53 protein-coding genes and 1 pseudogene are annotated in these 55,793 nt (G+C 61.2%); 26 read left to right on the plus strand and 28 right to left on the minus strand.

Annotated features, from left to right (window positions below; all coding sequences use genetic code 11):
- Nucleotides 1-937: 937 nt before the first annotated feature.
- Nucleotides 938-1,510, minus strand: coding sequence for a xanthine phosphoribosyltransferase (locus U862_RS0126855; RefSeq protein ID WP_025113230.1), 573 nt, complete (start codon nt 1,508-1,510; stop codon nt 938-940).
- Between the two features lie 55 nt (nt 1,511-1,565).
- Nucleotides 1,566-3,575 carry a DNA helicase Rep gene (rep, locus tag U862_RS0126860; protein ID WP_025113231.1) on the minus strand — a complete coding sequence of 670 codons (2,010 nt, stop codon included), beginning with the start codon at nt 3,573-3,575 and terminating at the stop codon, nt 1,566-1,568.
- A 254-nt stretch (nt 3,576-3,829) separates the two neighbouring features.
- Between rep and U862_RS0126865 the strand changes: the two genes are divergently transcribed.
- Nucleotides 3,830-5,503, plus strand: coding sequence for a bifunctional diguanylate cyclase/phosphodiesterase (locus U862_RS0126865; protein WP_025113232.1), 1,674 nt, complete (start codon nt 3,830-3,832; stop codon nt 5,501-5,503).
- 130 nt (nt 5,504-5,633) lie between these two features.
- Here the strand turns inward: U862_RS0126865 and U862_RS0126870 are convergent, their stop codons facing one another.
- Entirely contained in the window at nt 5,634-7,031 is a 1,398-nt protein-coding gene (locus U862_RS0126870; RefSeq protein WP_025113233.1) for a NorM family multidrug efflux MATE transporter, read from the minus strand.
- A gap of 158 nt (nt 7,032-7,189) precedes the next feature.
- Here U862_RS0126870 and U862_RS0126875 point away from each other — a divergent pair, with 158 nt between their 5' ends.
- Entirely contained in the window at nt 7,190-8,110 is a 921-nt protein-coding gene (locus U862_RS0126875; protein ID WP_025113234.1) for a LysR substrate-binding domain-containing protein, read from the plus strand.
- Nucleotides 8,111-8,300: 190 nt separating this feature from the next.
- Complete coding sequence (locus U862_RS0126880; RefSeq protein ID WP_025113235.1) at nt 8,301-10,277, plus strand: methyl-accepting chemotaxis protein; 1,977 nt, start codon at nt 8,301-8,303, stop codon at nt 10,275-10,277.
- A 13-nt stretch (nt 10,278-10,290) separates the two neighbouring features.
- Here U862_RS0126880 and U862_RS0126885 read toward each other — a convergent pair whose 3' ends face one another.
- The 8 genes from U862_RS0126885 to U862_RS0126920 all read right to left on the minus strand — a co-directional run bounded on the left by U862_RS0126885 (nt 10,291) and on the right by U862_RS0126920 (nt 18,826).
- Complete coding sequence (locus tag U862_RS0126885) at nt 10,291-11,004, minus strand: phosphocholine cytidylyltransferase family protein (RefSeq protein ID WP_025113236.1); 714 nt, start codon at nt 11,002-11,004, stop codon at nt 10,291-10,293.
- A 7-nt stretch (nt 11,005-11,011) separates the two neighbouring features.
- Complete coding sequence (locus U862_RS0126890) at nt 11,012-11,629, minus strand: gamma-glutamyl-gamma-aminobutyrate hydrolase family protein (RefSeq protein WP_025113237.1); 618 nt, start codon at nt 11,627-11,629, stop codon at nt 11,012-11,014.
- Complete coding sequence (locus U862_RS0126895) at nt 11,626-13,941, minus strand: PEP-utilizing enzyme (protein WP_025113238.1); 2,316 nt, start codon at nt 13,939-13,941, stop codon at nt 11,626-11,628. Before U862_RS0126895 ends, U862_RS0126890 begins: the two co-directional genes overlap by 4 nt.
- Nucleotides 13,942-13,947: 6 nt before the next feature.
- On the minus strand, nt 13,948-14,697 hold the full coding sequence (locus U862_RS0126900) for a class I SAM-dependent methyltransferase (protein ID WP_025113239.1): 750 nt from the start codon (nt 14,695-14,697) through the stop codon (nt 13,948-13,950).
- 2 nt (nt 14,698-14,699) lie between these two features.
- Nucleotides 14,700-15,242, minus strand: a complete 543-nt coding sequence (locus U862_RS0126905; RefSeq protein WP_025113240.1) for an adenylyl-sulfate kinase — start codon at nt 15,240-15,242, stop codon at nt 14,700-14,702.
- A 73-nt stretch (nt 15,243-15,315) separates the two neighbouring features.
- Entirely contained in the window at nt 15,316-16,488 is a 1,173-nt protein-coding gene (locus U862_RS0126910; protein ID WP_025113241.1) for a hypothetical protein, read from the minus strand.
- A gap of 362 nt (nt 16,489-16,850) precedes the next feature.
- On the minus strand, nt 16,851-18,344 hold the full coding sequence (locus U862_RS0126915) for a YifB family Mg chelatase-like AAA ATPase (protein WP_025113242.1): 1,494 nt from the start codon (nt 18,342-18,344) through the stop codon (nt 16,851-16,853).
- A 224-nt stretch (nt 18,345-18,568) separates the two neighbouring features.
- Nucleotides 18,569-18,826 carry an accessory factor UbiK family protein gene (locus U862_RS0126920; RefSeq protein ID WP_025113243.1) on the minus strand — a complete coding sequence of 86 codons (258 nt, stop codon included), beginning with the start codon at nt 18,824-18,826 and terminating at the stop codon, nt 18,569-18,571.
- 413 nt (nt 18,827-19,239) lie between these two features.
- Here U862_RS0126920 and glnK point away from each other — a divergent pair, with 413 nt between their 5' ends.
- The 4 genes from glnK (at nt 19,240) to sutA (ending at nt 22,023) form a co-directional block, all read left to right on the plus strand.
- A complete protein-coding gene (gene glnK, locus U862_RS0126925; protein WP_002555808.1) occupies nt 19,240-19,578 on the plus strand; it encodes a P-II family nitrogen regulator in 339 nt (112 codons plus the stop codon).
- 37 nt (nt 19,579-19,615) lie between these two features.
- The gene (locus U862_RS0126930) at nt 19,616-20,953 is read left to right on the plus strand and encodes an ammonium transporter (RefSeq protein ID WP_025113244.1); all 1,338 of its coding nucleotides are present in this window, start codon (nt 19,616-19,618) and stop codon (nt 20,951-20,953) included.
- Nucleotides 20,954-21,169: 216 nt separating this feature from the next.
- Nucleotides 21,170-21,595, plus strand: a complete 426-nt coding sequence (locus U862_RS0126935) for a secondary thiamine-phosphate synthase enzyme YjbQ (RefSeq protein WP_003229414.1) — start codon at nt 21,170-21,172, stop codon at nt 21,593-21,595.
- A 101-nt stretch (nt 21,596-21,696) separates the two neighbouring features.
- Nucleotides 21,697-22,023, plus strand: a complete 327-nt coding sequence (sutA, locus tag U862_RS0126940) for a transcriptional regulator SutA (RefSeq protein WP_007920420.1) — start codon at nt 21,697-21,699, stop codon at nt 22,021-22,023.
- A gap of 189 nt (nt 22,024-22,212) precedes the next feature.
- On the opposite strand, the gene U862_RS0126945 is transcribed toward sutA, so the two are convergent.
- Genes U862_RS0126945 through U862_RS29850 form a run of 6 tightly spaced genes read right to left on the minus strand, consistent with a single transcriptional unit; the run spans nt 22,213 to nt 26,822 of the window.
- Complete coding sequence (locus U862_RS0126945) at nt 22,213-22,920, minus strand: HAD family hydrolase (RefSeq protein ID WP_025113245.1); 708 nt, start codon at nt 22,918-22,920, stop codon at nt 22,213-22,215.
- Nucleotides 22,917-23,816, minus strand: coding sequence for a tyrosine recombinase XerC (gene xerC / locus U862_RS0126950; RefSeq protein WP_025113246.1), 900 nt, complete (start codon nt 23,814-23,816; stop codon nt 22,917-22,919). Before xerC ends, U862_RS0126945 begins: the two co-directional genes overlap by 4 nt.
- Before the next feature lie 2 nt (nt 23,817-23,818).
- Nucleotides 23,819-24,544 carry a DUF484 family protein gene (locus U862_RS0126955; protein ID WP_025113247.1) on the minus strand — a complete coding sequence of 242 codons (726 nt, stop codon included), beginning with the start codon at nt 24,542-24,544 and terminating at the stop codon, nt 23,819-23,821.
- Between the two features lie 13 nt (nt 24,545-24,557).
- A complete protein-coding gene (dapF, locus tag U862_RS0126960; RefSeq protein ID WP_025113248.1) occupies nt 24,558-25,388 on the minus strand; it encodes a diaminopimelate epimerase in 831 nt (276 codons plus the stop codon).
- A gap of 3 nt (nt 25,389-25,391) precedes the next feature.
- A complete protein-coding gene (gene lysA, locus U862_RS0126965) occupies nt 25,392-26,639 on the minus strand; it encodes a diaminopimelate decarboxylase (RefSeq protein WP_025113249.1) in 1,248 nt (415 codons plus the stop codon).
- A gap of 9 nt (nt 26,640-26,648) precedes the next feature.
- Nucleotides 26,649-26,822 carry a lipoprotein gene (locus tag U862_RS29850; protein WP_007911098.1) on the minus strand — a complete coding sequence of 58 codons (174 nt, stop codon included), beginning with the start codon at nt 26,820-26,822 and terminating at the stop codon, nt 26,649-26,651.
- Between the two features lie 319 nt (nt 26,823-27,141).
- Here U862_RS29850 and cyaY point away from each other — a divergent pair, with 319 nt between their 5' ends.
- The 3 genes from cyaY to rnk all read left to right on the plus strand — a co-directional run bounded on the left by cyaY (nt 27,142) and on the right by rnk (nt 28,300).
- Nucleotides 27,142-27,468, plus strand: coding sequence for an iron donor protein CyaY (cyaY, locus tag U862_RS0126975; protein WP_007964535.1), 327 nt, complete (start codon nt 27,142-27,144; stop codon nt 27,466-27,468).
- A 2-nt stretch (nt 27,469-27,470) separates the two neighbouring features.
- Nucleotides 27,471-27,686, plus strand: coding sequence for a DUF1289 domain-containing protein (locus U862_RS0126980; RefSeq protein WP_025113250.1), 216 nt, complete (start codon nt 27,471-27,473; stop codon nt 27,684-27,686).
- Nucleotides 27,687-27,880: 194 nt separating this feature from the next.
- Nucleotides 27,881-28,300 carry a nucleoside diphosphate kinase regulator gene (gene rnk / locus U862_RS0126985; protein ID WP_025113251.1) on the plus strand — a complete coding sequence of 140 codons (420 nt, stop codon included), beginning with the start codon at nt 27,881-27,883 and terminating at the stop codon, nt 28,298-28,300.
- 7 nt (nt 28,301-28,307) lie between these two features.
- Here the strand turns inward: rnk and U862_RS0126990 are convergent, their stop codons facing one another.
- The 3 genes from U862_RS0126990 to U862_RS0127000 form a co-directional block, all read right to left on the minus strand.
- On the minus strand, nt 28,308-31,151 hold the full coding sequence (locus tag U862_RS0126990; RefSeq protein ID WP_025113252.1) for a class I adenylate cyclase: 2,844 nt from the start codon (nt 31,149-31,151) through the stop codon (nt 28,308-28,310).
- A 183-nt stretch (nt 31,152-31,334) separates the two neighbouring features.
- Nucleotides 31,335-31,580 (minus strand): TIGR02647 family protein, encoded by a 246-nt coding sequence (locus U862_RS0126995; RefSeq protein ID WP_003229392.1) that lies wholly within the window; start codon nt 31,578-31,580, stop codon nt 31,335-31,337.
- 258 nt (nt 31,581-31,838) lie between these two features.
- Nucleotides 31,839-32,123: a hypothetical protein gene (locus U862_RS0127000; RefSeq protein ID WP_025113253.1), complete on the minus strand. Its 285-nt coding sequence runs from the start codon at nt 32,121-32,123 to the stop codon at nt 31,839-31,841.
- A gap of 123 nt (nt 32,124-32,246) precedes the next feature.
- Here U862_RS0127000 and U862_RS0127005 point away from each other — a divergent pair, with 123 nt between their 5' ends.
- Nucleotides 32,247-32,906: a glutathione S-transferase family protein gene (locus U862_RS0127005; RefSeq protein WP_025113254.1), complete on the plus strand. Its 660-nt coding sequence runs from the start codon at nt 32,247-32,249 to the stop codon at nt 32,904-32,906.
- A 130-nt stretch (nt 32,907-33,036) separates the two neighbouring features.
- Here U862_RS0127005 and argH read toward each other — a convergent pair whose 3' ends face one another.
- A complete protein-coding gene (argH, locus tag U862_RS0127010; RefSeq protein WP_025113255.1) occupies nt 33,037-34,431 on the minus strand; it encodes an argininosuccinate lyase in 1,395 nt (464 codons plus the stop codon).
- Between the two features lie 326 nt (nt 34,432-34,757).
- Between argH and U862_RS31565 the strand changes: the two are divergent.
- The 8 genes and pseudogenes from U862_RS31565 to U862_RS0127045 all read left to right on the plus strand — a co-directional run.
- Nucleotides 34,758-34,907, plus strand: a pseudogene (locus U862_RS31565) (sensor histidine kinase); the annotation flags it as partial.
- Entirely contained in the window at nt 34,904-35,650 is a 747-nt protein-coding gene (locus tag U862_RS0127015) for a LytTR family DNA-binding domain-containing protein (RefSeq protein WP_003229385.1), read from the plus strand. The pseudogene U862_RS31565 and the gene U862_RS0127015, both read left to right, overlap by 4 nt.
- 138 nt (nt 35,651-35,788) lie before the next feature.
- On the plus strand, nt 35,789-36,730 hold the full coding sequence (gene hemC / locus U862_RS0127020; protein WP_025113256.1) for a hydroxymethylbilane synthase: 942 nt from the start codon (nt 35,789-35,791) through the stop codon (nt 36,728-36,730).
- Nucleotides 36,727-37,494, plus strand: coding sequence for a uroporphyrinogen-III synthase (locus U862_RS0127025; protein WP_025113257.1), 768 nt, complete (start codon nt 36,727-36,729; stop codon nt 37,492-37,494). Before hemC ends, U862_RS0127025 begins: the two co-directional genes overlap by 4 nt.
- A 16-nt stretch (nt 37,495-37,510) precedes the next feature.
- Nucleotides 37,511-38,653: a uroporphyrinogen-III C-methyltransferase gene (locus U862_RS0127030; RefSeq protein WP_025113258.1), complete on the plus strand. Its 1,143-nt coding sequence runs from the start codon at nt 37,511-37,513 to the stop codon at nt 38,651-38,653.
- Complete coding sequence (locus U862_RS0127035; RefSeq protein ID WP_025113259.1) at nt 38,650-39,888, plus strand: heme biosynthesis protein HemY; 1,239 nt, start codon at nt 38,650-38,652, stop codon at nt 39,886-39,888. Before U862_RS0127030 ends, U862_RS0127035 begins: the two co-directional genes overlap by 4 nt.
- Before the next feature lie 218 nt (nt 39,889-40,106).
- Nucleotides 40,107-40,658 carry a disulfide bond formation protein B gene (locus U862_RS0127040; RefSeq protein WP_025113260.1) on the plus strand — a complete coding sequence of 184 codons (552 nt, stop codon included), beginning with the start codon at nt 40,107-40,109 and terminating at the stop codon, nt 40,656-40,658.
- Nucleotides 40,659-40,844: 186 nt separating this feature from the next.
- Nucleotides 40,845-41,303, plus strand: a complete 459-nt coding sequence (locus U862_RS0127045) for an Rsd/AlgQ family anti-sigma factor (RefSeq protein WP_025113261.1) — start codon at nt 40,845-40,847, stop codon at nt 41,301-41,303.
- A gap of 76 nt (nt 41,304-41,379) precedes the next feature.
- Here U862_RS0127045 and U862_RS0127050 read toward each other — a convergent pair whose 3' ends face one another.
- Nucleotides 41,380-42,045, minus strand: a complete 666-nt coding sequence (locus U862_RS0127050; RefSeq protein WP_025113262.1) for an FKBP-type peptidyl-prolyl cis-trans isomerase — start codon at nt 42,043-42,045, stop codon at nt 41,380-41,382.
- Between the two features lie 192 nt (nt 42,046-42,237).
- Between U862_RS0127050 and U862_RS0127055 the strand changes: the two genes are divergently transcribed.
- Nucleotides 42,238-43,368 (plus strand): AlgP family protein, encoded by a 1,131-nt coding sequence (locus tag U862_RS0127055; protein ID WP_025113263.1) that lies wholly within the window; start codon nt 42,238-42,240, stop codon nt 43,366-43,368.
- Here U862_RS0127055 and U862_RS0127060 read toward each other — a convergent pair.
- The gene (locus tag U862_RS0127060) at nt 43,365-43,829 is read right to left on the minus strand and encodes a TIGR02444 family protein (RefSeq protein ID WP_025113264.1); all 465 of its coding nucleotides are present in this window, start codon (nt 43,827-43,829) and stop codon (nt 43,365-43,367) included. The genes U862_RS0127055 and U862_RS0127060 overlap by 4 nt on opposite strands.
- 50 nt (nt 43,830-43,879) lie before the next feature.
- Between U862_RS0127060 and U862_RS0127065 the strand changes: the two genes are divergently transcribed.
- The 3 genes from U862_RS0127065 (at nt 43,880) to rhtB (ending at nt 47,224) form a co-directional block, all read left to right on the plus strand.
- A complete protein-coding gene (locus U862_RS0127065) occupies nt 43,880-45,790 on the plus strand; it encodes an ATP-binding cassette domain-containing protein (RefSeq protein ID WP_025113265.1) in 1,911 nt (636 codons plus the stop codon).
- Nucleotides 45,790-46,371, plus strand: coding sequence for a mechanosensitive ion channel family protein (locus U862_RS0127070; RefSeq protein WP_025113266.1), 582 nt, complete (start codon nt 45,790-45,792; stop codon nt 46,369-46,371). Before U862_RS0127065 ends, U862_RS0127070 begins: the two co-directional genes overlap by 1 nt.
- 220 nt (nt 46,372-46,591) lie before the next feature.
- Nucleotides 46,592-47,224 carry a homoserine/homoserine lactone efflux protein gene (gene rhtB / locus U862_RS0127075; RefSeq protein WP_025113267.1) on the plus strand — a complete coding sequence of 211 codons (633 nt, stop codon included), beginning with the start codon at nt 46,592-46,594 and terminating at the stop codon, nt 47,222-47,224.
- Nucleotides 47,225-47,285: 61 nt separating this feature from the next.
- On the opposite strand, the gene U862_RS0127080 is transcribed toward rhtB, so the two are convergent.
- The 5 genes from U862_RS0127080 to U862_RS0127100 all read right to left on the minus strand — a co-directional run bounded on the left by U862_RS0127080 (nt 47,286) and on the right by U862_RS0127100 (nt 52,047).
- A complete protein-coding gene (locus tag U862_RS0127080; protein WP_025113268.1) occupies nt 47,286-48,029 on the minus strand; it encodes a hypothetical protein in 744 nt (247 codons plus the stop codon).
- A gap of 3 nt (nt 48,030-48,032) precedes the next feature.
- Nucleotides 48,033-48,620 carry a penicillin-binding protein activator LpoB gene (gene lpoB / locus U862_RS0127085; RefSeq protein ID WP_025113269.1) on the minus strand — a complete coding sequence of 196 codons (588 nt, stop codon included), beginning with the start codon at nt 48,618-48,620 and terminating at the stop codon, nt 48,033-48,035.
- A 36-nt stretch (nt 48,621-48,656) separates the two neighbouring features.
- Entirely contained in the window at nt 48,657-49,031 is a 375-nt protein-coding gene (locus U862_RS0127090; protein ID WP_025113270.1) for a YcfL family protein, read from the minus strand.
- A 15-nt stretch (nt 49,032-49,046) separates the two neighbouring features.
- Complete coding sequence (locus tag U862_RS0127095) at nt 49,047-50,441, minus strand: COG3014 family protein (protein ID WP_025113271.1); 1,395 nt, start codon at nt 50,439-50,441, stop codon at nt 49,047-49,049.
- A gap of 214 nt (nt 50,442-50,655) precedes the next feature.
- On the minus strand, nt 50,656-52,047 hold the full coding sequence (locus tag U862_RS0127100) for a COG3014 family protein (RefSeq protein WP_025113272.1): 1,392 nt from the start codon (nt 52,045-52,047) through the stop codon (nt 50,656-50,658).
- Nucleotides 52,048-52,242: 195 nt separating this feature from the next.
- Here U862_RS0127100 and U862_RS0127105 point away from each other — a divergent pair, with 195 nt between their 5' ends.
- The 3 genes from U862_RS0127105 to U862_RS0127115 all read left to right on the plus strand — a co-directional run bounded on the left by U862_RS0127105 (nt 52,243) and on the right by U862_RS0127115 (nt 55,687).
- A complete protein-coding gene (locus U862_RS0127105; RefSeq protein WP_025113273.1) occupies nt 52,243-53,142 on the plus strand; it encodes a LysR family transcriptional regulator in 900 nt (299 codons plus the stop codon).
- 86 nt (nt 53,143-53,228) lie between these two features.
- Nucleotides 53,229-55,124: an FTR1 family protein gene (locus U862_RS0127110; RefSeq protein ID WP_025113274.1), complete on the plus strand. Its 1,896-nt coding sequence runs from the start codon at nt 53,229-53,231 to the stop codon at nt 55,122-55,124.
- A 107-nt stretch (nt 55,125-55,231) separates the two neighbouring features.
- Entirely contained in the window at nt 55,232-55,687 is a 456-nt protein-coding gene (locus tag U862_RS0127115) for a YaiI/YqxD family protein (protein WP_025113275.1), read from the plus strand.
- Nucleotides 55,688-55,793 lie beyond the last annotated feature (106 nt).

The raw sequence follows: 55,793 nt of genomic DNA on the forward strand, positions 1-55,793 counted from the left end.
GCTCCCACAGGGGGAATGCGATGTTGCGGGTTAACGGTGACGGTATCGAAGCCATCCGCCCCGAAGACCCGCGCGAACTAACGGCCTGACCCAAAAACAACTGTGGGAGCGGGCTTGCTCGCGAAAGCGCCCGATCAGTCAAAGAATATGTCGACTGACACGACGCCTTCGCGAGCAAGCCCGCTCCCACAGGGGGAATGCGATGTTGCGGGTTAACGGTGACGGTATCGAAGCCATCCGCCCCGAACACCACCGCGAACTAACGCCCTGACCCAAAAACAATTGTGGGAGCGGGCTTGCTCGCGAAAGCGCCCGATCAGTCAAAGAATTTGTCGACTGACACGACGCCTTCGCGAGCAAGCCCGCTCCCACAGGGGGAATGCGATGTTGCGGGTTAACGGTGACGGTATCGAAGCCATCCGCCCCGAAGACCCGCGCGAACTAACGGCCTGACCCAAAAACAACTGTGGGAGCGGGCTTGCTCGCGAAAGCGCCCGATCAGTCAAAGAATATGTCGACTGACACGACGCCTTCGCGAGCAAGCCCGCTCCCACAGGGGGAATGCGATGTTGCGGGTTAACGGTGACGGTATCGAAGCCATCCGCCCCGAACACCACCGCGAACTAACGGCCCGACCCAAAACAACTGTGGGAGCGGGCTTGCTCGCGAAAGCGCCCGATCAGTCAAAGAATATGTCGACTGGCACGACGCCTTCGCGAGCAAGCCTGCTCCCACAGGGGGAATGCGATGTTGCGGGTTAACGGTGACGGTATCGAAGCCATCCGCCCCGAACACCACCGCGAACTAACGCCCTGACCCAAAACCAACTGTGGGAGCGGGCTTGCTCGCGAAAGCGCCCGATCAGTCAAAGAATTTGTCGACTGGCACGACGCCTTCGCGAGCAAGCCCGCTCCCACAGGGGGAATGCGCTGTTGCGTTATTCGATGAAGGTGACAACGCCATCCTTCAGCGATTTGACGCGAGCCAGCGATTCAACGCGATAGCCCTGCGAATCCAGTTCGGCACGGCCGCCCTGGAACGACTTCTCGATGACAATGCCCAGGCCGGCCACGGTGGCGCCAGCCTGCTTGATGATCGAGATCAGCGCCTGCGATGCCTTACCGTTGGCCAGGAAGTCGTCGATGATCAGCACGCGATCGCTGCTGGTCAGGTGACGCGGGGAGATGGCCACGGTGCTTTCGGTCTGCTTGGTGAACGAGTAAACGGTCGCCGACAGCAGGTTTTCCGTCAGGGTCAGGGACTGGTGTTTGCGGGCGAAGATCACCGGCACGCCGAGGTTCAGACCGGTCATGATCGCCGGAGCAATGCCCGAGGCCTCGATGGTAACGATCTTGGTGATGCCGGAGTCCTTGAACAGCGTGGCGAATTCGTCGCCGATCAGCTTCATCAGGGCCGGGTCGATCTGGTGGTTCAGAAAGGCGTCGACTTTCAGGACCTGATCGGAAAGCACGATGCCTTGTTCGCGGATTTTCTGGTGCAATGCTTCCATGAAGCTGTCCTCGTTCAGCGCTTGTGCGCCCTAAGCTTTAAAAAAGTGGTCAATTCTAGCGCTTTAACATCGCGCGTATATCAGCCAGTGCGCTATTGCCTCGCACGGCTTTGACTTCGGTCGGTGTGTCGTCGTTGCCTTCCCACGCCAGATCGTCCGGCGGCAGCTCATCGAGGAAGCGGCTTGGCGCGCAATCGATGATCTCGCCGTACTGTTTGCGCTTGGCGGCGAAGGTGAACGCCAGGGTCTGACGCGCGCGGGTGATGCCCACGTAGGCCAGGCGGCGCTCCTCTTCGATGGTGTCGGCTTCGATGCTGGAGCGGTGCGGGAGAATTTCCTCTTCCATGCCCATGATGAACACGTAGGGGAATTCCAGGCCCTTGGACGCATGCAGGGTCATCATCTGCACGCCTTCGGCGCCGTCTTCCTCTTCCTGCTGACGTTCCAGCATGTCGCGCAGGACCAGTTTGCCGATGGCGTCCTCGACGGTCATCTCGCCGTCTTCGTCTTTTTCCAGGGTGTTCTTCAAGGCTTCGATGAGGAACCAGACGTTGCTCATGCGGTAGTCCGCAGCCTTGTCGCTGGAGCTGTTGGTGCGCAGCCAGTTCTCGTAGTCGATGTCCATGACCATGCTGCGCAGCGCCGAGATCGGGTCTTCGCCGGCGCACTGCTCACGGACCTTGTCCATGAAGCGCTTGAAGCGCGACAGGCGATCGGTGAAGCGGCTGTCCAGATGCTCGCCCAGACCGATTTCGTCAGTGGCGGCGTACATCGAGATCTTGCGCTCGGTGGCGTAGTTGCCGAGCTTTTCCAGAGTCGTGGAACCGATTTCCCGGCGCGGCACGTTGATCACCCGCAGGAAGGCGTTGTCGTCGTCCGGGTTCACGATCAGGCGGAAGTAGGCCATCAAGTCCTTCACTTCCTGACGGCCGAAGAAGCTGTTACCGCCGCTCAGACGGTACGGCACCTGATGGTGCTGCAGTTTCAGCTCGATCAGCTTGGCCTGGTAGTTGCCGCGATAGAGGATAGCGAAATCGCTGTACGGGCGATCGGTGCGCAAGTGCAGGCTGAGGATTTCCATGGCCACGCGCTCGGCTTCGGCGTCCTCGTTGCGGCAGCGGATCACGCGGATCTCGTCACCGTGGCCCATCTCACTCCACAGCTGCTTTTCGAATTCGTGCGGGTTGTTCGAGATCAGCACGTTGGCGCAACGCAGGATGCGGCTGGTGGAGCGGTAGTTCTGCTCCAGCATCACCACTTTCAGGGACGGATAATCGTCCTTGAGCAGCATCAGGTTTTCCGGCCGCGCGCCGCGCCAGGCGTAGATCGACTGGTCGTCGTCGCCCACCACGGTGAACTGGTTGCGCTTGCCGATGAGCATTTTCACCAGCAGGTACTGGCTGGCGTTGGTGTCCTGGTATTCGTCGACCAGCAGGTAACGCACCTTGTTCTGCCACTTTTCAAGAATGTCGGCATGCTCTTCGAAGAGCTTTACCGGCAGCAGGATCAGGTCGTCGAAGTCCACCGCGTTGAACGCCTTGAGCGTGCGCTGGTAGTGGGTGTAGACGATGGCGGCGGTCTGCTCTTTCGGATTACGCGCGTTCTCCAGCGCCTGCGGCGGCAGGATCAGGTCGTTTTTCCAGGCGCCGATCATGTTCTTGATCTCGTCGACACCGTCGTCGCCCGCGTATTCCTTCTGCATGATGTCGGTCATCAGCGCTTTGACGTCGGTCTCGTCAAAGATCGAGAAACCGGGTTTGTAGCCCAGCCGCACGTGTTCCTTGCGGATGATGTTCAGGCCCAGGTTGTGGAAGGTGCAGACTGTCAGGCCGCGACCTTCGCCGGCGCGCAGCAGCGTCCCGACCCGCTCCTTCATCTCGCGCGCGGCCTTGTTGGTAAAGGTCATGGCGACGATGTACTGGGCGCGGATGCCGCAGTTCTGGATCAGATGCGCGATTTTGCGCGTGATCACGCTGGTCTTGCCGGAGCCAGCGCCGGCGAGCACCAATAGAGGGCCGCCGACGTAGTTCACGGCTTCTTGCTGCCGGGGATTGAGTCGGGACATACGAAAATTCGGGAGTCGTTGACGAAATGGGCCGGCATTTTAACAGGCTCAGCGATTTGTGCTGCTCTCTCCGACTTGTGACGCACCGCGCGATTCAAATTTGCCGGTTTTGTTACTTTCGCGGAGGATGCACGGTGATTTTGCGGCTAATGTTCTCATTCGTGACACAAAATAACGTTCTGATAATCGTTGTCATTGAACATCGCAACGGCATAATGCCCCGCCCACATCATTGCAGAGTCTAGGGAGCTAGCTTGTCTACGCCTGTCGAACCCTTGCGTTTGCTGCTACTGGCCGAAGAGCCAGCGTGGACAGCGTTATTGCGCGAGTGTCTGGCTCCGATGGGGAGCGCGGCGGTGCTGATCAGCGCGCCGAGCTGGGAGTCGGTCAGCAGTCTGTTCGAAGACAACCGCCATGCGGTGTTGTTGACCGTTGCCGCGTTGCAGCCGGCCCCGGGCCGTTGCAGCCTGCCGACAGTGTTGCTGCTGGATCACGAACCGGCCACCGCGCCCGATGGCGTCAGCGACTGGCTGGTGTTCGACGCCCTCGACGCCGGCATGCTGCGTCGTTGCCTGCGCCATGTGCGTGAGCGCGGCGTGCTGGAAAACACCCTGCAACGCCTCGCTGAACAGGATCCGCTGACCGGCATCGCCAATCGCCAGGGGTTCCAGACCTTGCTCACAGCGCGCCTCGCAGAGAATGACGGACGTGGCCTGGCCCTCGGGCATCTCGATCTCGACAACTTTCGTCACGCCAACGATGCCCTTGGCCATCAGGCCGGCGATCGCCTGATCCTGCAGGTCGTTGCGCGGCTGAAAAGTCAGCTGGAGGCCGGTGATCAACTGGCGCGCCTGGGCAGCGACGAGTTTGCCCTGCTGATCGACACCCGCCGTGCGCCGCAACGCGCCGAGTGGATGGCCGAACGCATCACTGAAGCCTTGTCCGAACCGTATTGGGTCGATGGCGAAAGCCTGTTGATCGGCTCCAGCCTTGGCATCGCCCACGCCCGCGCACAAGGTGGCGCCGACCCGCTGATGTGGCATGCGCACATCGCCATGCAGCAGGCCAAGAGCACCCAGGGCTGCACCTTCCACATCTTCAACGAACGCATCAACCGCAATGCGCGGAGCATGGCCGACCTCGAAAGCGAGCTGCGCAGGGCTTTGCGTCGCGATGAGCTGGAGTTGCATTACCAGCCACGGCTTAATCTTGAGGACGGCCAGATTGTCGGCCTCGAAGCGCTGGTGCGCTGGCGTCATGGCGAGCGGGGTCTGCTGCCGCCGAGCGAATTCGTGCCGCTGGCCGAACAGAGCGGGTTGATCGTGCCACTGGGTTACTGGGTGATTTCCCGGGCCCTGCGTGACATGCAGGCCTTGCGCGAGCGAGGCCTGCCAGCGCTGCACATGGCGATCAACCTGTCGTTCCGCCAGTTTCAGGACAGTCAGCTGTTACCGACATTGAGCCGGTTGATCGCTGAGCGAGGGGTCGAGGCGCAGTGGCTGGAGTTCGAGCTGACCGAGACCGCCGTGATGCGCCGCAGCGATCTGGTCAAGCAGACCATGGACGCCCTCGGCCGCCTCGGCGTGCGTTTCTCGCTGGACGACTTCGGCACCGGGTTTTCATCGTTCGTGCACCTCAACAGCCTGCCGATCACCTTGCTGAAGATCGACAAGAGCTTCGTTGGTGGCATGGAACAGCGCGAAGAGAACCGCAAACTGGTGCACGCGATGATCAATCTCGCGCACAACCTGCACCTGGAAGTGGTGGCGGAAGGGGTCGAGACGCCGGAGCAACTGGAACTACTGCGCGGCTTTGGCTGTGATCAGGTGCAGGGCTATCTGATCAGCCGGCCGTTGCCGTTGGCGGAACTGGTGGAGTACCTCACCTTCGGCTCAAGCCAGCAGTCAGCCCTCGAAATCGTGAGCTGACCACAACATTCCGCTGGATACATAACTCCCCCTGTGGGAGCGGGCTTGCTCGCGAAGGCGCCATGTCAGTCAAAGCATATGCTGCCTGACCCAGCGCTTTGGCGAGCAAGCCCGCTCCCACATGGAGGCCTCAGTCAGTCTGAGGGACCGTGAACGGACTTGATGCTCCCGGCTCCAGCCGAATCATCCGCTTCATCTTCCATTCAAACGCCAGCGTCAGGCTCACCGCCGCACACGCCAGGCCCAGCGCCAGCCCCCACCACACGCCGGTCGGCCCCCAGTTCAAGTGGAACGCCATCCACCACGCCGCTGGCGCGCCGATCAGCCAATAGCAACCAAGGCCGACCAGGAACGTGGTCTTGGCATCCTTGAGCCCGCGAATGCAACCCATGGCGATGGTCTGCGTGCCGTCGAACAACTCGAACCACGCCGCCACGGCCAGCAGGCTCACGGCCAGACGAATCACCTCGGCAAACGCCGGGTCGTCATGGTCCAGAAACAGGCCGACCAACTGGTTCGGCAGCAACCAGAACACCATTGCAAAACCCAACATCACCACCGCGCCGAATACGATGCCGACCCGCCCGGACATCCGCGCATCGCCCAGTTGCCCGGCGCCGTAATGCTGGCCAACGCGCATGGTGATCGCGTAGGACATCCCCGCCGGCACCATGAACGCCACCGAAACGATCTGCAGGGCGATCTGGTGTGCGCCCAATTGCGTGCTGCCCATGGTGCCCATGCACAGCGCGGCGAAGGCGAACAAGCCGACTTCTACTGCATAGGTGCCGCCGATTGGCAGACCGAGACGCCACAGCTCTTTGAGGTACTGGCGATTCGGCCGCGACAGGCCCGCGCGCAACGGATAAGCGTCGTAGGCCGGATGCCGACGGATGTGCCAGGCCAGCGCCAGCGCCATGCAGTTGGCGACAATCGCCGTGACCAGGCCGATGCCCGTCAGGCCCAATTTCGGCAGGCCGAACATGCCGGTGATCAGCGCGTAATTGAGCAGGAAGTTGGCGACGGTGCCGCCAAGGCTGATGACCATCACCGGCGTCGCCCGACCAATCGCGCTGGTGAAGCCGCGCAGAGCCATGAAGCTCAGGTAGCCGGGCAGGGCGAACGGCAGGGCAATCAGGAACTGCCCGGCGGCGTTGACGTTGGTTTCGGTCTGGCCGAACAGCAGCAACACCGGTTTGAGGTTCCACAGCAGCAGCGCAGCGCCGAGCGCCATCAGCCACGCCAGCCACAACCCGGCCTGAGTCAGGCGTGCGGCGCCGATAATGTCGCCGGCCCCCTTGCGAATCGCCACCAGGGTGCCGACCGCCGCGATCACGCCGATGCAGAAAATCGACACGAACGAATAGCTCGCAGCCCCTAGCCCGCCACCGGCCAACGCTTCAGGGCTCAATCGCGCCATCATCAAGGTGTCGGTCAGCACCATCAGCATGTGCGCCAACTGTGAAGCAATCAACGGCCCCGCCAGCCGCAGGATGGCCCAGAGTTCGGTACGCACAGGATGCTGCATGGTCATCACCACTCATTGAAAGAGGGAACAGGGGACCGTCGATTCTCGGCGCTTGGCAGCGTTTGCACAAAGGGATAAAAAGGATGGGTGGCATGATTAAAACTCATCATGAAAGAATTCTGCCAGGTTGGCTGCATCCCGCTACTGGAGCTTGGTATATGTCTCGTCGTCTTCCACCCTTGTATGCCCTGCGCGCATTCGAAGCGGCAGCGCGGCACAGTTCGTTCACCCGCGCCGCTGAGGAACTGTCGATCACCCAGAGCGCGGTGAGTCGGCATATTCGTACGCTTGAAGAGCATTTTGCCTGCAAGCTGTTTCACCGCAGCGGACGCAACCTGCAACTCACCGAGTCCGCCCGGATGCTGTTGCCGGGGATTCGCGACGGCTTTGCTGCGCTTGAGCGCGCCTGCAACACCTTGCGCGCCGAAGACGACATCCTGCGCATGAAAGCACCATCGACCCTGACCATGCGCTGGCTGCTGGCGCGGCTCAGCCGCTTCCGTCATCTGCAACCGGGCAACGAGGTGCAACTGACCAGTGCCTGGATGGACGTGGACTCGGTCGACTTCAACAACGAGCCTTTCGACTGCGCGGTGCTGCTCAGTGACGGGCATTTCCCGCCGGACTGGGAGGCCAGCCTGCTGTTTCCCGAAGAGCTGATTCCGGTCGGTGCACCGAACCTGCTGAACGATCAACCCTGGGATGTCGCGCGCTTGGCTGCCACCGAGTTGCTGCACCCGACCCCGGATCGGCGTGACTGGCGCAGTTGGCTGGAGCACATGGGGCTGTCCGATCAGGTCTCGCTCAAGGGCGGACAGGTGTTCGATACCCTTGAACTGGGGATGATCGCGGCGGCGCGCGGTTACGGTGTGTCGATGGGCGATCTGCTGATGGTTGCCGAGGATGTGGCGCAAGGGCGCTTGAGCCTGCCGTGGCCGACCGCCGTCGCCAGCGGGCTGAATTATTACCTGGTGTGGCCGAAGACCCGGCCGGGAGGTGAGCGTTTGCGCCGCCTCAGCGACTTCCTGCAAGGCGAAGTGCGCGTGATGGCGCTGCCGGTGGTCGAGCGCTTGAGCTGAAACGTTCGAGCCGCCACAATGCCGGCCTTGCGCCATAACCCCGCTGTTTACTCAAGTATTCGCTTTTACCGCCGAAAATGAGCAGGTGGGACCGTCGTGCCGGTTTCCACGATTTCACCCCCCATATTAGAAAATTTCCGAGCAGATGCTGCGATCAAGGAGGATCCGGTGGCTCGGCCAGGAGCTGTCCATGTCTCAACCTCGCGCCCGGATCGCCTCGCAGCTGGGCCTCGCGCTCGCTGTGATCCTTGCGATCGTCATCAGTGGCAGTACGGTGTTCGCCCTGCGTTCGCTGGATACCGCCAACCTCGCCACCCGTGAAGAACACCTCGCCAGTGAGGCGCGGCTGCTGGCCGATCAGTTGAGTACCTTCCACGGCACGCTGCGCGAAAGTACGCAGCGCCTGAGCGGATTGTTCGAGAAACGCTTCAGCGCGGGCCTGAGCATTCACGCGGATGAGCCGGTGACGGTTGCCGGTACCCAGACGCCGGGCCTGCATCTGGGCAGCGAAGTGCTGAACAACAACTTCAAGGAAGTCGACGAGTTCAAGCAAATGACCGCCGGTGTCGCCACGCTGTTTGTGCGCAGCGGCGAAGACTTCGTTCGGGTCAGCACCTCGCTGACCAAACAGGATGGCACGCGCGCCATCGGCACCTTGCTCGACCATGCGCACCCGGCCTATGCGAAGTTGATGGCGGGACAGGGCTATGTCGGTCGCGCCTTGCTGTTCGATCGTTCCTACATGACCCAATACACCCCGGTGCGCGACGGCAGCGGCAAGGTGATTGCGGTGTTGTTCGTCGGTTTCGACTACACCGATGCGCAGAACGCCCAGTTCGACAACCTCAAGCGTTTCCGCATCGGTCAGAGCGGCTCGCTGGCGCTGTTGGATGAGCAAAACAAATGGCTGGTTGCGCCAGCGGGTGTGCAGGCACTGGATCAGGCAGTGCCGGTGATCAACGGTCTGGCCAGAAAACCGGGTAAAGGCGAGTTCTGGAGCGACACCGCCGAAGACTTCTACAGCATCGCCGTACCGTTCGAAGGCGGGCCGTGGTCGGTGGTGGCGAGCATGCCGAAATCCGAGATTCGCGCCGTGACCTGGAGTGTCGGCACGCAACTGGCCATCGGCAGTCTGCTGGCGATGCTGATCGCGGTGGGCGCGGCGATGTGGCTGCTGCGCAGCAAGCTGCAACCGCTGGGCGATCTGGTACGTCAGGCCGAAGCCTTGGGCGCCGGCGACCTGAGCGTGCGCCTGAATGTGTCGAGCAACGACGAAATCGGCCAGTTGTCCCGCGCGTTCAACCAGATGAGCCAGGCGCTGTCGACCATGGTCGAGCATATTCGCCGCTCCTCGGAAGAGGTCAACAGCCGTGCCCAGGCGCTGTCCGGGTTGTCCGGTGGCGCGTACGAGGGCATGGAGCAGCAGTCGGGCGAGATCACCAGCATGGCCGGTGCGGTGGAAGAGTTCAGCGCCACCTCGCTGAACATCGCCGACAACATGGGCAACACCCAGCGTCTGGCGCAGGAAAATGCCCAGCAGACCCAGATCGGGCGCACCTCGATGGAAGAAGCCTCTTCCTCGCTGGAGCAAATCGCTGGTGCGCTGAACACCACCGCTAGCGTGATCAACACCCTCGGTCAGCGTTCCCAGGAAATCGGCGGCATCGTCAGTGTGATCACCTCGATTGCCGAACAGACCAACCTGCTGGCCCTCAATGCGGCCATTGAAGCGGCCCGCGCCGGTGAGCAGGGCCGTGGTTTTGCCGTGGTGGCTGACGAGGTGCGCAACCTGGCGTCGCGTACCCGTCAGGCGACCGACGAAATCTCCGGGATGATCCACAGCATCCAGCAGGAAACCGGCAACGCCATCAGCACCATGGAGCAGGGCAATCTGCTGATGCAGGAAGGCCTGTCGCGCAATGCCAACGTGGCCTCGGCGCTGGCGCGGATCGATGAGCAGAGCCGTTCGGCAGGGCAGCAGTTTGCGGCGATCACCACGGCGACGCAGGAGCAGAGCAGCACGGCGACGTTGCTCAGCAGTAATTTGCAGAGCATCGCACTGGCCAACAGTGAGCAGCGCGAAGTGGTTTCCAATCTGGCGGTCACCGCCAAGGAACTGGAGAAGCTGGCCGCCGATCTGCGCTCCGAGGTTGATCGTTTCCGCTGATGCGGCGTGCCGGTTACTGGTACGCGGAGAGGTCTTCGCTGGAGTCGACCTCTCCCCATTCTCCTGAATAGGCAACGGCCTCGATCGCGACTCGACCGGCGTCGATGACACGCTGCAGGGTATTGGTCATGTGCATCTTGTCGCACTGGTCCGAGGTTAATTCGCCCCGCAGCCGCACGACCTCTGCCCAACCTGCGGGCGTGAAGCGCAGCAGCCCCATGTACTGGCCTTCGACTTCCTCCACCGAATGCGGTTTGTTGCCGATTTCGGCCAGCGTGTTGTCGCTATTGAGCCGGAACGTCTCGGCATCCAGCAGTGGATCGCCAAAACGCTGAGTCCACAACGCCAGCCAATGGGGGTCGTAGGTGACGGCCAGCGACGCTTCGCTGGCCATCAGCGACCGGACGGCGTCCGGGCTGTAAAAAATGTCCGAATAACTGACGATGCATGGCTGGCCCTCAAGCCAGGACTCGGCGCAGGCCAGCGACGACACCATGTTGGTGTCGGCCCAGCGAGGGTTGTGAAATTCGCTCAGGCCCCGGTCGGCCAACAATTCGCGCTTGTAGCCGGTTACCACGGCGATTTCACTGATGCCCGCTGCGCGCAACGATTGCAGTTGCCATTCGAGCAAGGGTTTGCCGCGCAATTCGACCAGACACTTTGGTCGTTCATCGGTGAGGCTTTTCATGCGGCTGCCACGTCCGGCAGCCAGAATAATGGCTTTCACAGCAGTGCTATCCCAACGGTTGTTGAATGGTGTCGGCCTCGCCGAACAACAGCTTTATTCGCTGAACGTCGTGCGATGCAAATTGTGCCTCGCGCTCCGGGTGCCACATCCAGCCCTCCCAAGGCAGAAACAGATGCCGGATCGCTTCGATTTCGCCATCCTCACTGCGCGCCAGGACTTCAAAGCCTTGCGGGCAACCGGCGAGAGACTGGCTGTGATAACTGTTTACGTCAGCGACGATCCGGCCAGACAGCCGATGCTGGGTACGCACATGCCCGCTGACCGCTTTCAGTTCGCTGCCAGACCAATGCCCCAGCATCTGCATGCCGCGGCAGATACCCAGCACTGGCAGGTTGCGTGCGCGGGCGTGATCGAGCAGGCACGCCTCCGTGTGATCGCGAGCCGGGCACTGGCCGATGTCGTTGCCGCCGGACAACACCAACGCCTGGGGTGCTATGGCTGCCAGCCAATGATCGAGGCTGGCGCCGACCAATCCGTTCGGTACCGGCACGGGAGTGAAGCCCGCCGCCAGCAGGAAACCGACCAGACGCTGATCCAGGGCATCGCGCGTTTCGCCACGCTCAGGGTGCAGGTCCACGCGCTGACTGACAGCGACAAGCGTCATGTCATCATCTCCACCCGGCGCCCCGGGCAATCCAGATGCAGGATATCCGCCGTCGACCAGCGCCGGTAAAGCACTTCACCAGCACCAATGACAGCCGGCAGGCCGAGCTCACCGGCACGGATCGCCATGTGCGAATTGGCTCCGCCCCACGCGGTGATCAGCCCGGCAATCGGGTACGCGAACAACCAGTCGAACCCGGGATCCGCGTTGGGGATGCAGACAATCGCCCCGGCCAGTTTTTCCCGGTCATCGCATTGCACCACGGGCGCGGTCACACGTTTTTGCGTGATGAAGTTGGGGGCCGTTTCCGGCCACTCGAAGCTCCAGACATCTTCCGGGCGGGTGATCACGGGCGGCAGCGAAACCTTCAGCGTTTCGGCGTAGCGCGCCTTGCCCTGCTCGATACTGCGCAGCAGCACGTCTTGCGGATCGGCGGCGGCAACGTGCAGTTCCTGAAAGGCGCTGATATCGCAATAGGCCAGCTCTTCACGGTCGATGCCGTACTCGGCGCCGACCTGCGCGATCAGCGCCAGGGCGTCCGAGAGGTTGCGGGTGAAATGAAACTTGGCCAGCTCACGCAGCTCGATGCCGTTTTGCAGGAAGTCCAGCAGTCCCACCGGGTCCGGTTGCAGGCCATGGGCCTCGAGCAGTTTCACGATCTCGCGCATCTGCGGCAGCGTCAGCGAAAACGGCTGCAGAGGCTCAGGAGCGGCTGGCCGCTGGTCCCAATCGAAATAGAGCTCCGGTGCTTCATCGTAGCGCGGCGACAGAATGTCGTAGGTGCCCGGACGCAAATGTCCATAGCGCGCCAGGAAAGCGGACTTGTCGAGCGTCGCCCGATCACGGGCCAACTGACCGCTGACGGTCGAAACCCCAGCCATGAACGCATCGTAATCGGCCTGCGAGAAGACCCCGACGCTGACCAGCGATCTGAGCATCTGCACCGCAACGAAGCCCGCACGGGCGAGCCCGGCGAAGGGCAGGGTGCCGTAGCGTTTTGCGTCTTCCAGCAGCCAGTAGATGCGTTCGAGCGGGTCGGCGTTGGAGGCCAGCAGCTCTTCGCGGCGGGCATTGAGCACGTCGAGTTTGTTGGCGTCACTGCGCCACAAACCATCCTTGGGGTGCACGATACGGTTGGTCAGTTTGCGCAGACTGGAGCTGATGGCTTCCAGTTCGAGGTCGCTAAAGCCCGCATCGGCCAGACGCTCGAGCTGTTGCGACAGGTCCAGTGTGTAGCAGGAGAAAACGATCTCGAACTCTACCTTGTCGTGCAGGGTCGGCTCCGCCAGCAGGCGATCGATGTAGTAATCGACCAGCCGTCCGGCCAGCCCTTCATCAAGGTCGGCCGGGATGAAGGAGTTGAATGACAGACGCACATCGATATACGGCAAACCGAAAAAATGCGGCATCAGCGGGAAGCTGCGCAAGTTGCGGTAGCCATAGTTGTGACGCTGGTAAGCCCAGATGGAGTCGGTCACCAGATCGCGATACAGCGACAGCGCCAGCGGTTTGGGACGGATACCGATGATCTCTGCCGGGTTCCAGTCGGGCATTACGCCGTAGACGGTGCGCTGGCCGATCAGGAACGGATGCGGGCGCATACCACGCGCGACTTTGCGCTCGATGCTTTGCAGGCGTGCAGCCTGCGTTGCGTCGGACTCTGCCGGTGCCGGCAGAATCAACGGCCGCGCCTGCAATAGCCACAAGATCTCGCCGTCGGCTTCACGCGTCACCGCGAACTCGCAATCGACGGGACCACCGCCGAACAGTTCCAGCAGATCCTCAAGCAAGGCAATGATCGGTGAGAGGGACGCAGGCGCTGAAGCGGGACTGTGCGCCGCCTGCTGCCAGAGCCGTCCGCCCATGCCGCCGGTGACCGATGCGGTGTCGTCACCTTCCGACCAGTTAATCACTCGATAAGGCGCGCAGGTATTCGGGTCGTGGGAAAATGCCACGCCGGAGCGAATCACGTTACCGAGCATGGGCTGAATCATCACCTCATCGCTCAGGTGCGCCTCGCCATAACTGGCGATAACCTGTTCAACCGCCGACTCAAGCCCTGCTTCCTCGACATTCGGCACCGAGAGAAACGCACCGGCGAAAGAAGCCTGGGCGCTGTCTTCGCGGCCACAGCTGGAGCGCACGATCCAGGAGGTGGCGGGCAGCCGTCTCTGGAGATCCTGAATGCAGGCGCGCCGGTCCGCTTGCCACTGCGCCACGGTGAACGCGAGCAGTGGCGCAATACGTGCCGACGCGAGCCGCCCTTGCAGGCGCGACAGGGTGCCGGCCTTGGTAGAGAAATGCAGGGCCATCAGGCGTTATCTCAGCTGAGCGACCCAGATATTTGTCGAGTACGGAATCTGGATCGACGGCGTCTGCAGGCTTTGCAGGTAATCGTCGATGGCACTGATGACTTCGTGAAATTTCGCGCCCGCCTGACGCTCCAGCGTGGCGTGGGAGCGCCAGGCTTCCAGGCACTCTGCGATGGATTGCTCGTGGATGACCCGCGCATCCAGATGCACGACCGGGCCAAACAGCTCACTGGCGTCGATCACGGCGGTCTGGTCTTCACGGCGGGTACCGTAGCCATAATCGGCTACGCGTTCTTTGATGATGGCTTCGATGCGCGCCTGAATCGGATCTTCCAGGTTGCGGTGGTTCCACATGCAGGCAAACCAGCCACGTGGCTTGAGAATGCGCGCGGTTTCCTTGAGCGCCTGCTGACGGTCGCAGACATTGAAGGAACTGCCGAAAGTGACCATGTCGAATGCTTGCGCTGCTTGCCCGGTCACTTCACCGGTGCCTTCGTGCCATTTGACATTGGCCAGCTCGGCGGTGCGCTTGATGCCATTGGCACGCATCGCATCGTTGGGTTCCACTGCCGTGACGTCCAGACCGCGGGCGGCCAGCATCAGGGTCAAGTGCGCAACACCGGCGCCGACATCACAGAACTTGTCGCCTTGCTCGGCACCCGCGATCGACAGCATGGCGTCAATGGCAGCATCGGCGTAGTCAGGGCGTTTCAGGTAAGCATCAGCCAGGGTGGTGTAGTCCCATTCGGTTTTCATACTCAGTTCCTTCTATAAATTTTGTTGATCAAATCTTCTGCCAGGCTTTGCCTGGAGCGCTGAGGGTCGAACTCCACAAGCCAGTCTGCCGCTTGCGGCTCGTCGATGGTCAGATCAAGCCCGGCAACGTTGTGCAGTTCACCCGCATCGAATCGACGGTAGATTCCTTTCGGATCGCGGCGCCGCAACTCCTCGACCGGGACTTTCAAATAAACTTCGAAATAGCCGGGCAGGTGAGCGCGATTCCATGCATGGACTTCGCGAAACAGCGAAATCGTTGCGATCACCACGGTCTGGCCTTGCGCGGCGATCATCCGGCACAAGTGGGCATATTGCATTGCCAGTGCCAGTCGCCCTTCACGGCCATGGTTTTGCGAGTTGGCGGCGGTTGCGCCGAATACCTCGCGCAATTCATCGCCATCGAGCATGACCACCGATTGTCCTGCTGTGCGCAGTCTGGCGACGAACTCACGGGCCAGCGTTGACTTGCCTGCTCCCGAAAGACCCGTAATCCAGATTACCTGTCCACCAGCTTCACATTTCATAGCGTTCTGACTTGTGTTCGATTCGAGTGTATCGGCAGGCTGTTTCCTCGCATGAGGTCAGGCGTGCGTTATTTTAATGTTTGTCGCGCTGGTTAATGTCCCCGAAAGAGTCAATCGAGAACGAACAGAACTTCGACTCGTGCCGGTACTCAATCAAGTCATGGAACACTTCCTGAGACTGGGGCAAGTCACTGTACTGTGCCTGGTAGAATTTATTGTATATGTAGTGGCTCTGTTCTTTTCCTAGCAGGCTGAACCCGAGTGCCATATCTCTTAGTTCCTCGCTGCTTCTGGCGATGGGCAACATGTTTTCCATTTGCGCTAACCAGGCGTCGACCGTGAGATTGCTTTCGTCGGTAAAAGGCACGTAGTAAATCGGCAACTTGCAGGTATTAAGCATGAACGAGACACCGCCGGTGGATGCATCGGTAATGATGGTGTCGCATTGTTTGTAGAACACCGTGCTGCTGGTGCCTGCCACGTCGACGGTTATCCATTCATAGGCGGCGAGTTCCTGGCACAGCGCTTTCACTGTCGGGTGGGAAAGCTCGGCCATGTACGGGCGCAAGATGAATTTTGCGTGGGGGATCTGCGACTTGACCGCATTGATCACCGTTTGCAGGTTTTCATACAGTGTCGCTCCGTTCGGGCAGATACCCAGCTGGGTCGGCAGAAGCCCGACAACATAATCGTCCGAGGTTTTGTGCGATGGCGGTGCGGATTCGAAGATGCCGGGAATTTTCACCGGCAGCGTAGCCACTGGGCTGGTGTTACGCATATCCGAACGCAAGGCCAACCCATCGGTCAGCATCGTTTTCAGGGCCTTTCGGTCGCGACGGTATGCCTGCAAACCCGCCGTAAGCAAATCAAAGCCCGACCGGGATGAAGAGATGATCGCATCCCAGTACGAGGTCAGTTCTGCATAGTAATACTTGTCTTTGGTCGGCATTCCGACATTGCCGTGACTGATGAAGATGGCAAAGTTTGAATCATCCAGCAGGCGTCCGGCATAGGCATCATTTGAGATGACGATCTGCGATTTCAGACCGGCAATGTAATCATTGCCCACCTGCTTGACCGGGAAGTCGAGGATGGCTTCGACGTCCTCTTTGCTTAAACCGGTACGGTCAGTATTCAGCACGACACAGTTATACTTGCCCCGAAGCGAGTTGAGCGCCGGAATCAGATACTCAAGATAGGTTTTGCCGCCATCAGCCACGTTACTGATCAAAAAAACATTTTTCATGATGAGGTTTTGCTTTTAAAATTTGTTTAATTGAAGTCAATATCAAGCTGACCAATAACGCCGGACAAGGACTTTGTAGTTATATATATTAAAGTTAACGACCAGGCATACGCATGCAAGCCAGAGATGGCTTGAGTCGTGACTACACTGGTTTATTTAACGGTTTTGCCCGGTGAGCAATAGAAATCTTGTCCATGATGTCCCGCCTCCATTTCCACGCTGCAAAATGCTCTATGTCTTGTCGATAGACGGATAACTAGTAAAAAAGAGCGCCGCCGTTATATCACATCTCGGCTAATGGCCATCAGTGCACGGAGGTTTATTTTTCGGTGCGAATCTGTTTGCCACAAGCCCTGCCGTCCTTATTGTGTTGCCGGTCGGTATTGCAACGCCTCTGCCAGATGTTCGCGCCTGATGTCTTGTTCCTGGCCCAGATCCGCCAACGTCCTGGCGACCTTGAGCAGCCGATGCGCCGAGCGCAGTGACAAGGTCAGCCGTTCACAGGCTGATTCCAGCCAGGTCTCATCGGCTGTGGATAACTTGCAGTGTCGGCGCAGCCCCGGCAGATCAAGAAACGCATTGGCACATCCTTGGCGTTTCTGTTGACGTTCGCGGGCCTCGGCCACCAACGCGGCGGCGCTGGCGCTGTCCTCTCCATGCTTTACCGCAGGGTTCAACGCCGTCGCCTCTCGCGCTACCGTCAGGTGCAAATCGATCCGGTCCAATAGAGGGCCCGACAGCTTGTTGCGATAGCGCTGGACCATGTCTGGCGTACATGAACACTTGCCACTGGGTTCGCCAAGATATCCACAGGGGCAAGGATTCATTGCCGCCACCAACTGAAACCGTGCTGGAAAGCGTACACGCTCCTTGGCCCGGGCAATCACGATGTTCCCGGACTCCAGTGGCTCGCGCAGCACCTCAAGCACCTTGCGATCAAACTCCGGCAATTCATCAAGGAACAACACGCCGTGATGGGCGAGGGTGATTTCTCCAGGTTGCGGTTTTGAGCTGCCGCCGACCAGCGCCGGACCGGATGCCGAGTGGTGCGGCTGACGAAACGGGCGTTGTGGCCAATGCGTCAGCGGCACGCCACTGGCGACCGATTGAATCGCCGCCACCTCCAGGGCCTCGCATTCGGACAGCGGCGGCAGCAGCCCCGGCAAGCGACTCGCCAACAAGGTCTTGCCGGTCCCCGGTGGCCCACTGAACAACAGGTTATGCGCGCCCGCCGCAGCAATCAGCAGCGCCCGTTTCGCTGCCATCTGACCTTGCACTTCATTCAGGTCGGGGTAGGGTTTCGCCGCATGGATCAGCCCGTTCGACACATAGGGTTCCACCGGCGTATGCCCGTTGAAATGCGCCACTGCCTCCAGCAAGTGATCCACTGCAAACACCTTCAATCCCGAGGCCAGGCAAGCCTCCTCAGCATTCGCCCGCGGCACCACCAGTGCACGACCGGCCTTGCGCGCCGCCAGTGCTGCCGGCAACACCCCGCGCACCGGCCGCACTGCGCCGGACAACGCCAACTCACCCAGACACTCCACATCATCCAGTGTCAGGCACGGCACCTGCACACTCGCCGACAGAATCCCGAGGGCGATCGCCAGATCAAACCGCCCGCCATCCTTGGGCAAATCCGCCGGCGCCAGATTCAAAGTGATCCGCCGCGCCGGAAACTGCAGCCCGGAATTGATGATCGCGCTGCGCACCCGATCCTTGCTCTCCTTCACTGCGGCTTCGGGCAGGCCGACCATGGTCAGTGACGGCAGACCATTGGCCAGATGAACTTCGACAGTAACAGCGGGAGCATCCACGCCAATCTGGGCGCGACTGTGGACGATGGAGAGGGACATGGTCGTTCCTTGAGCTGAATCGGGGTGCCGCTTCCTGCGGTTTTTTTAAGGGTAGTTGGGGAAGGGGGATCTGGCGGAGGCGAACTTTCACTGGATGTTGCGGGTAGTCGCCAACCCATTTCGAGGCGAAAAAAAACCGCCTCGAGGAGGCGGTTTTTACTGCGCAGGCTTTGGTGAGGCCAAGGCCTGTGCATCGTTGGTGGACGCAATCACGTCCGCTGAGACTATGCCGGTGGCGTCAGCTTGGCTTCCAGCTCTGCGACTTTGGCTTCAAGGCTTTCAAGGCGAGCGCGAGTCCGCGCCAGGACGACCATCTGGCTATCGAATTCTTCGCGGCTCACCAGGTCCAGTTTGCTGAAGGCGCTTTGCAGCAGCATCTTGAACTGGCTTTCGATTTCGGCTTTCGGCAGCGGGGTGTCGCCGCTGAAAAGGCGGGAGGCGGTGCCGCTCAGGGCGTCGAGGAAGTCTTTGGGCGCGAGCATGGAATGTGTCCTGTAAACAGTGGCGGGCAGTGTATCACGCAGTGTCTATAGTCATTGGCGCAGGCACGGATGCACGCTTTTCGCGCAAGCGGACGGACGGCAGCGCACCGTTGTTGTGCGTAACCGTCGGGGCTTTTTTGCGCAAGCGCCTGCGGCAGCGGCCAAGGGATTGAAATCAGAGGAATTTGGCGAGATGGCAAGCTTTCTGCTTAGTCGGTAGTGACCCATGCACTGATGCAGTCGCTGTGACGAATGCAGTGCGGCAGGCGGAGCGGGGAGTTTCGTCAGCAGCGGTTAGCTGGCGTCAGTCGGGCAGGTAAGGCCGACGATGCGTTACAAAGCCAGGCACTGCGCTTAGACTTGAGTCGGGTTTGTTTTCCTGGGGCAAGTCCACCAATTCGGGAGAGAGTTTCATGAAGCTAGTCACTGCCATCATCAAGCCGTTCAAGTTGGACGACGTGCGCGAGTCGCTGTCCGAAATCGGCGTGCAGGGCATTACCGTTACTGAAGTCAAAGGCTTCGGCCGGCAGAAGGGTCACACCGAGCTGTATCGCGGCGCGGAGTATGTGGTCGATTTTCTGCCCAAGGTGAAAATCGACGTTGCTATCGACGACAAGGATCTGGATCGGGTTATCGAGGCGATAACCAAGGCTGCCAACACCGGCAAGATCGGTGACGGCAAGATCTTCGTGGTCAATCTGGAACAGGCGATTCGCATCCGTACCGGCGAAACCGATACCGACGCGATCTAAACGCCGCCACAAACCCAACGCCCCAGGAGAAAACAATATGACTCTGCGTAAATTCGCAGGGCTAGGCGCCCTGTTGTCCATCGTAATGCCCGGCCTGGCTATGGCGGCAGATCCGGTGGCACCTCCAGTCCTCAATTCCGGCGATACCGCCTGGATGCTGACCTCCACAGCCCTCGTGCTGTTCATGACCATTCCTGGCCTCGCGCTGTTCTACGGCGGCATGGTGCGGTCGAAAAACATTCTTTCGGTGATGATGCAGTGCTTCGCCATTACCGGCCTGGTCACCATCCTGTGGTTCCTCTATGGCTACAGCATGGCGTTCGACACCACCGGGATGGAAGCCAACGTCGTCAACCTGAACTCCTTCGTCGGCAGCTTTGCCAAGGCCTTCCTCGCGGGTGTCACGCCTGCCAGCATCACCGGCCCGGCAGCGCTGTTCCCTGAAGCGGTGTTCGTCACTTATCAAATGACCTTCGCCATTATCACTCCGGCGCTGATCGTCGGTGCCTTCGCCGAGCGTATGAAGTTCTCCGCGATGCTGGTGTTCATGGGCGTCTGGTTCACCCTGGTCTATGCGCCGATTGCGCACATGGTCTGGAGCGGTCCGGGTTCGTTGCTGGGCGACTGGGGCGTGCTCGATTTCGCGGGCGGCACCGTGGTTCACATCAACGCCGGTATCGCCGGCCTGGTGGCGTGCCTGGTATTGGGCAAGCGCAAAGGCTTCCCGACCACACCGATGGCTCCGCACAACCTCGGTTACACCCTGATGGGCGCAGCGATGCTGTGGGTCGGCTGGTTCGGCTTCAACGCAGGCTCCGCCGCAGCGGCCAACGGCACCGCCGGCATGGCGATGCTGGTCACCCAGATCGCTACCGCTGCCGCGGCACTGGGCTGGATGTTCGCCGAGTGGATCACCCACGGCAAACCTAGCGCACTGGGCATCGCCTCGGGCGTGGTTGCAGGTCTGGTGGCAATCACTCCGGCAGCCGGTACCGTGGGCCCGATGGGTTCGCTGATCATCGGTCTGGCGGCCGGTGTGGTGTGCTTCTTCTGCGCCACCACGCTCAAACGCAAACTCGGTTACGACGATTCCCTGGATGCCTTCGGCGTGCACGGTATCGGCGGTATCCTCGGCGCGATCCTCACTGGTGTGTTCGCCGCACCGGCCATGGGCGGCTTCGGCACCGTGACCGACATCGCTTCACAAGTGTGGATTCAGTGCAAAGGTGTCGGCTTCACGGTGATCTACACCGCGATCGTCACCTTCATCATCCTCAAGGTACTGGACGTGGTCATGGGCCTGCGTGCCACCGAGGAAGAAGAAGCCGTGGGTCTGGACCTGGCACAACACAACGAACGCGGCTACAACCTGTAAGTACGCGCATCGAAAAAACTTGCCCGGCTTGCCGGGCATTTTTTTGTCTGGAATTTGTCATTGAAGGGAAGGCTGAAAGGATTTTTCGTACGGCTTTGGTCGTGTTTACGACGGACGTTTTTCTGCGGTCAATCGCTTACATCATTGCAGGAATATTAGGGCCTTTGTTTTTTCCCAGAGCGCGCTAGAATGCGCCCCGAACGTGCGGAGAACTGTATGTGGCAACAGACTCTGATAACCCTGCGGGCACGGCCCCGGGGCTTTCATCTGGTAACGGACGAGTTACTCGCCGGCCTGCCTGAACTCAAGGCGTGCCGGGTCGGTCTGTTGCATTTGTGGCTGCAGCATACCTCGGCGTCGTTGACCATCAACGAGAACGCCGATCCGGCGGTCCGTCGCGACTTCGAACGATTTTTCAATCGTCTGATCCCACAAGGAACAGACGGCTATGAGCATAACGACGAAGGCCTGGACGACCTCCCGGCGCACTTCAAGGCCAGCGTGCTTGGTTGCCAGATCAGTCTGCCGGTTTCGGCAGGTCGCCTGGCACTGGGAACCTGGCAAGGCGTTTATCTGGGCGAGCACCGTGATCATGGCGGTGCCCGAAAAGTCCTCGCCACCTTGCACGGTGAAGGGGCATAACCGCTGGTCAGCAGCGGTTAACGATTTTTTAACGGCGACTTTCGACAGTTGCCAAAGCTGGTCTATAACTAATCTGCTTTTCGCAAGTCATGAGGTAGAACATGAGCGACGATGATCTGGAAAACGACGACCTCGAAGTAGGCGACGAAGACGAGGCCGAGGAAGGCCTGGAAGCAGCAGCGGAAGACGTTGCTGACGACGATGGCGGTGACGATACGCCGGCCCCGGCTGCCAAAGGCAAGGCCAAGGCTGCGGTGTCGGTTGATGAGTTGCCGAGCATCGAAGCCAAGAACAAGGAGCGCGACGCCCTGGCCAAGGCCATGGAAGAGTTCCTGTCGCGTGGCGGCAAGGTTCAGGAAGTGGAGGCCAATGTGGTCGCCGATCCGCCGAAGAAGCCGGACAACAAGTACGGTAGCCGCCCTATCTGAGGCGTGCCACTTGCTTGCTGAAAAAGCCCGCCGTCGCTGCGGGCTTTTTCATGCCTGAAATAAAGAACTGAAGCGAACGCAGGTCCCTTGTGGGAGCGAGCCTGCTCGCGAAAGCGGTGGGTCGGTCAACATCAGTATTGAATGAGAGATTGCCTTCGCGAGCAGGCTCGCTCCCACGGGGGGAGTCGATCAGTTCGAGCTGGCATTCCAGCGCGCCAGCAGCGCTGGCAAATCGGTCAGGCTGCTGATTTCGGCATCCGGCAAGCGCTCCGCCTCCCAGACCTTGCCGGCCGGGTTGAACCAGATCGCGCGCATGCCCGCCTGCTGCGCTCCGGCAATGTCATCGCCCGGATGATCGCCAATGTGCACCGCCACATCAGCGCTCACGCCACCGCGTTGCAACGCTTCGTGAAACAGTCGTGCATCCGGTTTGGCGATGCCGATGTCTTCAGCACACAACGCAAACTTGAAGTAATCCGCCAGCCCCAGCCGACGCACATCGGCATTGCCATTGGTGACCACGCCGAGGGCGTAGTGGTTGGCGAGGGTTTCCAGCACCGGCTCGACTTCAGGGAACACTTGGATCTGATGCCGCGCATGCAAGAACACTTCAAAGCTCTTGTCGGCCAGATCCGAGGCTTCGCCGTGGGCGTACCCGGCTTCCTCCAGTGCGTGAAACAGCACGCGCCGGCGCAATGCGCTGATGCGGTGCTTGAGGCCCGGCTCGCTGGCCAGCACCCGCTCGCGAATCGCCCACAAATGCTCCACTGGCACTGCCCCGAGGTTCGGTGCATGTTCGCTGAGCCATTCGCGCAATACCGCTTCGGCGCTGACGATCACCGGGGCGGTATCCCACAGGGTGTCGTCGAGGTCGAAGGTAATCAACTGGATGTTCATGAATCGTCGCCTTTGCTGCGTTTGGCCCTTGGGTGGGCACTGTCGTAGACCGCCGCCAGGTGCTGGAAGTCCAGGTGGGTGTAGATCTGCGTGGTCTTGATGTCCGAGTGGCCGAGCAACTCTTGCACCGCGCGCAGGTCTTGCGAGGATTCCAGCAAGTGGCTGGCGAAGGAGTGCCGCAGCATGTGCGGGTGCAGGTTCTGCCCCAGCTCGCGCTCGCCGGCCAGTTTGACCCGGACCTGAATCGCTCGTGGACCGAGGCGCCGGCCTTGCTGGCTGACGAACACCGCGTCGTCCGCAGGATTGGTCATGGCCCGCAGCGGCAGCCATTGCTCGATCGCTTCGCGGGCCTTTTTGCCCACCGGCAGCAAGCGGGTTTTGCTGCCCTTGCCCAATACCTGAACCATGCCATCGGCAAGGTCGAGTTGATCAAGATTGAGCCCGGTCAGTTCGGAAAGGCGCAGGCCGGAGGAATAGAACAACTCCAGAATCGCCTGATCGCGCCGCGCTAGAAAATCATCCTCGACCGCACCTTCAAGCAGTTGCAATGCGCGGTCGGTGTCGAGGGTTTTCGGCAAGCGCCGTTCGCCTTTTGGCGGCGCCAGGCCCGTGGCCGGGTCATGGTCGCAAAGGCCTTCGCGATTGAGATAGTGGTAGAGACCGCGCACTGCCGAGAGCAATCGGGCAAGGCTGCGCGAAGACTGACCCTGCGCATGCAGGCGGGCGATCAGGCTGCGCAGGCGCTGGATGTCCAGCGCGGCCCAACTACCGATGTTCTGTTTGACGCACCAGCCGAGGACTTTATCAAGATCGCGGCGGTAGGCCGACAGGGTGTGCGGCGACACCTGTCGCTCACTGCGCAAATGTTCGCAGTAAGCGTCCAGTTGTCGTTCCATGCTCAGCGTACCGAGCGCAGGGAGCTGTTGACCCGTGGCAGCACACGGCCCATGACTTCGGCGATGTAGCTCAGGAACAGCGTGCCGACCGAGCTCTTGTAGTGCTGCGGATCACGGCTGGCGATCGCCAGAATGCCGTGAATGCCTTGATGGCTGACGGCGACCACGGCGGTTGAGCCGATCTGCTTGCGCTGCTCTTCGCCGAACAGGAAGTCCAGTTCATGTTCACGCAGGCTGCCGCTGACGCTCTTGCCTTCGGTGAGCAGGCCGCCGATCGCGGTTTGCGCGTCGGCGTGAGTCACCCAGCGGCCGACCGGGGCCGGGTTGTCGCCGAGCAGGATCAGACTGACGAAAGGCACCTGGAAGTCCTGGCGCAGACTGTCTTCAACGCTGATCACCACGTCTTCGAGGGTGGCAGCGTCCATCAGGGACAGGATCAGGCGGCGGGTCTTGTCGAACAGACGATCGTTATCGCGGGCCACGTCCATCAACTGCGAGAGGCGGTGGCGCATCTCGATATTGCGGTCGCGCAGGATGGTCATCTGTCGTTCGACCAGCGACACGGTGTCACCGCGCTGATGGGGAATGCGCAGGGCGGGCAGCAGTTCTTCGTGTTCGACGAAGAAGTCCGGATGAGCCTCCAGGTACGCGGCAACCGCTGCCGCCTCCAGGCTCTCGGACGCTGATTCGTCGGACTGTCGGGCGGGTACCTGAGGCTTATCGGTCATGGTTTCTGCTCACTCAAAGACGCACTTGTCCTTCGTATACACGCACTGCCGGACCGGTCATCAGCACCGGTTGGCCTGGCCCCGCCCACTCAATGGACAGACGCCCGCCGGGCAGGTCGATCAACAGCGGCGAATCCATCCACCCCTGGCTGATTGCCGCGACAGCCGCAGCGCAGGCGCCGGTGCCGCAGGCCTGGGTTTCCCCGGCGCCGCGTTCCCAGACGCGCAGTTGCGCGCGGTTACGATCAATGACCTGGATGAAACCGACATTGACCCGTGCCGGGAAGCGCGGATGGTGTTCGATTTTCGGCCCCAGTTCATGCACCGGTGCGTTATTGATGTCTTGCACGCGCAACACGGCGTGCGGGTTACCCATCGACACGGCGGCCAGTTCGACTGTGGTGCCGTCGACTTCCAGCTGGTAGCTGGAAGCCTGCGCCGGCGCGTCGAACGGAATGTCCGCTGGCACCAGACGCGGCGCGCCCATGTTGACGCCGATCTGGCCGTCGCTACGCACGTCCAGCTCAATGATGCCGCCTTTGGTCTCGACGCGAATCTGTCGTTTGGCAGTCAGGCGCTTGTCGAGCACGAAGCGGGCAAAGCAGCGCGCACCGTTGCCGCACTGTTCTACTTCCGAGCCATCGGAGTTGAAGATCCGGTAACGGAAATCCACGTCCGGATTACTTGGCGCTTCGACGATCAGCAACTGATCGAAACCGATACCGGTGTGCCGGTCGCCCCATTGCTTGGCGTGCTTGGGCTGAATATGCGCGTGCTGGCTGACCAGGTCGAGAACCATGAAGTCATTGCCCAGGCCGTGCATTTTGGTAAAACGCAGCAGCATGGGTTACTCCGGCAGCAGGCTTTCGCCGGCAAACAGCTCGGCCACGGTTTCGCGGCGGCGCACTTCAAATACCTGATCACCGTCTACCAACACTTCAGCGGCACGGCCACGGGTGTTGTAGTTGGAACTCATCACGAAGCCGTAGGCGCCAGCCGAATGCACGGCCAACAGATCGCCTTCTTCCAGGGCCAGTTCACGGTCCTTGGCCAGGAAATCACCGGTTTCGCAGATCGGGCCGACCACGTCGTACGGGCGTGCAGCGGTGTCACGCGGTTTGACCGCGGTGACGTCCATCCAGGCCTGATACAGCGCCGGGCGGATCAGGTCGTTCATCGCCGCGTCGACGATGGCGAAATCCTTGTGCTCGGTGTGCTTGAGGTACTCGACCTGGGTCAGCAGCACGCCGGCGTTGGCGACGATGAAACGGCCAGGCTCGAACACCAGTGCCAGATCACGACCGTCCAGACGCTCGCGCACAGCCTTGATGTAGTCGCCGGCCAATGGCGGCTCTTCATCGCGATAACGCACGCCCAGCCCGCCACCGAGATCGATGTGGCGCAGATGGATGCCGCAATCGCCGAGGCGATCGACCAGATCCAGCAGGCGGTCGAGCGCATCGAGGAACGGTGGCAGGGTGGTCAGTTGCGAGCCGATGTGGCAGTCGACGCCGACCACTTCCAGGTTCGGCAGGTGTGCGGCACGCACGTACACGTCTTCGGCGTCGGCAATGGCGATGCCGAACTTGTTCTCTTTGAGACCGGTGGAAATGTACGGGTGGGTGCCGGCATCGACGTCCGGGTTCACGCGCAGCGAGATCGGTGCGCGAACACCCAGCTCGGCGGCGACGACTTGCAGGCGCTCCAGCTCGTCGGTGGATTCAACGTTGAAGCAGTGCACGCCGACTTCCAGGGCGCGACGCATGTCGTCACGGGTCTTGCCGACACCGGAGAACACGATCTTGTCGGCGCTGCCGCCAGCGGCCAGCACGCGTTCCAGCTCGCCACGGGACACGATGTCGAAACCGGCACCGAGACGGGCCAGGACATTCAGCACGCCGAGGTTGGAGTTGGCCTTGACCGCGTAGCAGACCAGGTGCGGCATGCCGGCCAGGGCATCGGCGTAAGCCAGATACTGGGCTTCGATGTGTGCGCGCGAGTAAACGTAGGTGGGCGTGCCGAAGCGGTCGGCGATGGCGGACAACGCCACACCTTCCGCGAACAGTTCCCCGCCACGGTAGTTAAAAGCGTCCATGGCGATCCCTTATTGGTAAACGTCGTGCTTGTGAGCTTTGGACGGCTGCTTTTGCGAAGACTGGGCTTGCTCGGCCGGGTCCTGATCGTCATCCGGCAGGTACAGCGGGCCTTTTTGACCACAGGCCGAAACGAGGCAGGCAACCGCGACGAGCGCAGCAAGGGAAGAGATCAGGCGCTTCATGGCGAAATCCTTGAAAATGCGTTAATTGCGCCGGAGTATACCGGCCACCCGACAGCTTGCCTATGCGAGGGAGTTCCCGTCCGGCGGGGCTTGTCCGGATGCACACCAAACCCTGTGGGAGCGGGCTTGCTCGCGAAAGCGGTGGTTCAGCAGTCAAAAAAGTTGGATGTGCCGGCCCCTTCGCGAGCAAGCCCGCTCCCACAGGTACGGTGTTTACAGTGCCCATTGAGGCCCTTGGTCGTTATCCTTTGCAATCGGCCGACAGCGTCCGTATCTTGCGGCGCTTGAGCCTGAGCAGATATTTTTTGAGGTTGCCACAATGAGTTTGTCCGAAGCGCGTTTCCACGATCTGGTCGATGCCACCCAGCAGGCGTTGGAAGAGTTGCTGGAGGATCATGCCGACGATATCGAGATCACGGCCGGCATGATGACCATCAAGTTCGATAACGGCAGCCAGCTGATCATCAGCCGCCAGGAGCCGCTGCGTCAGCTGTGGCTGGCGGCGCGTTCCGGTGGTTTCCATTTTGACTACGACGAAGAGTCGGGCAAGTGGAGCTGCGAGAAGTCCGAAGAACTGCTCGGCGAAGTGTTGGCCCGCTGTGTTCAGGACCAGGCCGGTCTTGAGCTGGATTTCGAAGAGATCTGATCGTGACCGAGGTTGCCCCGCGCCCACCCAAGCCGCTTTACAGCAACGTCAGCCCGGCGGTGCCTTCGCCGTGCAGCGGCGTGTGTCGTCTGGATGAACAGAAGGTGTGCCTCGGCTGCTTTCGCCATGTCGAGGACATTCGCGAGTGGCGTTCGGCGGACGATCAGCGCCGCCGGGTGATCTGCGCACAAGCGCTGCAACGCCGCACTCAAGCCTGATACGAACCTGTGGCGAGGAGCAAGCTCCCTCGCCACAGGGGTACTTGCCCGATCAAAAGTGCGTGGCTTGTATATTTTTTGAGCTGTGATAGTGTCCGAACACGCCTCAACCCATCGAGGCCTGGTGAAAACCCCGTCTTTTTTGGCGGGGTTTTGCTTTTTTTGTGTGCAGAAGAAAGGAGTCTGCCCGGATCATGACCGCACCTTCCATCACCCTTACCCGTCTGGACGTGCAACGTCTGGAGCGCCTGATCGACAACCTGAACGAGAAAGACCAGGCTGCGCCGGGCGTGATCGCGCTGCAAACTGAACTGGATCGCGCCGACACCGTGGTCGGCCACGATGAAGTACCCGCCGATGTCGTGACCATGAATTCCCGTGTGCATTGCCGCGAAGAGGGCAGTGGCAAGGACTATCACCTGACGCTGGTCTATCCCAAGGACGCCAACGCCGATGAAGGCAAGATCTCGATTCTGGCCCCGGTCGGCAGCGCGCTGCTGGGCCTGAAGGTCGGTCAGCATATCGACTGGCCGGCACCGGGTGGCAAGACCCTGAAACTGACCTTGCTGGAAGTCGAATCGCAGCCGGCCAACGGCGGAGAGTTCCGCGAGTAACCCCGCCTCAGACCTGTTCGAGCGCCTCGTTCAGGGCGCGCTCCAGGTCGGCCTTGTAGCGTAGATACAAATTGCTGGAACTCTGAGCATCACCGAGCAGGCCCGACAGATCCAGGTCGGTGATGTAGCAGCGATAGCGCTCGGTCTCGCGGCGCTGCTCGACGATCTCCCGGGCGACCACATGAAACAACTGGTCGCCATGTTCCAGCTCGCTGAATTCCCGTTGATTGCAATACAGGGTGACCTGCACCTCTGCCGGTGCGGCTTTGCCGATGATTGCCTGTACGTCGTAGAACGGTTTGTTGACCGGGGTCTGCGGCGCCGGCCGTGCTTCGACCCGCCGCGCGCGTCCCGAGCCCGAAGGCAATAACTGGTAATACAAAGTCTCGAGACTGATCGCCGGACTGCCGTCCATCGGCAGCAGCGCTTCACGCCGGTACTGGATCGATTGCAGGAAGCGTTGCAGCGGCACCAGCAGACTCTGCTCATCGTGATACGGCAAACGTTGCTGCCACAGTGCGTTGAACTCATCCAGCACGTACAACTCGGCCTGTTGCTCGGTGATCCGGTAGAACACCTGGATCGATTCCGGCTGCCCCATCGGCAGGATCAGCGCCAGGTCGTGTTCTTCCAGCGCCATCGGGTCCAGGTGCAGCGGGCTGTAACGTACCTGTTCTTCGCCGAGGTAATCCAGCAGCGCCGGCAATGTCGCGAGGGCGACATGATTGACCTGTCCCGGCACTAGCTCCAGCACGTGATAGTGCTGTTGCACCTGAATCAGGTAGCGATGGTTCAGCTCGCTGAGCAGCAGGTTTTGTGCGGTATCAACGATCTCTTCAACACGGCGGGCAATGAACTGTGCGCGGTTGTGGCAAAAGCAGCGCACCTTCAATGAGGGTTGCTGCGGGCCGCGTGGCAGGTTGTTGAGGTAATCGCGCAGGCAGTCGAGCAGCGCGTGGGGGCCGTCAAAGCGGTTGACCAGCACTTCGTTCCAGCTGTTGAGCGTGACCTGATCCAGCGTCAGCACGAGGTTTTCACGGACCCCGGCGTAGCTCAGCGAGTCGGTGCGCTCGGTGGTCATCAGAATGTTCAGATCGCGGTGATGCTTGAGCGGGTCGACGCCGACGTTGACCAGCATCAGTACTTCGCTTGGTACGGCCGCACGCAACAGCGGCTCTTCGGCGACGGTGGGCAAGGGCAGGGCGATGCACTGCTGCAGGCTGCCAAGCAGGTTGAACAGTTCGAACTCGCTCAGGTCGCTGGTGCCCGGGTGCAGAGCCAGGCGGGTGCTACTGTCGATCACGCCGTTGCGGTGGCACCAGGTCAGTAGCTCCAGCAGATGACGGCTGCGCTTGATCGGCGCGAAGTGCTCCCACTCCAGCGCCGTGAGGCTGCCGTTATACAGGCCCCAGTGAGTTTGCCCCGGTTCCTTTTTGTTCGGCGACTGCACCAGCGTCAGGGTGTCTTCGGCCAGATCCGGGGCGATTCCGGGGTTGATGAACTCGACCTTGTCGGCCTTGCGCTCGAACGCGGCATACAGCCGTCGGCCGAGCACATTCAGATCGCGCTTGTTGATCAGGCTGACGGTCTGTTCGGTGCGGGCGAACTGGGTCAGGAAGCGATAGCTGTAGTTGAGCTCGTTGACCAGCGCGCGGCGTTCGGCGCTGACCTGGCGGACTTTCCACTGGCTGCGGCTGTCGAGCAGTGCCAGTTGGCGCTGATCCCAATGCCATTCGCTGGCCAGACGCTCCAGCAGCGAGCGTTGCCAGCCCTGGCTGCGGCTGTTGCCGGTGAGCTTGCGGTTGACCTTCAGGTACAACGCGCGGCGCACCAACTCCAGACGCTCCGGTTCGTTACGGGCGGTGAGGTATTCCTCGATGCGCCGGTACACGACCATGTACGGATCCAGCTCATCCAGATCCAGCTGATTGGCGAACACGGCTTTTTTGAAGCGCAGGCTCAGGCACTGTACCTGCGGGTGTTCGCTGGCGTAGACCTCGGTCAGCAACAGCTTGAGCACCGACTTGTAGGGCGACTCGATGCCTTTGAACAGCTGCCACAGCCCGGCGCCAACGAACTCTCCCGGTGGAATCGTCGCCAGATGCCCGAGGTCGAGGGTCTCGTCGGCGCGAATGAAACGCTTGGACAGCAAGGTGTGGGTGTACAGGTCGTAAGCGGTTTCTTCGTAGACCGGCACCAGCCACCAGATCGGCGTGCGCCCGGCCAGCCAGATCGCCGTGCGGTAAAACTCGTCGAGCAACAGGTAATGCTGGGTGGTGCCGCAGTCTTCGGAACTGAGCTGGGTGTCGCGCTCGCCTTTGACGAAGCGCACCGGATCGATCAGGAAGAAATGTGCCTCGGCGCCCTGGCTGGCGGCCCAGGTTTCGAGCAGCTGGCATTTCTTGCGCAGCTCGGCCAGTTCGCTATCGCTCAGGTCCGGCGCATGGCAGACCCACACGTCCATGTCGCTCTGATCGGCCTGGGCCAGGGTGCCGAGGCTGCCCATCAGGAACAGCCCGTGAATCGGTCGTGGCGGATTGCTGCCGTGACGCGGTTTGTAGGAAAACGAGCGAGTCAGGCGTTGGGCTTCGGCGAGCGCGTTGGCATCCGGCTCGTAGTTGGACAGTCCGGCTGGCGTGCTGCCCGAGACATAACCCGGCAACAGCGGGTGATTGACGTGAAAGAACAGCGGCAGCAGGGTCAGCACGCCTTGCTGGCGGGTCGACAAGCCTTCAAGTGCGCGGCCGAGCCGGCCTTCATTGAGTTTTAGAAAACGCGCACGCAACTGGCTGAGTACCTTGCGGTCGATGCCTTCGTCCAGGTCGGGGCGGATTTCATGGGTGCGCGTCATGTCAGCTCAAACCGGCTCGCAGGCTCGGACGAAGAGGGTCTCGGAATGGGAGGCAGTTTAGCCTCTGCGCAGCGGGACTTTTAAGCTGAATTTGTTTTTGACGTCAGATTTTTAACGCGAGGCGATCAAGTGGGCCCGCGGAAATCCCGTGGCAGGAGTTCCCGTGGGCAAAGACGGGGGGAATCAGGCGGTTTCCTGCTCTCTCAGAATGGTCAGCACGGTTTGCACATTTTGCGCGGCATCACGACCCAGACTGGTCAGATACCCGCCATCGGGCTGGTCGGTGAGTTCTTTTTCGAAGAGGCGTTTGGCGGCGGCGATGTGTTTCGGGGCAGCGGTCTGATGAATTTTCAAACCTTCCTGGGAACTGTCCAGGTTGAAGAGTGCGAGGACTTCCAGTTCGGCAACCAGCTCAGGGGTAAGCGACATAAGGACTCCAGACTTTCTAGGAATTGGACGACAGCGCCCCTAAGGTGAACCCGCTTTTGCGGCATGTCCAGTGCTCAGGTCAGGGTTTTTGTCTTGAGGCGAATTCCAGTGTAGTCGGGGCTCGTGAGATGGCTGGACGGATACGTAACAAACATTGTGGGAGCGGGCTTGCTCGCGAAAGCGGTGGGGCCATCGACGAAAACATTGGATGTGCCGGCCCCTTCGCGAGCAAGCCCGTTCCCACAGGGATATAGGGGTTTACTGCTTTTCCGGTGGCAGCTCTGGCAGTGCACGCAGTGCCGCTTCGTACCATTGGGTGTCGAACGCGCGGTCTTCATCGAGCATCGCGTCAATTTCATAGGCCAGCACGTGCGCCATCAGATTGAGGATCTCTTCGCGCTCGACGCCCACCAGCGTCAGCTTGTTGAAAGTCGCCTTGGCCGCTGGCGGGTTGTCGCTTTCGATCTGGTTCTCGATGGCTTCGATCAACGTCGCCTCGGTGAACTCTTCTTCGTCGTTGTCGATGTCTGTCGGCTCGCTCATGGCAGGCTCCTCAAGGAAAGGCGCCAGTTTACCCGCATTCAGCGGCGTGATGCTGCTGGCAGGATCGAGTCCGGCGATCTATAAACAGTGACTGCCCACCCCGCACGGCCTGGAGGCTATGTGATGTTCAAGCTTTATGGATTCGCTGTCAGCAACTACTACAACATGGTCAAACTGGCGCTGCTGGAAAAAGGCCTGGCGTACGAAGAGGTGACGTTCTACCCGACGCCGACCCCGGAATCACTGGCCATCAGTCCGCGCGGCAAAGTCCCGGTGCTGGGTGTCGAGGCGGGTTTCATCAATGAAACCGCGATCATCCTCGAATACCTCGAACAGACCCAAAAAGGTACGCCACTGCTGCCGAGCGATCCGTTCGAGCGCGCGCAGGTGTTGGCGATAGCCAAGGAAATCGAGCTGTACATCGAGCTGCCGGGCCGCGCCTGTTATGGCGAAGCATTCTTTGGCGCAACGGTGCCGGAGGCGATCAAGGAAAAAACCAAAGCCGAGCTGCTGCTGGGTTTTGCTGCGCTGGGACGTCACGGCAAGTTCGCCCCTTACGTGGCGGGCGACAGCCTGAGCATCGCGGATTTGTATTTCCTTTACAGCGTGCCGCCGGCGTGTGCGGTCGGGAAAAAGCTGTTCGATCTGGATTTGCTGGCTGAGATGCCGAAGGCCAAGGCGCTGCTGGAGCGGCTTGAGCAGAATCCGCATGTGCAGAAGATTGCGGCGGACAAAGAGGCGGCGATGCCGACGTTTTTGGCGATGATCGCGGCGAAAAAGTGAGATTTGTAGCGTTCTGAAGTCGGCATTCGCGAGCAAGCCCGCTCCCACATTTGATCTGTGGTGAACACAAAATTTGTGAACATCACCAATCCCCTGTGGGAGCGGGCTTGCTCGCGAAGCTTTTGGCTTTTTAGCGGCTGGCGATCAGCGCCTGGCCGCGCACCACCGCAGCCTTGACCTGCGCCGGCGCGGTCCCGCCGATGTGGTCACGGGCATTCACCGAGCCTTCCAGGGTCAGCACGGCGAACACGTCCTGCTCGATCTGATCGCTGAACTGACGCAGTTCTTCCAGGCTCATCTCGGCCAGATCCTTGCCGGTGTCCACGCCGTACTTCACGGCGTGACCGACGATTTCGTGGCAGTCACGGAACGGCAGGCCACGGCGTACCAGGTAGTCCGCCAGGTCGGTCGCGGTGGAGAAACCGCGCAGGGCCGCCTCACGCATGATCGCGTGTTTCGGCTTGATCGCCGGGATCATGTCGGCAAAGGCCCGCAGCGAGTCGCGCAGGGTGTCGGCGGCGTCGAACAGCGGTTCCTTGTCTTCCTGGTTGTCCTTGTTGTAGGCCAGCGGCTGGCCTTTCATCAGGGTCAGCAAGCCCATCAGTGCACCGAACACCCGGCCGGTCTTGCCACGCACCAGCTCCGGTACGTCGGGGTTTTTCTTTTGCGGCATGATCGAGCTGCCAGTACAGAAGCGGTCCGGCAGATCGATGAACTGGAACTGCGCGCTGGTCCACAGCACCAGCTCTTCGGAAAAGCGCGACAGGTGCATCATCGCGATGCTTGCCGCCGAGCAGAACTCGATGGCGAAGTCGCGATCGGAAACGTTGTCCAGCGAGTTGCCGCCCACGGCGTCGAAGCCCAGCAGTTGCGCGGTGTATTCGCGGTCGATCGGGTAGGTGGTGCCGGCCAGTGCAGCGCTGCCCAGTGGCATGCGGTTGGTGCGCTTGCGGCAGTCAACCAGGCGTTCGTAGTCGCGGCTGAGCATTTCGAACCAGGCCAGCATGTGGTGCCCAAAGGTCACTGGCTGCGCAGTCTGCAGGTGGGTGAAGCCCGGCATGATGCTCGCGGCTTCGCGCTCGGCTTGCTCCAGCAGGCCTTTTTGCAGGCGGGTGATCTCGGCCAGGATCAGGTCGATCTCGTCACGCAACCACAGGCGGATGTCGGTCGCGACCTGGTCGTTGCGGCTGCGCCCGGTGTGCAGTTTCTTGCCGGTGACGCCGATGCGGTCGGTCAGGCGCGCTTCGATGTTCATGTGCACGTCTTCGAGGTCGACGCGCCAGTCGAACTGGCCGGCCTCGATTTCGCTCTGGATGGTCTTCAGGCCATCGATGATGCTGTCGCGCTCGGCATCCGTCAGCACGCCGACCTTGGCCAGCATGGTGGCGTGGGCGATCGAGCCCATGATGTCGTGGCGATACAGGCGCTGGTCGAAAGTGACGGAGGCGGTGAAGCGGGCGACGAAGGCGTCGACGGGTTCACTGAAGCGGCCGCCCCAGGACTGATTGGTCTTGTCAGTGCTCATGAATTCGCTCGTATCGGCTTGGAGAAAGAAGGCGTGAAACGCTGGCGCGGATAATAACAGGGTTGCCAATCCTGTCGCTGACACCGGTCGATACGTTTTTTTCTCATCTGCTGGTTCATAGTCGGCGCTCTAACCGTGGGATTTGCGCAAGGATATTTTTCGATTGAGCAATATCAGCCCGGCAAGCGTCTACAGTAGGACATAAGGGTCGGCGCGACTGCGGATCGCGCAAACGTCCGGACGCCGACTATAAGAAGAGGGGGTGGGTGGATTTGTCCTTTGGCAAACCCCGTGAGAAACGCAGGAAACAGCGGGCTTTGAGCAGTACGACCCGGGCACTGGCAAATATTGCTGGCCGACGTACGGCACTTTTTGGCGCTCGGGCTAGTCTTAGCGTGGATCGCGGTGACGGACGTCACTTCACCTGTCTACGCTATCCTTGTGCGAGACTCACGCAGGAATCCAGCGCAATATGAATGTCCTGATCGTTGATGACGAACCACTGGCTCGCGAGCGCCTAAGCCGTATGGTAAGCGAGCTCGAGGGTTACACAGTCCTGGAGCCCAGCGCCACGAATGGCGAAGAGGCGTTGGCGCTGATCGACAGCCACAAGCCGGATATCGTGCTGCTCGATATCCGCATGCCGGGCCTCGATGGCCTGCAAGTGGCTGCCCGTCTGTGCGAACGCGAAACGCCGCCCGCCGTGGTGTTTTGCACCGGCCCCGATGAATTTGCCGTGGAAGCCCTGCAGGCCAGCGCCGTGGGCTATGTGGTGAAACCCGTGCGAACCGAACATCTGCATGACGCCCTGAAACGGGCTGAACGTCCCAACCGGGCCCAACTCTCGGCCCTGACCCGCCCTGCTGCCGAAAGCGGCAACGGCCCGCGCAGTCATATCAGCGCCCGCACCCGCAAAGGCATCGAGCTGATCCCGCTGGATCAGGTGGTCTACTTCATTGCCGATCACAAGTACGTGACGTTGCGCCATGAGAGCGGCGAAGTGCTGCTGGACGAACCCCTCAAGGCCCTCGAAGACGAATTTGGTGAACGCTTCGTGCGTATCCACCGCAATGCGCTGGTCGCCCGTGACCGCATCGAGCGTCTGCAACGCACGCCACTGGGGCATTTCCAGTTATTCCTCAAGGGTCTGAACGGCGATGCATTGATCGTCAGCCGCCGGCATGTGGCCGGTGTGCGCAAAATGATGCAGGGCCTGTAACCCGGTCATTCCGGGCGGTTCCGGAGTCTTTTTACCAGGCATTGCCGGCCAGGGAGGCCACGCCGTTTCTGATTCAAGTCAAAGTGGATTTGGCTGAGCTGTTATTATCCGCCGTATCTATTCAGTACGGATTGATCCATGTCCTCTCGCGAAATCCGCATCGCCACCCGTAAAAGTGCGCTGGCCCTCTGGCAGGCCGAATACGTCAAAGCCCGTCTGGAAGCGGCCCATCCGGGTCTGCTGGTGACGCTGGTGCCCATGGTCAGTCGCGGCGACAAGCTGCTCGACTCACCGCTGTCGAAAATCGGCGGCAAAGGCCTGTTCGTCAAGGAACTGGAAACCGCGCTGCTGGAGAATGAAGCCGACATCGCCGTGCACTCGATGAAAGACGTGCCGATGGACTTCCCCGAAGGTTTGGGTCTGTTCTGCATCTGCGAACGCGAAGACCCGCGCGATGCCTTCGTTTCCAATACTTACGCCAGCCTCGACGCGTTGCCTGCCGGTGCCATCGTCGGTACCTCCAGCCTGCGTCGTCAGGCGCAGTTGCTGACCCGCCGCCCCGATCTCGAGATCCGCTTCCTGCGCGGTAACGTCAACACTCGCCTGGCCAAGCTCGATGCCGGCGAGTACGACGCGATCATCCTCGCGGCGGCCGGTCTGATCCGTCTCGGTTTCGAAGACCGGATTACCTGCGCGATCAGTGTCGACGACAGCCTGCCCGCCGGTGGCCAAGGCGCCGTCGGTATCGAATGCCGCAGCGCCGACAGGCAAATCCATGCCTTGCTCGCGCCACTGCATCACGCCGATACCTCTTCGCGTGTGACCGCCGAACGGGCCCTCAACAAACATCTGAATGGCGGCTGCCAGGTGCCGATCGCCTGCTACGCCGTGCTCGAAGGTGAGCAGTTGTGGTTGCGTGGCCTGGTGGGCGAGCCGAGCGGTGGCAAGCTGCTCAGCGCCGAAGCGCGCGCACCGCGTGCCGATGCCGAAGCGCTGGGTGTGAAGGTCGCTGAAGACCTGCTGAGCCAGGGTGCCGACGACATTCTCAAAGCGGTCTATGGCGAGGCAGGTCACGAGTGACCGGCTGGCGCCTGCTGCTGACGCGCCCTGCGGACGACTGCACGGCGCTGGCCGAGGTGTTGGCCCAAGCCGGTTTTTTCAGCAGTTGCCTGCCGCTTCTGGACATCGCACCGCTGCCGGTCTCTGAGAAAATACGTCAGGCGATGACCCAGTTGCCGAACTGCAGCGCAGTCATCGTGGTCAGCAAACCGGCGGCGCGAATTGCTGTCGACCTGCTCGATACTTTTGACCTGAACCCGGTATCGATGCCGTGGTTCAGCGTCGGAGCGGCGACGGCGCAGATTCTTCGCGATCGTGGCCTGGACGTGCACTTCCCGGCCACCGGCGATGACAGCGAAGCCTTGCTGCAATTGCCGCGTCTGCGCGAAGCCGTTGCGCAGCCTGATGCGCAGGTGTTGATCCTGCGCGGGGAGGGTGGTCGTGAGCTGCTCGCCGAGCGTCTGCGCGCGCTAGGTGCTAGTGTCGAGTATCTGGAGTTGTATCGGCGCGACCTGCCGGCCTATCCGCCGCACGAACTGACGCGGCGGATTGCAGCGGAACGCTTGAACGGGCTGGTGGTCAGCAGTGGACAGGGTTTCGAGCACTTGCGCCGCATGGCCGGCGCTGCCTGGCCTGCGATTGCGCAGTTGCCGTTGTTTGTTCCAAGCCCAAGGGTCGCCGAGCTGGCACGTGCCGCCGGGGCTCAAACAGTTGTGGATTGCCGCGGCGCGAGTGCCGCGGCTTTGCTGACGGCGTTACGGGAGCATCCCGTGCCCGTTCTCTAATGCAAAGGATGGATACGTGAGCGAAACAGCCTTGCCCAAAGATGACGTCCAACCTGTGATCGATGCCCAGGTTGAAACTCCACCGCCGGCCAGAGAGCCGCGCCGAGGCAACGGACTGGCCATTGTCGCCCTGTTGCTCGGCGCTGCCGGCGTGGCGATCGGTGGCTGGGGTGTCTGGCAGGTGCGTCACCTGCAGACCAACACCGCACAGCAGTCGGGCCAGGTGCAGGCGCTGAACGATCAGGCGCAGAGCCTCAAGCTCAATGAGCAGCGCCTGACTGAGCGCCTCGCGCAGTTGCCGGGTGCCGACGAGCTTGCTGATCGCCAGCGTCTGGTGACGCAATTGCAGGGTGATCAGCAGCGCCTCAACCAGCGTCTGGAAACCGTCCTCGGCGCCAGCCGCAAGGACTGGCGTCTGGCCGAGGCCGAGCATCTGCTGCGCCTGGCCAGCTTGCGTCTGTCAGCCTTGCAGGACATCAGCAGCGCCCAGGCACTGGTGCAGGGCGCCGACGAAATCCTCCGTGAACAGAACGACCCGGGCTCGTTCGCTGCTCGCGAGCAAGTGGCAAAAACCCTTGTTGCCCTGCGCAGCACCGAGCAGCCGGATCGCACCGGCTTGTTCCTGCGCATTGGCGCCTTGCGTGATCAGGTCATCGAGCTGACCGAGCTGGCGCCGGAGTACAAGGATCGCGGCGAATCGCTGCTGGGCCTGACCGCTGATGGCGATGGTGCCAGTCGCTGGGCACAGTGGTGGGATCAGGTTTCGCGTTACATCCGCATCGACTTCAACGCTGACAAGAATGTGAAGCCACTGTTGGCCGGACAAAGTCTGAGCCAGGTGCGCCTGGCCCTGAGCCTGGCGCTGGAGCAGGCGCAGTGGGCCGCGCTCAATGGTCAGGCGCCGGTTTACACCCAGGCGCTGACTGAAGCACGGGACGTGCTCAAGGGCAATTTCAATCCGGATAATCCGCAGAGCAAAATCATGCTCGAACAGGTCGCCGAGCTGAGCCAGCAACCGGTCACGGTCAAGACGCCCGACCTGACCGGCACGCTGAGCGCGGTGCAGGGTTATCTGGAGCGACGTAACGTCAACGCTGAAGAATCGGTCAAACCGTTCGCCAAACCTGCCGCCAACACTGCGCAGGAGACCATGCCATGAAACGCCTGTACGTGATCGTGTTTCTGGTGATTGCCGCGACGGCAGCGTTGGGCCTGGCGATTGCCGAACACTCCGGGTACGTGCTGGTTGCCTACAAGAGCTTCCGTTACGAGGCGAGCCTATGGGCCACGCTGGGGCTGATCGCGGTGCTGTGGCTGCTGATCTGGGGCATCAAGGCGCTGGTCGAACTGGTCATGGCTTCCAGCGGCGTGGTCAATCCGTGGTCGCGGCGTAACCGCAGCCGTCGGGTTCAGGTGGCGATCGAACACGGTCAGCTGGATCTGGCAGAAGGACGTTGGGCCAGTGCGCAACGGCATCTTTCTCGCGCTGCAGAAGCCGAGCGCCAGCCGCTGCTGTATTACCTCGGCGCCGCACGCGCGGCCAACGAACAGGGCAAGTACGAGGAGTGCGATCACTTGCTCGAGCGTGCGCTGGAGCGCCAGCCGCAGGCCGAACTGGCAATTGCCTTGAGTCACGCGCAACTGCAGACCGATCGCGGTGACACCGACGGCGCACTGGTGACCCTGCAGGCGATGCACGAGCGGCATCCGCACAACGTGCAGACCTTGCGTCAGTTGCAGCGTTTGCATCAACAGCGCGGCGACTGGTCGGCTGTCATCCGTCTGTTGCCGGAGCTGCGCAAGGACAAGGCGCTGCCACCGGCTGAGCTGGCAGAGCTCGAACGTCGTGCCTGGGGTAACAACCTTTCGCTGGCGGCGCACCGCGACGAGGACGGCAAAGTCGGTCTGCAGTCACTCAATCGTGCCTGGGAGCAACTGAGTTCGGCCCAGCGCCAGGAGCCGGCGCTGGTGCTGGCGTATGCCGAGCAACTGCGTCAGCTGGGCGCTCAGGTCGAAGCCGAGGAAGTGCTGCGTGGCGCCCTCAAGCGCAAGTACGACAGCCATCTGGCGCGACTGTATGGCTTGGTGCGCGGTAGCGATCCGGCGCGTCAGTTGCAAACCGCCGAAGGCTGGCTCAAGGATCATCCGGCCGATCCGAGCCTGTTGCTGACCTTGGGACGGCTCTGTCTGCAAGCCAGTTTGTGGGGCAAGGCACGGGATTATCTGGAGAGCAGCCTGCGGGTGCAGCGCAATCCGGAAGCCTGCGCAGAATTGGCGCGCCTGCTCGCGCAGCTGGGTGACACCGAGCGCAGCAATCAGTTGTTCCAGGAAGGTCTCGGACTGCTGGATGAGCGCCTCCTGGCCGCGCCATTGCCGGTGCCGGTTCACGCTTGAAATCACGAGGGAGGATGCTCCCTCGTTAACGTTCTGCGAGCGAATAATTACCTCTGACCGACGTCTTAGGCAAAGTCCTACAGTCGGCTACGCCTATTCCTCTCGCCCCTGTCGGGTTTTCCCTACACTTCTGTTGAACTGTCGGCAGGGACCCGCCTTGAAAGGCTGACAAGCTTTCCTCTACCGTAACTGCCTGTCTCTACTGTTACGGAAAAGCCATGTCGTTGGCCTGTTCACGCTCCTTGTTTTTCACGGCTTTCACTGCAGGGGCTCTGGCCCTGGGAGCTTCCTATTACCTCGAATACGCGGTCGGGCTGACGCCCTGCAGCCTGTGCCTGGCGCAACGATTCTTCATGGCATTGCTGACGGTCTGTTGCGGGCTGGCGGCGGTCCATGGCCCGCGGCGTGTCGGCTTGTCGCTGTACTGGATGATCACGTTTTGCGTCAGTCTGGGCGGGACGACCGCCGCCTGGCGGCAGGTGTTGTTGCAGAGCGATCCGCTGGTGCAAATGACGAGCTGCGCGCCCGATTCCGAAGCGCTGTTCAGCAACCTGCCGTGGTTGTGCGCAACGGTGCGGATGTTTAAAGGCGGTGTCGATTGCGCAGATATTTCCTGGACGCTGTTCGATTTGAGTATCCCGGAATGGAGCCTGCTGTTCTTTGTGGCGATGTCGATCCTGGCGGTGTACCAATTGCTGCGGCTGGTCTGGAGCGCTCTGCAACGACCGCTCAGCGGCGAAGCGTCGCACCGTATGCTGATCAGGGATTAAACACTTGTATGAACTTTATCTCCTGCGTACCTTGAAGCCATAGGCGTGCGGGCATAATCTGGCCCGCACGTGTCATTGGATTTATGTTGCTCGATGACGCTCTGCCCGGTCGGCCTCCAAGCGATAAAAGCCAGAAGAGGGGCGCGGGTGTAGAGCAGCATGACCCACAAGGGAAGAGAGATCGCCATGCTCGAAAGTTGTCAGAATGCTCAGGAACGCTGGGGTGGAGTTCATCTGCTGATCGACCGCTGGTTGCAAGAGCGTGAAGAACTGATCGGTGCCTACGACAAGCTCGGTGCGCAACCTGAGGCGCTGTCCGAGAACCGCAAGCCCTTGCAGGAATTCTGCGGTGTGCTGGTCGATTATGTCTCGGCCGGGCATTTCGAGATCTACGAACAGCTGACGGGCGAAGCCAAGGCGTTCGGTGACACGCGCGGCCTGGAACTGGCCGAAACAATCTATCCACGCATCGACGTCATCACCGAGAAGCTGCTGGCGTTCAACGATCTGTGCGATGAGGGCAAATGCGTCGCCGAGAAGTTCAAGGAGCTGGGCGGCCTGCTTCACGAGCGCTTCGAGCTGGAAGACTGTCTGATTGAAGTGCTGCACACGGCACACAAGGAAGTAGACACAGCTCAAGCCTGACTGGTTTTTCGCAGGCACAAAAAACGCGATACGCCGAGAGCGCACCGCGTTTTTTTATGCCTGTGAATCGGGGCGGTCAGCTTGTTGCGCCGCGCAACTCGACTTCAAACACCAGCGGCGTAAACGGCGCAATCAGATCGCCCGCACCGTCGGCGCCATAGGCTTGATCAGATGGAATCACCAGTCGCCACTTGGCGCCCACCGGCATGTTCTGCAACGCGGTACGCCAGCCGGCAATCACGCTGTCGAGGCTGAACCATTGCGGCTGAGTGTTCTGATCGAACACCGTGCCATCGGGTAGTCGGCCAACGTACAGCACCTGCACTTTTCCATCCGGCCCGGCCTTGGCGCCATTGCCCGGTGTCAGCTCGGTCAGCAGGATGCCGTCGGCCAGTTCCTTCACACCCGGTTTGGCTTTTTCTGCGGTGAGAAAACGCTGCTCGTTTTCCATCGCGGCATCGCTTGAAGGCAGCGCCGAATGCTCGGCGTTTTGTGCTTCATGATCGGCCAGGATCTGCTCGATCCGCGCTTCGCTCAGGGCCAGTGGCTTGCCTTGATAGGCCTGCTGCAAACCGTCGACCAGTGCCTGGATCTGCAATTGCGGCACCTCTTGGCGCAGCCGTTCACCGAGACTGGCGCCGAGGCTGTAGGCCAGATCATGGGCGTCGCTCGTGGTGGTTTTTTCGTCGGCGTGGGCGGCGGAAAAAATCATGCAGAGGGATAAAAAAAAGTAGCGCGACATGGGCACTCTCCGTCCTGAGATGCGGGCGATTATGCCAGCGCGAACGTCTGCAACGGTGAACTGCTTTTGTCTTTGTGCAGAACATTTTCACTTCGTTGCAACGCAATGGTTTCGTTACTGTCAAGATGACCTAGCGGCGGTAACTGCAGAGGTCTAGTATGAGCCGCACTCACGTCAGCCAGGAGGTAAACCATGTCGGCCACCAAGAAGCCTGTAAACACTCCGTTGCACTTACTCCAACAACTCTCGGGCAGCCTGCTCGAGCATTTGGAAAACGCTTGCTCCCAAGCCTTGGCTGATGCTGAAAAACTGCTCGCCAAACTGGAAAAGCAACGCGGCAAGGCGCAAGAAAAACTGCACAAGTCCCGCACCAAATTGCAGGACGCAGCCACTGCCGGTAAAGCCAAGGCACAGAACAAGGCCAAGGCTGCCGTGAAGGAGCTTGAAGACCTGCTCGATGCGCTGAAGGATCGTCAGTCCGACACCCGCAGCTACATTCTGCAACTCAAGCGCGATGCCCAGGAAAGCCTGAAACTGGCCCAGGGTGTCGGTCGCGTGCAGGAAGCCGCCGGCAAGGCACTGACCTCCCGCGCAGCCAAACCTGCAGCAGCACCTGCGAAGAAAGCGGCAGGCAAACCTGCTGCGGCGAAAGCCCCTGCGAAAACCGCTGCTGCCAAGCCTGCGGCCAAACCAGCAGCCAAGGCGCCAGCTAAAGCAGCGGCCAAACCTGCTGCAAAAACCGCGGTGAAAAAACCTGCTGCGGCCAGCGCTGCAAAACCTGCCGCACGCACTGCCGCCGCCAAGCCGGCTGCTGCAAAACCAGCTGCCAAGCCAGCAGCCAAACCGGCTGCTCGCAAAGCGACTCCGGCAAAAACCGCCGCGGCTAAACCAGCGGCTAAACCAGCTGCCAAAGTTGCAGTAAAACCGGCTGCCAAGCCAGCCGCCAAAACTGCAGCGGCCAAGCCTGCGACCAAACCGGTCGCTGCCAAACCAGCTGCCAAAGCCGTTGCCAAGCCTGCCGCGAAAACCGCTGCCAAACCTGCTGCGGCCAAACCGGCAACCGCTGCTGCCAAGCCAGTAGCCAAGCCTGCTGCCAAACCAGCAGTTGCCAAGCCAGCAGCAAAACCAGCCGCCAAACCTGCCGCGAAAAAACCGGCCGCCGCCAAACCAGCCGCCGCGAAACCGGCGACCGCACCTGCCGCCAAGCCAGCCGCTCCAGCGCCGGCCGCTGCACCTGCCGCCGCTTCTACCTCGACCACCACGACTGCGCCAGCGCCGGCCGCTGCGTCGAGCGCCACCAGCAACCCGACCAGCGCGTCCTAAGTGCCGGTTGCCGCGACGCGCAGCACTTGCAGCGCGTCGCGGTTCGGGCTGGCGGCCATTGCCGCCAGACGCTCAAGCCATTCTTCCGACGCGGATGCAGCCTGCAACGGCCAGTCCTGAGCGACCTGTTCCAGTTGCCACAGCAGATGCCGTTCGGCTTCCAGCTCCAGCGCCTTCATCTGTTCACGCAGGGCCTTGAGCACCGGGTCTTCCTCGGCCAGGGTTTTCCATTGAGTGCGTAATGCACGCAGCGGCTGCACCACCTCCACATCCCAAGGCCCCACCAGCATTTTCAGCTGTTCTACGCGCTGTTCGTCGCAGGCCACGCCACGTTGTTCCAGCCACAGACCGCACAGCAACAGGCACACATTGGCCCCCGCCGTTTGCAGTTGCAGGCAGGCATGTTCCACGCCCGGTCGGGCGTAGATGGCAAGGGAAAAGCTCCACAGGTCAGAGGACATCGTGCTACTCGCGCCAGTTGTGAGCGAAGCTGGTAGACTCCGCCGCCATTATGATCCGACTTCAGAACCTGACTTTACAGCGTGGCCCGCAACGTCTGCTAGAAGACGCCGAGCTGACCCTGCACGCCGGCCACAAAGCCGGCCTCATCGGTGCCAACGGCGCCGGCAAATCCAGCCTGTTTGCCCTGTTGCGCGGCGAGTTGCATCCGGACTCGGGCGATTGCCTGTTGCCGGCCGACTGGCGCATCGCGCACATGCGCCAGGAGGTCGACACCCTCGAGCGCCTGGCGGTCGACTATGTGCTCGATGGCGACCTGCGTCTACGCGAAGTGCAGCGTGACCTCGCCGCCGCCGAAGCGGCCCACGATGGCACGGCACTGGCCCGTTTGCACGCCGAACTCGACAGCGCTGACGGCTATACCGCCGATGCACGTGCGCGCAAATTGCTGGCCGGTCTTGGTTTCACCAACGAGCAGATGGATCGTCAGGTAGGAGATTTCTCCGGTGGCTGGCGGATGCGTCTGAACCTGGCGCAGGCCTTGATGTGTCCATCGGACCTGTTGCTGCTCGACGAACCGACCAACCACCTGGACCTCGACGCAATCATCTGGCTCGAAGAGTGGCTGAAAAGCTACCCGGGTACTTTGCTGCTGATTTCCCACGACCGCGACTTCCTCGATGAAGTGGTCGATCACGTGGCCCATGTCGATCAGCGCAAACTGACCCTGTACCGGGGCGGCTATACCGCGTTTGAACGTGCCCGTGCCGAACGTCTGGCCCAGCAACAGCAGGCTTACGAGAAGCAGCAGGCGCAACGTGCGCACATGGAAAGCTACATCGCTCGCTTCAAGGCCCAGGCCACCAAGGCCCGTCAGGCGCAGAGCCGGATCAAGGCCCTGGAGCGCATGGAAGAGCTGTCGGCGGCCCACGTCGATTCGCCGTTCGATTTCGTGTTCCGCGAGTCGACCAAGATCTCCAGCCCGCTGATCGACCTGTCCGATGCACGTCTGGGTTATGGCGATAAAACCATCCTGGAGAAGGTCAAGCTGCAACTGACCCCAGGGGCGCGGATCGGCCTTCTCGGGCCGAACGGTGCCGGTAAATCGACCCTGATCAAGAACCTCGCCGGTGAGCTCGAGCCGCTGGGCGGGCGTCTGACCCGTGGCGAAAACACCGTTGTCGGCTACTTTGCCCAGCATCAGCTCGACTCGCTGGATGCCAAGGCCAGCCCGTTGCTGCACTTGCAGCGACTGGCGCCGACCGAGCGCGAGCAGACCCTGCGTGACTTCCTCGGCGGTTTCGACTTCCGTGGCGCGCGCATCGACGAACCGGTGCTGAATTTCTCCGGTGGCGAAAAGGCGCGTCTGGCCCTGGCGTTGATCGCCTGGGAACGGCCGAACCTGCTGCTGCTCGACGAACCGACCAACCACCTCGATCTGGAAATGCGCCTGGCGCTGACCATGGCGCTGCAGGAATTCAGCGGCGCGGTGTTGGTGGTGTCTCACGATCGTCACTTGCTCAAGAGCACCACCGACAACTTCTACCTGGTCGCTGATGGCAAGGTCGAAGAGTTCGATGGCGATCTCGAAGACTACGCGCGCTGGCTGGTGGAATACCGTCAGCGCAACGCGCCGGTCAGCAACACGCCGGTCAATCCGGACAAGACCGACAAGAAAGCTCAGCGTCAGGCTGCCGCTGCGTTGCGTCAGCAACTGGCGCCGCACAAGCGTGAAGCCGACAAGCTCGAAGCTGAGCTGGGCAAGCTCCACGAGAAACTCGCCAAGGTCGATGCCAGTCTCGGTGACAGCGACATTTACGAGCCTGCTCGCAAGAATGAGCTGCGTGATCTGCTGGCCGAACAGGCCAGACTGAAGGTTCGCGAAGGCGAGCTGGAAGAAGCCTGGATGGCAGCGCTCGAAACCCTGGAAAGCATGCAGGCGGAGCTGGAGGCGCTGTCCTGATGGATGCGTTCAAGCTTCCTTTGCCGGCAGTGTGGGTCGAGCCGATCTGGCTCGGCGTGCAGATTCTGCTGATCCTGCTGGCCGGTTATCTGGCTCAGCGTTTCGTTGCCAAAGGCCTGACCCGTCTGGGTGAGCGCTACCCGTTCCCGCCGCAGTTGCTGATGCCGCTGCGCGGCGGGCTGCGCTGGCTGATCATGGGCAGTGCGCTGATCTTTGTGCTGGAACGCCTCGGCGTGTCGGCCACGGTGCTGTGGACGGCGCTGTCGGGTTTCGTCGCGGTGGCGGCGGTGGCGTTCTTCGCCATGTGGAGTGTGCTGTCGAACCTGCTCTGCGCGATCCTGATCTTCACCGTCGGCCCGTTCCGTCTGGGTGATGTGGTCGAACTGGTCGACACCACCGACAAGCCGGGTGTCAAAGGCCGGGTGGTGGCGATCAATCTGCTCTACACCACGTTGATTGAGGCTGAGGAACTGGGCACCGGCAGCGCCATGGTGCAAGTGCCGAACAGCCTGTTCTTCCAGCGCTCGGTGCGGCGCTGGCGCGGCAGCGATGTGTTTCCTTCCGGCGGTTTCGAAAAGTAGATTGCCCGGGCGTCTGATCTGACGCCTTCGCGAGCAGGCCCGCTCCCACAGTGTCCTGAGTGGAACACACAATGTGTGAACACCAAAGATCCTGGTGGGAGCGGGCCTGCTCGCGAAGGTGCCCCTGGTAGCCCCACAATATTCAGCAAAAAATCGGTAGTCATCCATTCAAACCCGGATTAGCTTAGGCATTTGTCACGAACATGAGCCGAGGTGTGCGATGGAGCTACAAACATGGCTGGCGTTTTTCGCCGCCTGCTGGGTGATCAGTCTGTCCCCGGGCGCCGGCGCCATTGCGTCGATGTCCAGCGGTCTGCAATACGGTTTCTGGCGTGGTTACTGGAACGCCCTCGGTCTGCAGATCGGCCTCGCGGTACAGATTGCGATCGTCGGCGCCGGTGTGGGCGCGATCCTCACCGCTTCGGCCACCGCGTTCTATGCGATCAAATGGTTCGGTGTGGCGTATCTGGTCTATCTGGCGGTCAAGCAATGGCGTGCGCTGCCCATGGACATGAGCGATGACGCGGCGGTACGGCCGATCGGCAAACCGTTGGCGCTGGTGTTCCGCGGTTTTCTGGTGAACATCAGCAACCCCAAGGCGCTGGTGTTCATGCTGGCGGTGCTGCCGCAGTTCATCAATCCGCATGCTCCGCTGCTGATGCAGTACCTGGTGATCGGCGTGACCATGATCTGCGTTGATCTGATCGTCATGGCCGGCTACACCGGGCTGGCATCGAAGGTGCTGCGCCTGTTGCGCACACCGAAACAGCAGAAGCGCATGAACCGCACGTTTGCCGGGCTGTTCATCGGCGCGGCGGCGTTTATGGCGACGTTGCGCAAAGCCGCTGCGTAAAGCGTACAGGCACAAAAAAGGCGACCTTCTCAGGTCGCCTTTTTCGTTTACGGCTGTCGAATCAGTGAAGAATCACCGGCGCCGTATCGCGCGGCAGGTTGTTGCGTTGCTGCGGCTCACGCGGCTGCTCGTAACCGCCGCCACCGAGCTGTTGGCTCAATTGCCCGGCGACGTCCTCGCCCAGTGCCTTGGACACCTCACGCACCACCCGAGGGCGGTTCAGCGAGATCTTGATGTCGCGCCCGTTCACCAGTTTGGTGTCCTGCGCTTCACCCATCGCCGTGAAGGCTGAAGTGATCTCGTAGGTCTTGGTGTTGATCAGACTGAAATCCGCCACCAGCGTCAGGCCCAGTACCGCCGAATAGCTGTCGGTGTGCGCCAGCTCGTTCATGTCCTGGGTGAAGTCGATGTCGGACACCGTGCCGAACAGCACATAGTCGGCGCCTTTGAAGCTGCCGGCCTTGATGCGTTTGATAACGTCATAGACGTCACCCTTGGACGACGCGGTGTACGGCGTGCCCTGCACCAGCTGGAACATGCCGGTACGCAGGATTTCACCCTTGATGTCGCCGGTGAATTTACGCAGCTCACCCTGCTCGATATAGCTGGTGGTCGCTTCCAGCTCGTTATAGCTCGAAGAGCCACTGGAGCTGTAGTAACCCTCGCGGTAATTGTTCTGCGCCGAAACGATGTGGATGTATTGCTCCACACGCTCCTGATACGCCAGATCCGTCACCGCGACTTTGGGGGCCGCTTGCACGCTGAACGCGCAAGCCAGGGCCATCATGCCAATCCATGCGCGCATTGCTTAACGCTCCGTGGTTTTGCGGATCTCTTTTTCGTCCATCCACTCGGCCAGACCGCTTTCAACGTCGATCAGTTGCAGGCTGAATTTGTAGAACACGTCCTTGTAGTCGCTGCTGCGCTTGACGATCGAGCTGATCGAACCTTCCAGGCGGTACTTGGCGGCGATCATGTTGCCGGTCTTGGCCACGCTGCTCTTCTTGTACAGGCCGCTCTGGTTTTGCAGCTTGAGCTGATCAACCTGGCTCTGCATCGCGGTGTTGTCGCTGGCGAAGCGGGCGGTGCCGGACTTCATCAGCTGGGTCTTGATGCTGGTGGTGATTTCGCGGGTATCGATGTACTCGCTGGTCTTGTTCTTCACGTCGTAGACCTGCACCACCGGACGGCCCTGCAGAATGCCGGACTGGGCCAGCGAGCGGGTCATCGACTCGGCGATCATTTGCAGATCGGTCGAACCGAATTCATTGGTCACGGTTTCAACCGCTTTGGTGTCGCCGTAGCTGATGTTCTTGCTGCCCAGGGTCGGCGAGGTGTTGGCGCAACCGGAAGCCAGCAGGGCGAGGACAGCGATCAAGGAAAAGCGTGCAAACATGGGAGTGCTCTCTAAAACAGGAATAGGGTGGCGGACTTAAGGCGTCTTGAGTTCCAGACGGAAATCCACGGCTTTGGGGGTCGGGGCGATGCCCTGAATGAAGCTGGTCTGGGCGCCGTACATCATCTGGCTTTTCCAGACTTCTTCCTCGGCAATCGGGAAACCTTCCGGGCCGAGCCAGGCGAAGCGGTAGTAGAACGTCTTGTTGCTGTTGAGGGTGTTGGTCAACTGCACATTGACGGTCATGAAGCCGTTCTCGCGGGCCACGCGCATGGCGCCGACTGCGATGTGTTTCTGCGGGCCCATGGCCACGACCTTGCTCGCGGCGCTGCCCGGCTCAGGTGGTGGCGGGGTGGCGCAGCCGCTCGCCAGGACGGCGAGGGCGGCAACGGCGATGAGTTTGAAGCGCATGCAAAGACTCCGTTCTTAAGGTTGTTTGAGGCTGGCGACGTTGGTCGCACCGGCGCTCGGAATGACGTGGGCGGCGAGGCCCGCAGCGAACACCTGATTGCCCACGGCGCGCAGGCTGATCACCTGATAACGCTGATCGACGGTGACCTTGACCACCGAGCCACCGATGGCGCTCGGCAAACTGACTTGGTGCTCGCCTTTCTTCAAGCGCAGACGTACCACCTGAGTGTTGTCCGGCAGGGTGCGCCACGTACGGGTATCGGCACCTTCGAGCACAGCTGAAGAGATACCGACGGCCAGACCGGCCAGCGGATTGGTTTCGTTGATCTTCTTCTGCGCCACGCCTTTGGTGATTGCGCGCACGGTGGTGCGCACGATAATCCCCGGCATGTCATCGCGCAGGGCGCGGCGCGACATGGCAGTGGTGCTGTTGAGGGCGGTCAGGTTGACTTGCTGGCCATCGACGCCGATCTGCGCGAACGGTGCAGTGGAGGTGTCGGGCTTGATGATCGGGAACGACAGCGGGGTGATCACCACGTTGTTGGAGATCGGCAATGGCAGCGGCACGCGGATCGAATCGCGGGCTGGCGCCAGACCGCTTTGCACCACGATCAGGATGTCGCTGTCGTCGGATTTGCTTGGCTTGTCGAGATTGACCAGCGCCTGTTCCAGCAGTGGGGTGTTCGGACGCAGTTCGGCAGCCTTGCGGTAGCCCGGTGCAGCCAGGTCTTTCTCGCCCAGGGCTTCGTAGACGAAACCGGCCAGGTAATGGCTGAACGCACTCTGGTAGCTGTTTTTCAGGCTGACCACTTCCGGCGCATCAAGGCTGGCGACCGGGTAACCCTGCAGATCCTTGTATTGGGTCTTGATCCCTTCTTTCTCGGCCTCTTCCTCGCTCTTGAGGTATTCCTTGTCACGCAGGTCGGCGATCACCGCTTCACGTTCGTGAGTCTTCTTGATCGCGGTGCGGGCGCCGTCGAAGTCATTGACCGCCAGCAGGTTGAGGGCCATCTGCGTGGTCAGCATGACTTTTTCGTAGTCGTAGCCTTCGTAGCGACGAACCTTGTCGTTGACGATGAAGCTACCGAACTGAGCCAGGTATTTGCCGGAATCGAGCTTGACCGCGTCTTCCCACTGACCGACCACCTGATCGGCGCTGGTCCAGGCGTTCTGGCTGCCGGACAGGTCGCCCTTGGCGCGCAGCAACTCCCCCTTCTCGAAGTAATAGAGCAGGTCTTTGTCCGGGCCGGTGTTGTTCTTTTCCAGCAGGGTCAATGCGGCGTCGACGTTGCCGGTGGCCAGTTGCTGGTTGGTCTGGGCCAGTTCCGAATCGTAGTTGCGAAACGCCGAACAGCCGGACAGCAGAGTGACAGCGCTGAGCGCGATCAAGGTGGGAGCGCGGAATGCCATGGGGGTACTTCTTCCCTGAGCTTGAAACTGCAGCAGCCACCTGTGCTGGTCGGGCTGATGTGACCCATCGACAGTGGCGCTGGCCTCCTGCCAATTCCTCATAACCAGAGGAGCTTTTATGCCGCATCGCGATAGCGCGGGCGCGGCATTATAAGCAGGCGATGCTGGCCATGTAATAGCTTTTTAATCGCACTTGTTAGTTTGGTGCCATTACTTATTTCAGGCCGGATACGCGGGTTTCCAGCGCAGGGATGGCCTGAAAAGCGCTGCCATTCGCGTAAATCCGCTCGCCCAGCACACGCAGACCGATCATCTGACGGTTCTGGTCGATACGGATTTTCAGCGGTGCACCCGCATTCGGCAGGCTGATCAGGTGTTCGCCCTTTTTCAGGCGCAGGCGCACAACCTGCGTCAGGTTGGGCAGGGTGCGCCACGTGCGGGTGTCCGCCTGCTCGAAACCGTCCCAGTGGGTCACGTAGGACGCTTTGCTCGGGTTACGTCGGTTGTCCGTGCCTTGAACGTCCGCTGCAAGAAATGCCCGGTAGGTCGTGCGCTGGATAATCCCGGGCATGTCGTCGCGCAGCGTGCGCAAGGACATGTCGGTGATGCTGTTGACCGCGATCAGCTGTTTTTGTCGACCATCGATACTGACCTGACTGATCGGCGGGGTTGAGGTGTCCGGCACCATCACCGGAAACGAGATGTTGGCGACGATGACTTGCCCGTCCGCCAGTTTCACCGGGTAAGGCACGCGTACCGAACTGCGGGCGGGCGCCAGGCCACTTTGCACAATGATCAGCACATCGCTTTCGTCGGCCTTGAGCCCGGGGCTGTCGAGGTCGCGCAATGCCTGTTGGAAAAACGCCATGTCCGGGCGCAATTCTATGGCTTGCCGATAGCCGGGCGCGGCGAGGTTCTTTTCACCCAGTGCTTCATACGTGAAGCCGGCGAGATAGTGACTGAACGCACTTTGGTAACCGTTTTTCAGGGCAATCACCGCAGGCGATTCGAGCATCACCACCGGATAACCCTGCAAATCCTTGTAATGCACGCGTGCGCCCTGGGCCTTGGCGGTTTCCTCGATTTTTTCGTATTCCAGCTCCCGTTGCCGGGCGATCAGCGCTTCGCGTTCATGGGTTTTCCTGATGTCGGCGCGGGCGCCATCGAAGTCATTTTGCGCTAACTGATTGAGGGCCATTTGCGTGGTCAGCATGACCTTTTCATAGTCGTAGCCATCGTAGCGGCGCAGCTTGTCGTTGATGATGCTGCCCCAGTGATCGCCCATCGCGGCGAGCAACTTGTCGCCAGTGGTTTCGATCGTGTCCTGACGCTCGATGATCATCTGCTCGGCGCTGCGCCAGGTTGTCTGGCTCTGCGCGAACTCGCCGCCGGCACTGAGGACGGCGCCCTTTTCGAAATAGTAGAGCAGGTCTTTTTCCGGGTCCGGGTTGTGCGCTTCGATCACGGACAGAGCGCCGTCGATGTTGCCGGCCTTGAACTGATCGGTGGTCTGTTGCAGTTCCAGATCGTAATTGCGATACGCCGCGCAGCCGCTCAGTTGGACAACGGCGGTGATCAACAGGGGCAGGAGCAAGCGATGGCGCATGAGGAGGGGTCATCCTTGGACGGGAAATGCGACGAAGTGGCGCATTATAGGGGGCGATAGTGGCTAAGTGATCCGTCGTTTTTGGTGGCCCATTGCACCGCTCATGTGTGGCGCTCAACGGACTTGCCGGTGGGATGGCGCACGGGATTGAGCTAGCCTTGCTGGCCTGACGCATTAACGAATTGCAGGACTTTAATGAATCAACTGCAAGCCATGCGCGCATTTCGTTGCATCGTCGAATGTCGCGGCTTCAGCGCCGCCGCCGAGCGGCTCGACACCACGCACTCGACCATTTCCCGGCAGTTGCAGCAGCTGGAAAATGAACTCGGCACGCGCCTGATCAACCGCAACACCCGGCGTTTCAACCTGACCACGGCGGGGCAGCAGTATTACGCCGCGTGCGTGGACATCCTCGAACGCCTCGATCAAGCCGCGCTGGCAGTGGGACAGGCTCACGAAAGCCCCAGCGGTGTGTTGCGCATCAGCGCGCCGATGGTGATCGGTACGCTGGAACTGGCGAGCTGGTTGCCAGCGTTTCAACAGCGCTATCCCGACATCGACGTGGAGCTGTCCTGCGATGATCGTTTCGTCGATCTGATTGCCGAGGGCTTCGACGTGGCGCTGCGCATCTGCGGGCCATTGGCCGACTCGTCACTGGTGGCGCGCCTGCTGACCGTCTCGGACATGCTGCTGGTGGCGTCGCCGGCCTACGTTGCCCGCCACGGTCTGGTGCGTCAGGTGCGCGAGCTCGCCGGGCAGCAGTTGCTGGCGTTCGCCGGTGGCAGCGACTGGGTGCTGACTGACGCGCGCGGGGTTACCAGCGGCGTGCGTGCGCAAGGCCGGTTCAAGGCCGACTCGATCAGCTCGTTGCACGCCGCCGCGCTGGCCGGGGTCGGCATTGCCGCGTTCACCCGCGCCACGGTGCAGGACGATCTGCTCAGTGGCCGGCTGGTGCACATCCTGCCCCATTGCAGCCTCGGTCAGCGCCACTATTACGCGCTCTATCCGCATGCCCGGCATGTCGCGCTGAAGGTGCAGGTTTTCGTCGAGTTCATGCGCGAGCATTACCGCAACACCCCCGCAGCGCTGCGCTAAAACGCCACGAGTCGTCGACAAAGCTTGAGGGAAAGGCCTTCGAAGTGAACAATATGTAACTTCGCATTTCCATTTGAGACTCATTCATGACTGCCTCGTCCCGACTCCTGGCCTGGCTGGTGTTCCCTTTGTTTGCCCTGAGCAGTTTCAACCTGCTGGCCGACACCGTGGAAGGCGCCCCGCAGGCGCTGCACCTGCTCGATTACATCAGCGCCGACTACCCGCCGACTGTCGCGGCGGGCAAGGTCGTCGACGACGGCGAGTACCGCGAACAACTGGAATTCACCCAGGTGCTGCAAGGTTTGATCGCCGGCATGCCGGCCAAGCCAGAGAAGGCCGCACTGGAGCAGGGCGTCGAGGCTTTGCGCGTCGCCATCAGCGCGAAGCAGGACGGCGCTGAAGTCGCCCGACAGGCCCGGCAACTGGGCGCGAAGCTGGCGGTGGCGTATGAAGTCAGCCAGGCACCGATCATCACGCCGGATCCGACCCGGGGCGCGCCGCTCTATGCGCAGAACTGCTCGGTCTGTCATGGTGACACAGGTGTTGGCGATGGTCCGGCGGGCCTCGGCATGAACCCGGCGCCGGCCAACCTGCGCGCTGCCGCACGGATGGACCACCTGAGTCTGTACGCGATCTACAGCACCCTCGGCCAGGGTGTCGAAGGCACCGACATGCCGGCGTTTGCCGATCAATTGGATGACCGTCAGCGCTGGGACCTGGCGACCTACATCGCCGGCTTCAGTGCCGACCCGGCAGCGGCCAGGTCCGACAAGGTCTACAACATTGCCGATCTGGCCCGCCAGACCCCGGCCGAAGTGCAGGCCGCCGAAGGTCCACAAACCGCCGCGACCTTCCGCGCTCAGCGCGCGCAGCCGCCGCAGGTCAAGCGTGGCCCGGCGCAGTTGCTCGATTACACCGCTGCCACGCTGGACAAGAGCCTGGCCGCGTACCGCGCCGGTGATCGTGATCAGGCTTATGACCTGTCGGTGGCGGCTTATCTGGAAGGCTTTGAACTGGTCGAAAGCTCGCTGGACAACGTTGACGCCAACGTGCGCAAGGACACTGAAAAGTCGCTGATGGCCTACCGTCAATCGCTGCAGGACGGTCTGCCAGTGGCGCAGGCCGAGCAGCGTCTGGATGCGGCAAAGGAAAAACTGAAAGCGTCTGCCGAACTGCTCGGCAGCGATGGCCTGAGCTGGTCGCTGAGCTTCATTTCCGGGCTGCTGATCCTGTTGCGCGAAGGTCTGGAAGCGATTCTGGTGTTGGCGGCGATCCTCGCCTTTCTACGTAACACCGGCCAGCAGTCGGCGGTGCGCAGCGTCAACATCGGTTGGGGTCTTGCGCTATTGGCCGGTCTCGGCACCTGGGCGCTGGCAGCGTACGTGATCGACGTCAGCGGCTCGCAGCGTGAATTGCTCGAAGGCGCGACGGCGCTGTTCGCCAGTGTCATGGTGCTGTGGCTCGGGGTGTGGATGCACGACCGGCGCCACGCGGCGGCCTGGCAAGACTACATCAAGCAAAGTCTGGTGGGCGGTGGCGGGCGTTTCGGTTTCGCGATCCTCGCGTTCTTCTCGGTGTATCGCGAGCTGTTCGAAGTGATCCTGTTCTACGAAACCCTATGGCTGCAGGCAGGTCCGGCCGGGCATGACGCGGTGCTGGCCGGTGGCGCCACGGCGCTGGTGCTGCTGGTCGGTCTGGCCTGGGTGATCCTGCGCGGCTCGGCGAAGTTGCCGCTGGCGCTGTTCTTCAGTATCAACGCCGGGCTGCTGTGTGCGTTGTCGGTGGTGTTCGCCGGCCATGGCGTGAAAGCGTTGCAGGAAGCCGGGATCTTCGGCACGCGGCCGGTGGCGTTCTTTGACTTCGACTGGCTGGGGATTCATGCCGATGCCTATTCGCTGACGGCGCAAGCGGTGGCGATTGTGGCGATTGTCGTGTTGTACGGGCGTAGTCGGATGGCCGAGAAAAAGCGCGTGACTGCTTAAGAGCATTCGGCGCGCTCACATTCGCGAGCGGGCTCGCTCCCACAGGCGTTGCGCGTAACCTGTGGGAGCGAGCCCGCTCGCGAATTGTTTTTTGGAGGCAAGAAAAAATGCGTGTATGGATCGATGCCGATGCCTGCCCCCGGGCAGCGAAGGATCTGGTGGTGAAGTTCGCCCTCAAGCGCAAGTTCGAAGTGGTGCTGGTGGCGGGGCAGCCGCAGATCAAACCGGGGCTGGCGATCGTCAAACTGATCGTGGTGCCGAGCGGCCCGGATGCGGCGGACGATTATCTGGTGGAGCACGCAGTGCCCGGTGAACTGGTGATCTGCAGCGATATTCCGCTGGCCGATCGTCTGGTGAAGAAAGGCGTGGCGGCGCTGGACCCGCGCGGGAAGGAGTTCGACGCACAGAACATGGGCGAGCGGCTGGCGGTGCGCAATCTGTTCACCGACCTGCGCGAACAGGGCCAGATCAGTGGCGGCCCGGCGCCTTTCGGCGAGCGCGAGAAGCAGGCCTTTGCCAATGCGCTGGATCGCATCCTCACCCGGCTCACCCGCAAACCCTGAACATTACACAGATCCCTTGTGGGAGCGGGCTTGCTCGCGAAGGCGTCGTATCAGACAACATTGATTTGCATGACGCACCGCTTTCGCGAGCAAGCCCGCTCCCACA

This window comes from Pseudomonas sp. H1h (assembly GCF_000633255.1).
Taxonomy (GTDB): domain Bacteria; phylum Pseudomonadota; class Gammaproteobacteria; order Pseudomonadales; family Pseudomonadaceae; genus Aquipseudomonas.

What these genes read in the sequence shown, in the direction of transcription:
- U862_RS0126855 (WP_025113230.1), bottom strand. Translation starts at nt 1,510, where the DNA reads ATGGAAGCATTGCACCAGAAAATCCGCGAACAAGGCATCGTGCTTTCC.
- rep (WP_025113231.1), bottom strand. Translation starts at nt 3,575, where the DNA reads ATGTCCCGACTCAATCCCCGGCAGCAAGAAGCCGTGAACTACGTCGGC.
- U862_RS0126870 (WP_025113233.1), bottom strand. Translation starts at nt 7,031, where the DNA reads ATGCAGCATCCTGTGCGTACCGAACTCTGGGCCATCCTGCGGCTGGCG.
- U862_RS0126875 (WP_025113234.1), top strand. Translation starts at nt 7,190, where the DNA reads ATGTCTCGTCGTCTTCCACCCTTGTATGCCCTGCGCGCATTCGAAGCG.
- U862_RS0126880 (WP_025113235.1), top strand. Translation starts at nt 8,301, where the DNA reads ATGTCTCAACCTCGCGCCCGGATCGCCTCGCAGCTGGGCCTCGCGCTC.
- U862_RS0126890 (WP_025113237.1), bottom strand. Translation starts at nt 11,629, where the DNA reads ATGACGCTTGTCGCTGTCAGTCAGCGCGTGGACCTGCACCCTGAGCGT.
- U862_RS0126895 (WP_025113238.1), bottom strand. Translation starts at nt 13,941, where the DNA reads ATGGCCCTGCATTTCTCTACCAAGGCCGGCACCCTGTCGCGCCTGCAA.
- U862_RS0126900 (WP_025113239.1), bottom strand. Translation starts at nt 14,697, where the DNA reads ATGAAAACCGAATGGGACTACACCACCCTGGCTGATGCTTACCTGAAA.
- U862_RS0126905 (WP_025113240.1), bottom strand. Translation starts at nt 15,242, where the DNA reads ATGAAATGTGAAGCTGGTGGACAGGTAATCTGGATTACGGGTCTTTCG.
- U862_RS0126910 (WP_025113241.1), bottom strand. Translation starts at nt 16,488, where the DNA reads ATGAAAAATGTTTTTTTGATCAGTAACGTGGCTGATGGCGGCAAAACC.
- U862_RS0126915 (WP_025113242.1), bottom strand. Translation starts at nt 18,344, where the DNA reads ATGTCCCTCTCCATCGTCCACAGTCGCGCCCAGATTGGCGTGGATGCT.
- U862_RS0126920 (WP_025113243.1), bottom strand. Translation starts at nt 18,826, where the DNA reads ATGCTCGCGCCCAAAGACTTCCTCGACGCCCTGAGCGGCACCGCCTCC.
- glnK (WP_002555808.1), top strand. Translation starts at nt 19,240, where the DNA reads ATGAAGCTAGTCACTGCCATCATCAAGCCGTTCAAGTTGGACGACGTG.
- U862_RS0126930 (WP_025113244.1), top strand. Translation starts at nt 19,616, where the DNA reads ATGACTCTGCGTAAATTCGCAGGGCTAGGCGCCCTGTTGTCCATCGTA.
- U862_RS0126935 (WP_003229414.1), top strand. Translation starts at nt 21,170, where the DNA reads ATGTGGCAACAGACTCTGATAACCCTGCGGGCACGGCCCCGGGGCTTT.
- sutA (WP_007920420.1), top strand. Translation starts at nt 21,697, where the DNA reads ATGAGCGACGATGATCTGGAAAACGACGACCTCGAAGTAGGCGACGAA.
- U862_RS0126945 (WP_025113245.1), bottom strand. Translation starts at nt 22,920, where the DNA reads ATGAACATCCAGTTGATTACCTTCGACCTCGACGACACCCTGTGGGAT.
- xerC (WP_025113246.1), bottom strand. Translation starts at nt 23,816, where the DNA reads ATGGAACGACAACTGGACGCTTACTGCGAACATTTGCGCAGTGAGCGA.
- U862_RS0126955 (WP_025113247.1), bottom strand. Translation starts at nt 24,544, where the DNA reads ATGACCGATAAGCCTCAGGTACCCGCCCGACAGTCCGACGAATCAGCG.
- dapF (WP_025113248.1), bottom strand. Translation starts at nt 25,388, where the DNA reads ATGCTGCTGCGTTTTACCAAAATGCACGGCCTGGGCAATGACTTCATG.
- lysA (WP_025113249.1), bottom strand. Translation starts at nt 26,639, where the DNA reads ATGGACGCTTTTAACTACCGTGGCGGGGAACTGTTCGCGGAAGGTGTG.
- U862_RS29850 (WP_007911098.1), bottom strand. Translation starts at nt 26,822, where the DNA reads ATGAAGCGCCTGATCTCTTCCCTTGCTGCGCTCGTCGCGGTTGCCTGC.
- cyaY (WP_007964535.1), top strand. Translation starts at nt 27,142, where the DNA reads ATGAGTTTGTCCGAAGCGCGTTTCCACGATCTGGTCGATGCCACCCAG.
- rnk (WP_025113251.1), top strand. Translation starts at nt 27,881, where the DNA reads ATGACCGCACCTTCCATCACCCTTACCCGTCTGGACGTGCAACGTCTG.
- U862_RS0126990 (WP_025113252.1), bottom strand. Translation starts at nt 31,151, where the DNA reads ATGACGCGCACCCATGAAATCCGCCCCGACCTGGACGAAGGCATCGAC.
- U862_RS0126995 (WP_003229392.1), bottom strand. Translation starts at nt 31,580, where the DNA reads ATGTCGCTTACCCCTGAGCTGGTTGCCGAACTGGAAGTCCTCGCACTC.
- U862_RS0127000 (WP_025113253.1), bottom strand. Translation starts at nt 32,123, where the DNA reads ATGAGCGAGCCGACAGACATCGACAACGACGAAGAAGAGTTCACCGAG.
- U862_RS0127005 (WP_025113254.1), top strand. Translation starts at nt 32,247, where the DNA reads ATGTTCAAGCTTTATGGATTCGCTGTCAGCAACTACTACAACATGGTC.
- argH (WP_025113255.1), bottom strand. Translation starts at nt 34,431, where the DNA reads ATGAGCACTGACAAGACCAATCAGTCCTGGGGCGGCCGCTTCAGTGAA.
- U862_RS0127015 (WP_003229385.1), top strand. Translation starts at nt 34,904, where the DNA reads ATGAATGTCCTGATCGTTGATGACGAACCACTGGCTCGCGAGCGCCTA.
- hemC (WP_025113256.1), top strand. Translation starts at nt 35,789, where the DNA reads ATGTCCTCTCGCGAAATCCGCATCGCCACCCGTAAAAGTGCGCTGGCC.
- U862_RS0127035 (WP_025113259.1), top strand. Translation starts at nt 38,650, where the DNA reads ATGAAACGCCTGTACGTGATCGTGTTTCTGGTGATTGCCGCGACGGCA.
- U862_RS0127040 (WP_025113260.1), top strand. Translation starts at nt 40,107, where the DNA reads ATGTCGTTGGCCTGTTCACGCTCCTTGTTTTTCACGGCTTTCACTGCA.
- U862_RS0127045 (WP_025113261.1), top strand. Translation starts at nt 40,845, where the DNA reads ATGCTCGAAAGTTGTCAGAATGCTCAGGAACGCTGGGGTGGAGTTCAT.
- U862_RS0127050 (WP_025113262.1), bottom strand. Translation starts at nt 42,045, where the DNA reads ATGTCGCGCTACTTTTTTTTATCCCTCTGCATGATTTTTTCCGCCGCC.
- U862_RS0127055 (WP_025113263.1), top strand. Translation starts at nt 42,238, where the DNA reads ATGTCGGCCACCAAGAAGCCTGTAAACACTCCGTTGCACTTACTCCAA.
- U862_RS0127060 (WP_025113264.1), bottom strand. Translation starts at nt 43,829, where the DNA reads ATGTCCTCTGACCTGTGGAGCTTTTCCCTTGCCATCTACGCCCGACCG.
- U862_RS0127065 (WP_025113265.1), top strand. Translation starts at nt 43,880, where the DNA reads ATGATCCGACTTCAGAACCTGACTTTACAGCGTGGCCCGCAACGTCTG.
- U862_RS0127070 (WP_025113266.1), top strand. Translation starts at nt 45,790, where the DNA reads ATGGATGCGTTCAAGCTTCCTTTGCCGGCAGTGTGGGTCGAGCCGATC.
- rhtB (WP_025113267.1), top strand. Translation starts at nt 46,592, where the DNA reads ATGGAGCTACAAACATGGCTGGCGTTTTTCGCCGCCTGCTGGGTGATC.
- U862_RS0127080 (WP_025113268.1), bottom strand. Translation starts at nt 48,029, where the DNA reads ATGCGCGCATGGATTGGCATGATGGCCCTGGCTTGCGCGTTCAGCGTG.
- lpoB (WP_025113269.1), bottom strand. Translation starts at nt 48,620, where the DNA reads ATGTTTGCACGCTTTTCCTTGATCGCTGTCCTCGCCCTGCTGGCTTCC.
- U862_RS0127090 (WP_025113270.1), bottom strand. Translation starts at nt 49,031, where the DNA reads ATGCGCTTCAAACTCATCGCCGTTGCCGCCCTCGCCGTCCTGGCGAGC.
- U862_RS0127095 (WP_025113271.1), bottom strand. Translation starts at nt 50,441, where the DNA reads ATGGCATTCCGCGCTCCCACCTTGATCGCGCTCAGCGCTGTCACTCTG.
- U862_RS0127100 (WP_025113272.1), bottom strand. Translation starts at nt 52,047, where the DNA reads ATGCGCCATCGCTTGCTCCTGCCCCTGTTGATCACCGCCGTTGTCCAA.
- U862_RS0127105 (WP_025113273.1), top strand. Translation starts at nt 52,243, where the DNA reads ATGAATCAACTGCAAGCCATGCGCGCATTTCGTTGCATCGTCGAATGT.
- U862_RS0127110 (WP_025113274.1), top strand. Translation starts at nt 53,229, where the DNA reads ATGACTGCCTCGTCCCGACTCCTGGCCTGGCTGGTGTTCCCTTTGTTT.
- U862_RS0127115 (WP_025113275.1), top strand. Translation starts at nt 55,232, where the DNA reads ATGCGTGTATGGATCGATGCCGATGCCTGCCCCCGGGCAGCGAAGGAT.